The following is a 55,589-nucleotide window of genomic DNA, read 5'->3' as shown; positions in this document are numbered from 1 at the left end:
TATTCTTTAGGACAATCCGGAATTGATCGGCTAGTGGCTCCTCGAGGTGACTACAATGCACTTCATGTGGACCAATTGTTATGGTTGTATGAACATACTGAAGATTCTTTTTTTCTTGAATGGGCAAGTATTTTTCAAGCCTACGAGTTGAATGGTTTTACGTACACCGCTAAAGGTTCTGTAGATCCAGTTAATCATGGACCTTCGCAAGCCGCTAGTCTGTACGGGAACAAGTATTGGTCACATGCGCAATTTCCTACCTGGATTCAAGTTGATCTACCTGAGAAATCGACAGTCGAGGGAATTTGGATTGATGGTAATGGAGAGAAAGCTTCACCTAGAGATTTTTCGGTTCAGGCAATGATTGATGGGCAATGGAAAGAATTGTCGAACATCAAGAACAATCAAAGCAAGAGAGTGGTATTGCATTGGAGTAATCCAGTCTCAACACAAAGTTTAAGACTCAACATTGAAAACGATAACGGAAATAAGAATGTTGCTCTTCAGTCCGTAGCTCCACTTATAAGTAAAAAACGTTACGCGGCAATAACCAATGCATGCAATTATAAGATTAGAGGAGATTTTCATTACAATGTGAACGCAGTGTTAGATGGCGATGACAGGACAAGCATGACCATTTATTGCCCAGGATGGATAATTGTTCCTAATATGAAAAATAAAAATAATCTGTTAATTTCCGCCTTGGGCCCAGAGGATGCTGTGATCGAGATTTATTATTCTATGATGATCGGAGATTGGAAACCGTTGGGTAAATACAGGCTTGATGATTTAAAGAAAATTAGATTGCCAAAAAATAGATTTATCGAGATAAAATTCGGAAATGAATTGACTGAAATAAAATCGATCTCATTAAGCTAGTTTTCTTAAGACTGGTGGATCGAATATTTAAATTTCAACAGCATAGACTGTTAATTTTTTAACCAGAAGTCCTCTTTTCTTTAAATTTTTTTCGGGTGAGTATGCGGGCGCTCCTTTTTGTATTGATGTTTATTTGCATATCAACGCCTATTGGTGCTGAGACGATTTCGGATATACCGGATAGTCAATTGTCTACTTTTTTATGGGATAGCCGACCATCATCTGCGATGACAGATGAATACATTCAAGACGCGATTGACCGAAAGGATCCTCATCAAATCTTTTACCGCATATTTAGAGCGGTGAGGCATGGTGCTCGGCACGATCCGGCGCAACTTGAGATGGCACTTGCTCATTTGGACTATATGCTTGATGAGTACCAGCCGGCGCGAAGGGATCCAGACGGAGGAATCATGTGGAGGTACGGGTACCCCTTCCACTCTATTGATTCTGGATGGTGGTCAGGTATGGATGGATTACAAGCGCCATTGACGTTGTATATGGCGTGGGAAATTACGAAGAAGCAAAAATATCGTGACGTAGCAATCGCCTCCTTAAAACTGGTTCTCGATTCCCCAGAAAACGGAGGTGTGGTCTGGCGAAATGATAAGGGTTGTTGGATGTCAGAGTATTCATGGCCGAGCATCAAACCATCCGAGGAATATGGGGTCTTAAACGGTCATCTTTATGCCGTTCATGCTTTGTATATTTTGAGTCAACGAATTAACTTGCCAGAAGTAACGCAAGCGTACGAGTGTGCCCTAGAGGGGACTAAAAGTACTTCTTCTGATTATCATAGAGGTGACCAGTTTTGGACGTACTACCAAACCAAACCGTTTGTAATATCGCCAATAAATTATTTGCTTTTCGAGGTTGCGGAGTTTGACTCACTAGCAAAGATTACAGGTGAAGAGTTTTATGCTAAAGAGGCCGCATATAGAAGAGGGCTTTTCGCGCGCCAATACCCTGTGCAAATAAAAAGCATGTCAAATAAGGTGTCGGTGGTAGTTAGCGCGATAGGTGCCCCTCATCCATACTTGCCAGATGGTTACGCTTTTGAGCTCCAGTGTTCAGTCAATGGAGAGATCATCTCAGGAAAGCATGCCTCTCATTATTTCACGAATTTACCGCTGGAAGAGCGATTGAGCTTTTCTATGGATTTGCCCCAACACCCGCAAGAATGTATATATTCGGTGATCAGAGGTGATTTTAAATTCTATTTGTTTACGCAACGAGAGTTTGAAGAGCCTGAGGGTTCATATGAGGAGTTTGATATTGCCGCTGAACCTGCATTAGATGCTGTTGCATATTCAGACGGTGAGGTAAGCATTTCGCCTAGCTTTGAGTCAAAGCCGAGTGAAGACTTTTATTTGAATCAAGAGGGACGGCTGTTTTTTAGGCTTGGAACAGAATGGTCTACTAATACCATTCTCGCTCTGATAGTCAATCCGCAGAAAAATACTCCGATTTCCTTCTATGCGCTTGATGGTGCAGGCGAAGCTGCAGGGCGTGTGTATCCTGAAATGAAAGCTAATTGCGACAATGTAATTCTTTTGAATAAAATCGGTTTCAAGAATGCAGAGAAATTAACCAACACGTTAGCCACGCTTGTTATGCGTCTCCATACTAAACAAGAAGATGAAGACTATAAAATTCAGATTAAAAGCATTAGTAAACTGGAAAACGCAATCCAAACCCGTTTGTTTTTAGAAAAACACCCTGACGTTTGCTATCGTTCGAAAACATTAATAGATGATTAAACCAATCGGATGGGCCGGGGGGTGATCTCATTCCTACCGCCTCGTCTCATGTGATCTTTTTCACGCCCCCTTACCAAATTCGAAGTTCCGCATGATTTCGAAAGGACTAAAACGAGCAAATGTTTGTGATAGAAGCCCGAAGCCTTGGATTTGTGGGGGCAGTTGGAGTGTCTTTGAGGGATGGGGATTTTAAAAGGCTATACTCGCCTACCTCGCCCCAAACCCAGTCAGCATGGTCCTCACCGTCAGGAACACCACCATCAAATCGAGATAGAGTGAGCAGTTCTTGATGTAGTAGAAGTCATGTTCAATCTTGATCTGCGTGGCGTCCGCGTCTGCGGCGTAGCCATGTCGAACCTGCGCCCACCCGGTGATGCCCGGCTTAACAACATGGCGATAGCTGTAAAACGGGATTTTGCGGTCGAATTCCTCGACAAAGGCAGGTTGTTCCGGGCGAGGGCCAATCAGGCTCATTTCGCCTTTAATTACGTTGAGAAATTGCGGTAACTCATCAATGCGCAGTTTCCGGATGATTTTGCCGAATTTGGTGATGCGGGGGTCGTCTTCACCGGCAAATTGCTGGGAGGCCTCCCGGTCAAACCGCATGCTTCGAAACTTGTAGATGGTGAAAGGCCTGTTCCCTTGTCCAACACGCGTTTGGCGATAAATGATGGGGCCGGGGCTTTCCAGCCGTATCAGCACGGCCGTGATCAGACAGATAGGGATCACGACAGGCAGAGTGAGCAGCACAACGACCCAATCCATCAGCAACTTGACGCGCTCATACATAGGGGTGGGCAACAACGATCCGATATTGTTCTCGGACATCCTGTTTATTTTGACCCTGCCCGAGAATGACTCGTACACCAGCTTCGCGTCGTACACCGCCACCCGATTGAGCGCACATCGTGTCAGAAAACGCTCTGTCGCTTGATCCAGACAATCAAAATCGGCGACCACGGCATCGTAACGCACGCTTTCCAGGTCCAGACTTTTGATTTCCCGTGCATCGACATTGGAAAGCGTCAATACGTCGGTCGCCATGCCGCCCCGAATGACGGCAAGCTTCAGGCGTCGATACTTATAGGTGGAAATATGTTCCAGGTGGAACCAGGCCAGTGCGGCCACGCCACAGGTAACGAGTATGAACCGTGAAATCTCGATACGCAGCAACAATGCTATCAGTGCCAGCAGCATATAGATAGCGATCACCTGCGGTGCTATGAAGTAGCCCGAACGGCCGCCTGGATAAATTGCAGAAAGTCGCCTGACGGCAAAATGCGAAATCACAAATGCGATCGTAGTTACGAATATCGCCGTCCTTTGTCCTTGGTTGGAGACCAGCACGGTCTGGCTACCCCAGTAGAACATCAGGGGTAAAAGTACGGAAACAGACCAGCCGAGTATCAGCGAGAGCCCGCGAGACAATAATATCTGTTCGTGCAGCTTGTGAAATCGACGGTTGGGTAACATGGTCATCGCGTATTGGCCCTAGCCTAAAGCATTGGCGGGGATGGTTCAGGCTTTCTTCAACATCAGGCGGCCAAGCACCAGCATTATGCCCAGCATGAGGCCCACAGCGAGTCCCAGCGCTGCAATCAGGCTTTTTCTCGGTTTTACGGGACTATCAGGCGCCTGTGCTGCCGAGTCGATACGGGCGACGGTAAGCTGTTCCTGATCCACGATGATGCTTTTGAGCAAGATTTGCCTCTTGAGGAGATCTGGCAGTTCGTCGATGTAAGCGTCGTCGTCCTCGCGCTTTCTGAGTTGATCGATTTCGGAGCGTAACGCCTTTGCGCCGCGCAGATAGGTCAGATCACTATTCAAGAATGTACCAGAACGGCCCCGACCATCGCCTATGTAAATCAGTGACATGCCCTCGCGAGGCGATTCCAGGCCAATCGATTCGGCAATATGAAGGGCGTTCTGCAAGCGGATCAGATTTGACTCACGAGACGCTTTGGCAACCATTCTCAAGGTTGCGATCTGATTGTCCACACCCTGTTTGCGAATCTCTATTTCGCCTTTCAGATTGTCAAGCAATATTGTTTTGGTGGCGTCAATGGCCAGCGCTACATAGCGGTTTGACCAATCGGCGATCCGGCCTGGATCTGTGCCTTGTATCGTCACGGTGGCGCTGGCGTCCGCCTGGGTAGGCAGTGTGATACGCATGCTGTTTTCCAGGCGCCTCCACAGGCTCTGGGCGCTCGCGTTGCTTTCTTTGGACATCACCGGGAGATAGTAGGTTTGAAAGAATTTTTCTCTGGTTGCCGTCGATCTGAGTTGCATGATGAATGCTGCATAGGCGTCATTAGGCGAAAGAGTCCCTATGTTCTCAGCGGATTCGTTATTGAGCATGTCATTGATAGCGGCACCGGTGACTTGGCTGGCGGCGTTGTAGTTGACCAGTCCACTCGCAGTCGGCGGTAAGGTTCTGGCCGTCGCCTCATACACGGGCGTTGCTGTCAGCGCGTACGCGACTGCAATACAGGTAACCAGAGCAGTGATGCCAAGAACAATCCACTTGGCATTCCACAAGGCGCAAAGGATTTCGGCCAGATCTACTTCGCCTGACTGTGATCGTGTATCGGTTCCGTGTTTGTCCACTCTAGCTCCGGGAATAATATGTTGTCGTCAGGACGGGGGTGGCCCGCAGGGGCTGCTGGACACCGATGACATTATACGTGCACGCTGTTACAAGAATCATCCCGTAAGGAACAAGGAGTGTTAGCAAGTACTTCTCTTTATTGATGAGGCATGCTGCGTGTATGATCCCTGAATCTCATTTTGCGCAACTTTCTGTTGCGTTGGATTCCCCTCATAAATTCGCCGGCTCTAATTCTCGACAGTGTCCATCAATAGCAATACATACAGAAAAGACATAGATGGTCTACGTGCCGTTGCCGTACTTTCGGTGCTTTTCTTCCATATTGATTACCGTCTGATTCCCGCTGGCTATATCGGGGTGGACATTTTTTTCGTGATATCGGGATTTCTCATCACCCGGATTATCGTTCGCGAGATGGATGCACACGCATTTTCCTTTGGTCGATTCTATGCCAGACGGATAATGCGTATCCTGCCTGCGTTTTTTACGGTTGTATTCGTCACGCTTGCCATAGCCATGGTGCTGTTGCTCCCGGCGGACATGCGCGATCTGGCTGTCTCGGCAAGATACGCCGCCTTTTTTGCCTCCAACATCTTCTTTGCGCGTGATCGAGGGTATTTTGATGCGGCTTCAGATGAGCTTCCACTTTTGCATATGTGGTCCTTGTCAGTCGAAGAGCAATTCTATTTTTTATGGCCCTTATCGCTTGTCGGCCTTTTTTTCGCGATGCGCCGGTTAAATGCCTTTTCATCCAGGGTTCACCGTGGGTTTTTTGCCGGTGTAGCCTGTTGTTTGATCCTGATTTGTTTTGTCTGGACGCAGTATGCAATGGAACAAGCAGGATCTCGAGAGCATCTGTATTTTCTTTTACAGTCGAGGTTTGGCGAGCTGATGATCGGGGCGCTGGCTGCATTCTTGGGTCAGCCCAGGTCCTCACGGTGGACGGGCGTTTTTTCATTGACTGGCCTGGCGCTAATTATTGCCCCAATGTTTTTGCTTACCAAGGAGTCGATGTATCCCGGATATAACGCGCTGGCACCTTGTCTGGGTGCAGGGTTAATCTTGTATCTGGGGCAATGCAGTAACTACCGGAGTACATGGGCCAGCAAGCTCCTCAGTTTGAAGGCAATGGTGGCTGTCGGCCTGATTTCTTACTCGCTCTATTTATGGCATTGGCCGGTTCTCGCATACATGCGCTACGTCTATGGGCGTTACGCCCTGCCGATGTCATGGCAGTTCACGGCCATTGCAGCAGCATTCCTGTTCGCCGGATTGAGCTATACGTGGGTCGAGCAGACGACCCGCAGGCGACGGATATCATTTGGGCGAGCTTTTTTCTGGTTTTACCTGTTGCCAGTGGCAGGGATGTTGGTGCTTCTTCAATCGACCACGGGTCAGTCCCCTACTGAGGGTGGGCATGGCCTAGCACTCACGAGCTACGGAGAGGACGTTTGCCATGGCAATTTCGACAAACGATGTGTGAGGGGCGATCCAACCAAGCCGGCACGCATCCTGGTTACTGGGGATTCGCACGCGGCTTCGCTCAATGCATTTGTGGACGTGGTGGGCCGATCAGAGGGTTGGTCGGCAAGAGTGCTTACGGGGAGCTCGTGTTCGCCCGTGTTTAAATTTGACGAACAAGTGTTACCCGGATTCGCCAGGAAACCTTGCAATGAGCTAAAACAATACTTTTTGGCAAATTATGCACAGTATGATGCGGTGGTTTTCACGTCTTTCTGGGCATTTCAGTTGGGATGGACGGAAGATGCCGCGGATCCTGATTATCTGGCTAAATTGACCGACACCCTGGCGACGATTGCACAGACGGTACCCGTATATATATTGTCAGATGTGCCTCGCCTGACGATATCCCCGTTCCGGCTGGCCCATTTTCAGAAAATTGGTCTTCATATTGAGCGCCAGCCCTCTGACGAGGCCAGCAGGGCAAATCTGGTAGTGAAACAGGCAGTCGAGGGTATTCCGGGAGTCAAGTGGGTAGACCTGACACCAGCGGTGGGTCGTTTCGTTCAGCGCAGCCTGTACGATGGGCTACCAGTCTACTTTGACGATCAGCATCTGAATGTATATGGAAGCACGCAGTTGGGTCGCATTTTTTCCGGCTCACAACGCCTAATCCCATGAGTGGCAGACTTAATCCCCCCTCGAGACACTGAGTTCAACATCGCCAAGGGTGTCGCCGTGTGTGGGTGGCCGAACTGACTCGCTGGGCGGCGTGGCATGGCTGAAGCGATGCCACGCTACTCCGCTGCGGTGTATCATCGAACACAAATGCCCATTGTGTTCCACCATAACGCGCCTGTAATATGACCCTCTACAAACTCGGCGAACTCGCCCCTAAAATACACGATTCCGCCTTCATCGCCGCCGAAGCCACCATTATTGGCTTGGCGGAACTCCATGCCCGCACCAGCATCTGGCCGGGGGCCGTCATTCGCGGAGACAACGAGCCTATCATCGTTGGAGAAGGCTCCAACGTGCAGGAAGGCGCGGTACTGCATACCGACCCTGGGTGTCCGCTCACCATTGGCAAGGACGTCACCATCGGCCATCAGGCCATGCTGCACGGCTGTACTGTCGAGGACGGTGCGCTGATAGGCATCCAGGCGGTCGTCCTCAACAATGCCGTGATAGGCAAGGAAAGCCTGGTAGGGGCGGGCGCGGTGGTCACCGAGGGCAAGGTGTTTCCGCCACGTTCGCTGATTCTGGGAGCGCCCGCCAAGGTAGTGCGGACGCTGTCCGACGACGACGTGGCAGGCTTGCTGAAGAACGCCCGCACCTATGCCGAGCGCGCTGCACGTTATAAAACGGATTTGACCCCCCTCTAACACGCATGAAACCTTCGGCGGGCGCCAGCGCCGGAATGAAGCTGGCAAGCGCGGCAGTCCAGCCCTTAACAGGCATCGGTCTACTGGTGGCTTCGGTCTGGGCGCTGTCAGGGCTGGACGCCAGTGGCAAATACGTGATGGGTACGGGCGTTCCCCTGCTGGTGCTATGTCTGGTTCGCTACCTGGTGCATCTGGTTTTGGTGTTGGCGCTGGTGGTGCCTGCCAAGGGCTGGCGCATGCTCCGGTGTCAACGGCCCTGGGCGCAAACCGCGCGTGGCGCGTCCATGCTGCTGGCCACCATGTCGTTTTTCACCACGCTGCACTATTTGCCGCAAGCGCAGGCGACCGCGATCAATTTCCTGGCGCCTTTGTTGGTGCTCGCGGTTGCGCCCTGGGTGCTGAAAGAGCCCATGCGCGTATCGCGCTGGGTGGCTGCGGGAGTGGGTTTCCTGGGGGTTTTGGTGGTTGTCCGTCCGGGTTCCGGCCTGGATCATGTGGGCACTATGTTCGGCTTGCTCACGGCATGTATTCTTTCCGTTCAGTACATCACAACGCGGCGCGTGGCCGTGGACGATCCGTATACGTCGCTGATCTGGAGTGGTGCGGTGGGTAGTGTGGTGATGCTGTTGGCGCTGCCGTTTATCTGGGGCGACGTCATCCACACGTTTGTCCAATTGTCTGGCTGGCAATGGCTGATACTGTTGGGGACAGGCTTTTGGGGGGCCTTGGGGCACTTGCTGCAGATCCAGGCGTATCGGTGCGCTCCCGCTTCCCTGCTTGCGCCCTTTGTCTACCTCCAGATTATCAGTGCCGCAACGCTGGGCTGGCTGATCTGGGGGCAGTTTCCGGACGGGCTATCCTGGCTGGGAATAGGCATTGTTTGTATGAGCGGGATAACCATTGCCATGGTGGAATGGCGCAGGCGTAACCTATAATCCGCCCATGACGAAACGAATCCTTATTGTCCGCACGTCTTCCTTGGGCGACCTGGTGCATATGCTGCCGGCCATATCGGACATCGCGCGCCACGTTCCAGGCGCACAGATCGACTGGGTGGTCGAAGAAGGTTTTGCCGAAATCCCGGCGTGGCATCCCTCCGTCCATGAGGTCATTCCAGTGGCGCACCGCCGCTGGCGCAAACATTGGTGGTCTGCTGAGACCCGGGCGGAGCGCGCAGCGCTGCGTCAAAAGCTGTCCGAGCGCGAATACGATATCGTGCTGGATATGCAGGCGCTCATGAAATCTGTTTGGCTGGTACGGCAGACGCGCGGCCAACGCCACGGGCTGGATCTGCGCTCGGCGCGCGAGCCGCTGGCTTCGTTTTTTTATGATGTTAAACACACAGTGAAGTTCTGGCAGCCTGCGGTAACGCGCCAGCGCGAGCTGGCTGCCGCTGCGTTTGGCTATGTCTACGAGGGTTCTCCGGATTTTGGCCTGGAAGCCATCACCAATGGCGTGACGGTAATGCCCTATGCGGTGATCATGCCCTCGGCCAGCCGGGACGACAAGCTCTGGCCCGAGGCCGACTGGCACCGCGTGTTTACTCGCCTGCATGAGCATGGGCTTTCGCTCAAGTTGTTGTCCGGCAATGCCGCCGAAACCGCGCGTGCGAAAAGTCTCGTGGCCGGCGATGAGCAGGCTGAGGTTTTGCCGCGCATGAGCCTCACGGATGTGGCCAAGGTGCTGGCAGGTGCGCGCATCATGGTGGGGCTGGATAGCGGCCTGACACATTTGTCCGCCGGCCTGGGGCGGCCTACCATAGGCATCTACAAGGCATCCACGCCTGTGCGAACACCGCTCGAGGGACCTGCGTATACGGCAAGCCTGGGCGAACGCGGCAGCGCGCCTTCTGCGGAAACCGTGCTGAGTGCCATCGGACAAGCGCTTGATTTTGACGATTCTTCACATGCCCAGTTCACGGGTGGTGATATCGTCTCATAGTGGCCAGATAACCGTGCAAGTGGCCTTTTGTTGTTCGCGGCTTATTATTCGAACCTTACGGCTGATGGCGGACCATTCTTGAATCGTTTTCTTTATACCACCCTCATACGCGTTCTCTCTCCAGGCCTGCTGGGCTGGATGGCCATGCGTGCGCGGCGTGTTGGAGGCGATTGGGGGGTGTGTTCGGGCGTGCGGTTCGGCCGTTATACCGGTACAAGCTCGCTTCGATCGCCGGTTTGGATTCATGCGGTCAGCCTGGGCGAAACGCGTGCTGCCCAACCGTTGCTGCATGCCTTGCTTGAGCAGGGCGAAGATGTCCTGTTGACACACATGACCACAACGGGCCGCCAAGAGGGCGCCCGTGTGTTCCAGGAGGCCATCTCCGCCGGGCGGTTGGTTCAGCAATGGCTGCCGTACGACTTTCCGGGCGCTACGCGCCGTTTTATTGCCCATTACCGGCCCAGCGCCGGGATATTGATCGAGCGCGAGGTGTGGCCGAACTTGCTGGCGGCCGCGCAAGAGGCGAGAGTGCCCATGATGCTGGCAAGCGCCCGGTTTTCGGATCACGCGCTGCGTCAGAGCTTGAGGTTGGGCAGTGTCATGCGCCGAGCCTATGCCAGTTTCGTTGCGGTTTATGCGCAGTCGCTACAGGATGCCCAGCGGCTTGAGCAAGCCGGCGCATCGGCGGTCAGGGTCTCGGGCAATTTCAAGTTCGATATTTCGCTGCCGGCAGACAAGATCCAGCGCGGCCGCGAATTTGGCGCCGCGTTAAAGCGCAAGGTCATTGTGATCGCCAGTACGCGCGAAGGCGAGGACGAGCTGTTCATCAAGGCGCTGGGCAAACAGGTCAAGCGGGCACGGGCACAGGGCAAAAACCTTTCCGAGCAGGTATTGTTCTGTCTGGTGCCGCGTCATCCCGAGCGATTCGACACGGCGGCTACGCAGCTGTCGCAGGCGGGAATCTCCTATGTACGGCGCTCGCAATTGATAGAGGCTGGCGATTGCAGTTCGACAGCACTGCGCGCCAGCAATAATACGGCGGTTCTGCTGGGTGACAGCCTGGGCGAGATGCTGTGGTATTACGCGTTGGCACAGGTCGCTGTTGTGGCAGGCAGCTTTCAGCCGCTGGGGGGGCAAAACCTGATCGAGGCCTGCGCGATCGGAACCCCGGTCATTGTGGGGCCCCACACGCGCAATTTTGAGCAGGCAGTGGTGGATGCCATGGACGAGGGGGCCGCGCTGCGCGCGCCCAATGCCGAAGCGGCCTTGCAACTGGCTCTGCAATTACTGGATGATCCGCAGCGCTTAAGCCGTATGGGCCAGGCCGGCACGCATTGGGTGCAGAAGCATGCCGGCGCAGTTGTACGGGTGACGACCGGATTGAATGAAATCAGGCAGCACGGCGCCAGGCCGTGATTCAGTGTTCGAGCCCGTGGTATTTGCGCCCTAATTCAATGGTGGCATGAAAAAAGCCTGCCTTGCTGCCGCAGTCGTACCGCATCCCGTCATATTCCAGCCCGAATACTGCTTTCTCCTGCAGCAGGCTGGCGATACCATCAGTCAGTTGCAACTCGCCGCCCACGCCGGCCGTGATCTGGCGCAGGTGCTTGAAGATTTCGGGTTCCAGCACATAACGGCCAACCACGGCAAGCGTAGACGGCGCTTTTTCGGGCGAGGGCTTTTCAACGATGCCGGCGAGCCGGGTCGTTTTGGCGCCGATGCGCTCGCCTGAGATGATGCCGTATTTCTGGGTGTTCTCGGGCGCCACCTCTTGTATGGCAAGTACGCTGCCGTTTTGTTGATGGGCGGTGTCGATCAACTGGCGGGTAACCGACACATTCGCGTCGATCAGGTCGTCGGCCAGCAGCACAGCGAAAGGCTCGTTGCCGACGATAGGCGCGGCGCACAGCACGGCGTGGCCCAAGCCTAGCGGCGCTGACTGCCGGGTGTAGATACAGTTGACGTTGGGCGGGATGATATTGCGCACGATCTCCAGCAGCTCATGTTTGTTTTTGGCCTCGAGGTCGGCCTCCAGTTCGGGCACTCTGTCGAAGTGGTCTTCGATCGCACGTTTGTTGCGGCCTGTGATGAAGATGAGGTCGGTGATGCCGGCAGAAATCGCTTCCTCGACGGCATACTGGATCAAAGGCTTGTCCACGATGGGAAGCATTTCCTTGGGCATGGCCTTGGTGGCCGGCAAAAAGCGGGTGCCCAGGCCCGCGACAGGAAAGACTGCTTTACGAATTGGCTTCATGGTTGGATAGCTCTTTATGTGTACTGCAGGTGGATGTTAAGCCATGATGAATTCTCATGTTTGATGTTTCAAGGCAATTCTCATGCCCGAGCCTGCGCGTTATACTGCTTCTATGCGTTCACTGTTTCTCATCATCCTGCTGGCCAATCTGGGCATACTGGCGTTTGGCCAGGGTTTTTTTGGGCCTCCGCCCAGCGAGCAGGGCCGCGAACCGCGCCAGTTGTCGGAACGGCACCAGAATGCCATTGCGCTAGGTGTGCCCACGGTTATCCAGCCAACGCGCTAGCATCCTCCAAAAGCAGTTAGCCGTGCCAGCCCGTCAAGTACGGGCGCGCTCAGCCAGGTCGCGGGTTCGCTCGCTTGCCCGAGATCAGCCTGCGCCCGCGCCAAGGTGCGTTGTACTTCATTGTCTACGATGGGCCATCCTCCGCCGCTGCAGAAAACGCGCGGGGCGCGCCCATAGCGTTCCAGCCCTTCTCGCCATTGGCGCAGGAGCGCGCCAGCCTGTGCGGCAGCGATACCGCTGGTAATGGCTCCATGCGTATCCAGAGGGTACGCAGTCGCGGCACCCTGCGCCATAGGAAGATTGGCGGTACCGGATGCAAGGCTGTCCCGCATCAGCATAGGGCCGGGAAAGATCAGGCCGCCCTGAAAGGCCAGTGTGCCTTGATCGTCCAGCGCCAGCGTATCGATGGTGGTGGCGGTGCCAAAGCTGGCAAGCATCAGGGGAAGGCCCGTCTCGGCATGCGTGGCCATGCCGATCATGGATACCCAGCGATCCGCGCCCAGTTGTGCCGGGTTGATGTAGGCATTGCGCACGCCTGCAGCCTGCGGTTCGCTGCCTATCCAGTGTACGCTCAGCCCTAGGCGTGCCTGAAGCATCGCCTGTAGCCGGTCTGCGAGCTCTGGCCCCGCCACATTGACGCCGATGGCTTGCGATGCTGCATGGTTCGCGCTGGCGTGCAGCCAGGCGGCGAGCTGATCGAGCTCGCCGTGGCCAATGGCGAGCGTGTCGGGATCGCGTACGCCGGTCTGGGCATCTGCCCAGCCGCACTTGATGCGCGAGTTGCCCGCATCGATCAGTAGTGTCTTCATCGTGGATATTCCTGGCGTGGCCGGACGGAGACCTCTCCGACATTGATGGCCGTTTCGCCTTCGGGAGTGCGCAGGAGCAACTGCCCCTGGCTGTCGATGCCGCTGGCGATCCCCGCCATGATCAACTTGTCCTGATCAAGGATGTGGACAGGCTGCCCTGTCAGGGCGTCCACGTTGGCATAACGCGCCGGAAGCGAATCAAATCCATGCGCCGTTACATCGTTCAAGCTGTCATACCAGGCTGTGGCAATCTTGGCAGTGATCTGGGCGGGGCCGGCCCGGAACGCCTGGTTGTCTTCGCGTGTGATTTCGGACCAGTCCGCGACACGGCGATTGAGCGATTGGCTCAGTGCGCGGGCGTCTTCGAGGTTGATGCCCATGCCTATGATGGCTACGTAATGGTCGGGAGACAGGCGCGAGGCGCCGGCGCGTGTGGTTTCAACGAGGATGCCCGCCAGTTTGGCGTCTCGCCACTGGATATCATTGGGCCATTTCATCGTCAGATTCAAGCGTTGCGCCGGGGAGAGCAGCCCGCGCAATGCTTCGCAGGCGGCCACGCCAACCAGCGGCGAGAGCGTCGGCAGGCGGCGCGGGGGCAGGAACACATCGAAAGCGCAGGAAAACATCAGATTGGCGCCGGCCCGGTTTTGCCAGCTGCGGCCTCCCCGTCCACGGCCTCTTTCCTGCAGGTGCGCGCCCAGCAGCCAGGGACGCGCCAGTTGGCCTTGTTCGGCGCGTGCGAGTGCCATGAGGTCCGCATTGGTTGAGATTGTGGACTGCACCCACGAGACCCGCCTGAATCTTGGCAGCGCAGTGGTCAGTTGAGCCGTCATTTGATCAGGTTCGGGCAGGGCGGGAGTGGTGTGTGCGTTCATGGCTAGCGATGATAAACCGCCTTGGCGGTCGGTGTCTGGTTGGCGGGCTGGCGTAAAATGGGCGGGCCTGCGGGCGCGTTCTCGGGACCTTCCCCGAATACGCTGACTTGATTACTAATAACGTGAGCTGTCAATTATGCTTGTTCGTACCCAGAAAATGTCGTTCGATGGCCTGGCGGGTGCTATTGAATGCATTATCGACCTGCCGGGCGATACGCCGCGCGGTTGGGCCCTGGTGTTGCACCCTCATTCGCTCCATGGCGGTTCGCGCGACAACAAGGTGGTGACGACGATTGCGCGAGCCTGCGTGCAACACGGGCTGGTTGCAGTGCGCCCCAACTTTCGCGGGGTGGGCGAGTCTGCGGGCGAGTTTGATGCGGCGGTGGGTGAAACCGGCGACATGGCGCAGCTTGTGGGCCAGTTCGAAGAGGCGTTCCCGCAAGCCGCGGGCGGCAAGTGGGTGTTGGCCGGATTTTCTTTTGGCACCTCGGTCGCGGCCCAGTTGTACTCCGCCCGTGCTGAACAGAACCTTACGGTGCCCGATGCGCTATTATTGTTCGGTTCTGCGGTGGAACGCTTTCGGTTTCGCGATATCGCTGTGCCCGAGCATACGATGCTGGTGCACGGAGAAGCCGACGAGGTTGTCCCGCTTTCCGAAGCCATGGATTTTGCCCGCGCGCACGAATTGCCCGTGGTGGTGGTGCCGGATGCCAGCCACTTTTTCCATGGCAAGCTGTTGACGCTCAAAAACCTGCTGCAGCAGCGGCTGCTTGCGGTGTGATTCCTTCTTTTTAATGACAATATTGCCGATGATCCCAGAACTTTTCCGCTTTTCATCCTCCCGGTTGACGCAGGTGGCTGCTGGCGCAGCGCTTGCCCTGGCGCCTATCCTGGCTTCTGCGCAAAGCGCGTCAGCGCCTGAGCCGGCCGCTTCCGCAGTAACGACGCCCGCCACTGGCGAGCTGGCCACGGTCGGGCAGATGTCTACTGTGCCCGCGCCCACGCTCACCGCCAAGGCCTGGCTGACGCTGGATGCCACAAGCGGCCAGGTGATCGCCACGCAGAATCCAAACGAAAAGGTCGAGCCGGCGTCGTTGACGAAGATCATGGCGGCGTATGTGATTTTTGATGCCATCGAGAATAACCGGCTGTCCCTGGACCAGAAGGTGAATGTGTCAGAAAAGGCCTGGAAGACGGAAGGCTCGCGCATGTTCATCAAGCCCAATACGCAGGTTTCGGTCGACGATCTGCTCAAGGGCGTTATTGTTCAGTCTGGCAATGATGCCACCGTGGCCTTGGCTGAGGCGGTTGCAGGCAGCGAAGGCGCATTTACCGCCCTGATGAACGAAGAAGCCGCAAGACAGGGCCTGAAAGACACTCACTTCGAGAACTCCACCGGCCTGCCGGGGCCAGCGCATCTGACCACCGTGCATGATCTGGCGATCATGGCGCGCAATCTGGTTACCCGGTTTCCCCAGTTCCTTCATTACTACAGCCAGAAGGAATACACCTATAACAACATCAAGCAAAACAATCGCAACCGCCTGCTCTGGACAGACCCGACGGTCGATGGCCTGAAGACCGGGCATACGCAGTCCGCCGGCTATTGCCTCGTCTCCACTGCGCTGCGTGACGGCCGCCGTGTCGTATCGGTGGTTGTCGGCGCGGCCAGCGATGCGGCGCGAACCGAAAACAGTCTGAAGCTGCTGAACTGGAGTTTCCAGAACTTTGACACGGTCAAACTGCTGGATAACGACAAGCCGGCGGTGGCTGCACGCGTGTGGGAGGGCGAGGCCGAAACCGTCAACCTGGGTACGCCTACGGCGACGTGGGTCACAGTGCCGCGCGGCAAGGCCGCAGAGGTCACGCCGGTTGCGCAGTATGCCCAGCCTCTGGTTGCCCCGCTGACCAAGGGCACCAAGGTCGGCACGGTTTCGCTGTCGCTCGATGGCAAGGTGCTGCGCGAAACGCCTTTGTATGTGCTCGACGATGTGCCGCAGGCCGGATTCTTTGGGCGGATCTACGACAAGATTCGTTTGATGATGCAGTAATTCCAGGGCCGGCCAGGTGGGCCGGCCTGTTGTCCTTTTGAGGTGTAGAGAGATCATGATTCCCGATGTCGATAACGACAGCATTGCCTACCTGAACGGCGAGTTTGTTCGCCTTGCGGATGCCCGGATTTCCGTGCTCGACCGTGGCTTTATCTTTGGTGATGGCATTTATGAAGTCGTTCCGGTATATAACGGCAAGCCATTTCGCATGGAGGGGCACCTGGCGCGTTTGGCGCGGAGCCTGGCGGCGATTGGCATCCAGGCAGACATGACGCCTGCCCAGTGGGAAGCATTGGTCGCTGATCTGATTGCGCGCGCCGGCAAGGGCGACTGTATGGTCTACTTGCAGATTACCCGTGGCGTGGCCAAGCGCGAACACGCCTTTCCCAATAATGTGGCACCCACCATTTTTGCGATGGTTACACCCTTTAAGCGTCCCGGCGCGGAGCTTCGGGAAAAGGGCATGTCAGCCGTGGCCATCCCTGATATTCGCTGGTTGCATTGCGAGATCAAGTCCGTGTCATTGCTGGGCAATGTCCTGGCCAAGCAGCACGCGGTTGATGCGGGGGTGGACGAGGTGCTGCAGTTTCGCGAAGGCTTTCTGACGGAGGGCTCGTCCTGCAATATATGGATCGCCAAAGATGGCAAGTTGCTGGCCCCGCCGCGCAGCAATCTGATCCTTGAAGGCATACGGTATGGGCTGCTCGAAGAGCTGACCACCGCAGCGGGCATTGCGTTCGAGGCGCGGCCGATCGCCCGGTCCGAGGTCGATATTGCCGACGAGATCATTCTCACCTCTGCCAGCAAGGAAATTCTGCCTATCACTCATTTTGAAGGCAAGCCCGTGGGCCCAGGGGTGCCCGGCCCTGTTTATACAACGCTGCGTGCAGCATACGACCGCGCCATCGACGCGTTATAGCCATGCCAGAAATTCCACCCGAAGAGTCCCTGATCGAGTATCCCAGCGACTTCCCCATCAAGGTGATGGGCAAGTCACGCCCGGATCTGGCGCAGGTGCTCACAGAGATCGTCAAACAGTTCGATCCGGATTTTGATCCGGCTACTGTCGAGATGCGGCCCAGTCGCAATGGCAATTACATCGGCCTCACGTTTACCGTGCGCGCCACGTCGCGCGAGCAGCTCGACGCCTTGTATCGTGCCTTGCATGGCCATGAAATGGTTTCCATGGTGCTGTAGGGGGTACCGTCGTGTCTCAAGCGATTCCGGTCAAGTGGTTGCCGCGTCCCAGTCCGTATGTACCGGTGTGGGGCGAGATGCGAGGCTTTACCGAATCTCGTGACACCCACAGTCCCGACGAGATCTGGCTGGTCGAGCACATGCCGGTTTACACGCTGGGGCAGGCGGGCAAGCCAGAGCATGTACTCGATCCGGGCGGCATTGATGTCGTGCGCACCGACCGTGGCGGACAAGTCACCTATCATGGCCCTGGCCAGGTGGTTGCGTATTGCATGGTTGATCTGCGCCGCCATGGCCTGTTCGTCAAGGAATATGTCGCCTTGCTTGAAGATGTCCTGATTGATTTTCTGGACACGGTCGGGGCCACCGGGGCCTGTCGCAAATCCGGGGCGCCGGGTGTTTATGTGCCGGGCAAACGTGGCGAGCTGGCCAAGATTGCCGCCTTGGGCATTAAAGTGCGAAATGGCTGTACCTATCATGGCTTGGCGCTTAATGTAGACATGGATTTGGCCCCCTTTCTGCGGATCAACCCCTGCGGTTATGAAGGGCTCGAAACCATTGACCTGCGATCCTGTGGCGTTGAAATGACCCTGGAGGAAGCAGGCTGGCAACTGGGCGAGCGATTGGCGCAGGCATTCGAAGCCTGTATGCCGCACATCCACACATAAGGGAGACATGGCATGGCAGCAGACGATGATCTGGTATTGGTGGCAAACGACCATGGCGTAGTAACGCTGACGCTGAACCGGCCCGATCAGTTCAACGCCCTTTCAGAAGAAATGCTGGGTGCCCTGCAACGGGCACTGGACAGCGTCGCGGCGGACGACGATATCCGGTGTGTGGTGCTGGCCGGAAAGGGGCGTGCCTTTTGTGCCGGGCACGATCTGAAACAAATGCGAGCCAACCCGGATCACGCATATTACGGAAAGCTTTTTTCGCAATGCGGGCGCGTGATGCAGAGTATTGTCAATCTGCCCGTGCCGGTCATTGCGCGCATTCAGGGCACCGCCACCGCCGCCGGTTGCCAGTTGGTTGCTTCGTGCGATCTGGCGGTAGCATCGCATGCCGCCAGGTTTGCAGTGTCGGGCATTAATGTCGGGCTGTTTTGCGCGACGCCTGCGGTGGCGCTCACCCGCAATGTGCCGCTGAAAAAATCATTTGAAATGCTGGTAACGGGGCAATTCATCAGCGCCGATGACGCCGTGCAAAGCGGTCTGATCAATCGCGCGGTACCTGCCGATGAGCTCGATGCCGAGGTAACCGCCCTGGTGGAGGCCATCTGCGGCAAGAGCGCTGTGGCGGTGCGGATGGGCAAGGCCATGTACCGCCGCCAGCTTGGGATGGACCTGTCGCAGGCCTACGACTATGCCGGCCAGGTGATGGCCGACAACATGATGGCCGAAGACGCGGCCGAAGGCATCGACGCATTTATCCAGAAGCGGCCTCCCGTCTGGAAAGGACGCTAGCCAGGGAAGGACCACGGCCGTGCCGGGCGCGATTGGCAGGCGGCCATGCAGTGTGATCAGCGCTGGCTAGGGCGCGGGAAGCGTCAATTCAGGCGACGCCTGCCATATGCGCCTGCTCGTCCGCATGGTACGACGAGCGCACCATAGCGCCGACCGCCGCATGGGTAAAGCCCATCGCATACGCCTCGCGCTCCAGCATCTTGAAGGTGTCGGGATGCGCGTAACGCAAGACAGGCAGGTGATGCTCGGAAGGCTGCAGGTATTGGCCGATCGTGAGCATGTCCACGTTGTGCGCACGCATGTCGCGCATCACTTGCAGGATTTCTTCGTCGGTTTCGCCCAGGCCCAGCATCAGGCCGGACTTGGTGGGCACCTCTGGATGCAGTGACTTGAATTCAGCCAGCAATTTGAGCGAGTGCTCGTAGTTTGAGCCCGGACGTGCCTGCTTGTACAGGCGGGGCACGGTTTCCAGGTTGTGGTTCATGACGTCGGGCGGGCCTTCGTTCAAAATGGCCAGGGCGCGATCCAGACGCCCGCGAAAATCGGGAACCAGCACTTCGATGCGGGTAGAGGGAGACAACTCGCGCACCTTTTGGATGCATTCTACGAAGTGCCCGGCGCCGCCGTCGCGCAGGTCATCGCGATCAACGGACGTGATCACAACATAGGACAGCTTCATGGCGGCAATGCTGCGCGCCAGATTGACGGGCTCGTCGACGTCCAGGGGATCAGGGCGTCCGTGGCCCACATCACAGAATGGGCACCGGCGCGTGCACTTGTCGCCCATGATCATGAAGGTGGCGGTGCCCTTGCCAAAGCATTCCCCGATATTGGGGCATGACGCTTCTTCGCAAACCGTATGAAGATTGTGTTCGCGCAGGATCTTCTTGATGTCGTAGAACCGCGAGCCGGGGGCGGCTGCCTTGACGCGTATCCATTCAGGCTTTTTCAGGCGCTCGGCCTGCACCACCTTGATGGGAATGCGCGACGTTTTGTCGCCCGACTTCTGCTTTTGCGTAGGGTCGTAGGCGGTATCGCGCGGACGCACGGTGGGTTGCGGGACGGGCTGGTCAACAGTTGTAGTCATATCAATGGTTTCCTGCGCACAAGCCTCAGCTTTTACGCGCTTGAAGCGGGGGGCGTGCTTCACGCCCGACAAGGCTCTAGTGTAACGCCAGCGATGCTTTGGTGACCAATCGGGTGTAACAAACGGAATCCATCGGGTGCTGCCGCCGTCGGTCAAGTGCCAAACGCGCCGATGGCATAGGGCAATGCAGGATTGGCATGCGCTCATCGGGAAAACACTTATCTTTTTACGCAGTTCCTCTCGCTACACTCGCTCCATGCCCCTGGCATGGCGCGGTTTTTTTCGTAGGACACTTCGCTCAGTTTTCCGCAAACGTATCCTCATAACATAGGAAGGCAGCATGACTATGAAGCTAATAAGCAGGACCCTACTCGTCTCGGCATTGGCGGCGAGCTGTGTCGCCTATGCAGGTCTGGCGCAAGCGCGCGATCTCACGATTGCCCTGCGCTCGGAACCGAGTTCCATGGATCCTCAATTCCACTCCCTTACCCCCAATACGCAGATGTCCGAAACCATCTTCGACCCTTTGGTGCGAACTGATGGGGACGCCAAACCAGTGGCCTGCCTGGCAGAGTCATGGACGGTAGATGGCAATGTCTGGACATTCAAGCTGCGGCCAGATGTGAAGTTCTCCGACGGCACGCCCTTTACATCGGAAGACGTTTTGTTCACCTATGACCGCGTGGCCAAGGTACCCAACAGTCCCTCGTCCTATGCGCTCTACCTGAGCTCGATAGAAAAGGTCGAAGCGCCGGATGCGCATACCGTCAAGATCACCACCAAAGGCCCTTCGCCTGTCCTGCTGCCCAATTTGTCGCTCGTGCCCATCATGTCGAAAAAGGCTGCCTCGGGCCCCGCGCCCGAAGGCAAGACAACGGTGGAGCTCAATCGCGGTGATGGCCTGATCGGCACCGGCCCCTACAAGTTTGTCTCCTGGAAGCGGGGCGCCGAAATCGTGCTCGATCGCAACGAGAATTACTGGGGCACGCCACCGGCCTGGGATAAGGTCACATACCGCCCGATTACCAATTCTGCCGCGCGTGTGGCGGCCTTGCTGGCGGGCGATGTGGACGTCATCGAGGACCCTCCCACCGACGATCAGGCGCGCCTGAAGAAGGACAAGAACCTGTACTTGCAGGAAACGCCTTCGGTGCGGGTTATCTATCTGGCTTTGAATCAGGCGGATGAGCCGCCCAAGGGCATGACGGGCACCGACGGCAAGAATCCGCTCGCCGACAAGCGCGTGCGCGAAGCGCTGTCGCTGGCGCTGGATCGCAAGGCCATTGTCGAGCGCATTATGGATGGCGCAGGACTGCCCGCAGCCAACCTGTTGCCATATCCCGCATTTGGCACCTCCAAGGAGCTGTCTCAGGCGCCGGCGGCGGATCCCGAGAAAGCCAGGCAACTGCTGGCCGAGGCGGGGTACCCTGACGGGTTTACGATGACGCTCGGGTCGCCCGATGGTCGCTACACCAACGACAAGCGCATCGCGCAGGCCGTCGCGGCAATGTGGGCGCGCATAGGCGTGAAAGCCGAAGTCGAAACCATGGCGCCACCGGTGTTTTTCAAGCAACGCAACGCGTTTGCCTTCAGCAGCTATCTGGCTGGCTGGTCGGCGTCGTCTGGCGAAATGCTTAATCCGCTGATGTCGTTGGTGGTCACCAAGAATCCGGAGGAAGGGTTGGGGACGACCAATTGGAGCAAGTATTCGAATCCGGAAATGGACAAGGTCGTCATGGAAGCGTCCAAGATGCTTGACGACGACAAGCGTTCGGAACTGCTGCAAAAGGCCAGCGCCATGGTCATGTCGGATTACGGCATTTTGCCCTTGCAGTTTGAGTTGTCTGTATGGGCCATGAAGAAGGACATTCGTTATGGAGGCCGGGTTGACCAAATGACGCTGGCTCAGGACATGACGTTGGCCAAGTAAGGGCGGCCACCTGTGCTTTCAACGATAGTCCGACGTCTACTGCAAACGCTGCTGGTGGTACTGGTGATGTCGGCGCTGGTGTTCGCCGGTCTGTATGTGATCGGCGACCCAGTGTCGATGCTGGCCAGCCCCGAGGCCACCGACGCTGAGCGCGCCGCGATCAGCAAGGCCCTGGGGCTGGATTTGCCGCTGTGGCAGCAATACGGCATTTTCCTGTCCAAAGCCGTTCATCTGGACTTTGGCAGCAGCTTCCTGACGGGTGAGTCCGCCATGAGGCTGATTCTGGAGCGCATGCCCGCCACGCTGGAGCTGGCGACGCTGGCCATGTTTATGTCGGTGCTGATAGGCGTGCCGCTTGGCATCTATGCAGGCCTGAAGCCGCGCAGCACCAGCGCGCGCACCATCATGACAGGATCCGTGCTGGGCTTTTCGCTGCCCAATTTCTGGGTGGGCCTGATGCTTATCATGCTGTTTGCAGTCATGCTGGGCTGGCTGCCAGCAGGCGGACGAGGGCCGGTGGAGTCATTCGGCCCTATCCAGCTCAGCGTTTTCAACTGGGAAGGTTTTAAAAGCCTGATCCTGCCCGCGGGCACGATCGCCGTTGCCAAGTGTGCGCTCATCATCCGCGTGACGCGCGCGGCCACGCGCGAGTGCCTGCCGCAGGACTACATCAAGTTTGCGCGCGCCAAGGGGCTGCGCGAAAAACGGGTGCTGGGCGTGCACCTGCTCAAGAACATCATGATTCCCATCGTGACCATTGGCGGCCTGGAGTATGGCCAGGTGTTTGCATTTGCCGTGGTGACGGAAACCATTTTTTCCTGGCCGGGAATGGGCAAGTTGCTGATTGATTCCATCATTACGCTGGATCGCCCTGTCGTGGTGGCTTATCTGATGCTGACCGTGGTATTTCTAGCGGGGCTTAATCTGATCGTGGACATCGCCTATACGGTGCTGGATCCGCGTGTGCGGCTGGAGGGGGCGTGATGGCAAGCGAAGACAGCGCGGTTGCCTTGCCGCTCCCCGCCCACGAAAGCCTCTGGCGCGTGTTTGTCTCACAGTTCGTCTCCAGCAGACTGGCGATGGCGGGGTTGGTGCTGCTCGTCATCTTTATATTGCTGGCGGTGTTCGCGCCCTGGATTGCCCCGCAGAATCCGTATGACATCGCGACGCTGGACATCATGGACTCCAAAATGCCGCCAGGTACTGCCAATATGGATGGCAGCCTGACGTACTGGCTCGGCACCGATGGTCAGTCGCGCGATGTGTGGTCTGCCATTCTCTATGGTCTGCGCATCAGCCTCGTGGTTGGCCTGGTGTCGGTGTCGGTGGCGTTTTTGATTGGTGCCGCGGCGGGCTTGATTTCGGCGTATTTCGGGGGCCGCATCGACGCCATCATCATGCGTATTGTCGATATTCAGCTGTCTTTTCCCTCGATACTGGTGGCGCTGGTGCTCCTGTCCATACTCGGCAAGGGCGTCGATAAGGTTATCTATGCATTGATCGCAGTGCAATGGGCGTATTTTGCGCGGGCGGCGCGTGGCGCCGCGATTGTGGAACGCAATCGCGAATACGTCGAAGCGGCCCGATGTATGTCCTTGTCCTGGCATCGCATTCTATGGCGGCATATTTTCCCCAACTGCGTGCCGCCTTTGATGGTCATCGCCACCATCGACCTTGCGCATGCGATTGCGCTGGAAGCCACGCTGTCTTTTCTCGGCGTGGGCGTGCCGGTTACGCAGCCCTCCCTCGGCATGTTGATTGCCAATGGCTTTGAGTTCCTGCTTTCGGGCAATTACTGGATTTCGTTCTTTCCCGGGCTGGCGTTGGCCCTGGTGGTGGTGGCCATCAACCTGGTGGGCGATCATTTGCGCGATATCCTCAACCCGCGCAACGAGGTATAGGAGCGATGATGCCAGGATTTGCCGGATTCACCGCTTCTTTGCACGCCTGTCGTCGCGATGCCCTGGGCCCCTTCGAGGGAGGCGCGACCGCACAGGCTGGCGGGGCGGCTGACAGCGGTGCGGCGGGTACCGAAGATCTGCTGTTGGACGTACAGGGTCTGAAGACCTGGTTTCATACACGCGAAGGCATCGTCAAGGCGGTGGACGGTGTCTCGCTGCAAGTGCGGCATGGCGAGATACTGGGTTTGGTCGGCGAGTCGGGCTCAGGCAAGAGCATTACCGGTTTCTCCTTGATGCGTCTGGTGGATGCGCCCGGGCAAATACAGGCCGATCGCATGATGTTCAATGGCCAGGATTTGCTGACCTTGTCCGCGGAGGGCTATCGGCGCTTGCGGGGGCGCGATCTGGCCATGATCTTCCAGGATCCGATGATGACGCTGAACCCCACGCTGCGCGTCGATACGCAGATGATTGAGGCGGTGCAGGCGCACAATCGGGTGTCGCGCAAGGCGGCCAGGGACAGGGCGGTTCAGGTGCTGGGCATGGTGGGTATCCCGTCACCCGCCGAACGCCTGCTGGTTTACCCCCATCATCTTTCCGGCGGGATGCGGCAACGCATTGCGATTGCCATTGCGCTGCTGAACGAGCCCAAGCTGATTATTGCCGACGAGCCCACGACAGCGCTGGACGTCACGATACAGGGCCAGATTCTGTATGAAGTGCAGAAACTGTGCCGTGAGATGGGAACCGCACTGATATGGATTACGCATGATCTGGCGATTGTGTCAGGCCTGGCGGACAGGCTGGCCGTGATGTATGCGGGGCGCATCGTTGAGACGGGCCCCACGCCGCGTATCATTGGCTCCGCGCGGCACCCTTATACGCATGGGCTGATCTCTTCCATCCCTTCCATTCATACTCGCGGCAACGAGCTGTTCCAGATCCCGGGGACGACGCCATCCTTGCTCGAATTGCCGCCTGGCTGTCCTTTTCAGGCGCGCTGCTATCGTGCGACGAGTGTCTGTGCGACCGATCCGGCATTGGAAGCAGTAGAGCCTGAACATTGGGCCGCGTGTTGGCATAAGGGGGTGCAGGCATGAGCGCTGCCCCGGCAATTCTTAGCCTGCACCAGTTGCGGCGCGATTACACGCAGCCTTCAGACCTTGTGGATCGCGTCGGTAGAATGCTGCGCGGCGCGGGGAAACCGCCAGTCGTTCAGGCTGTGGCCGGGGTGGATCTCGAGGTGCGGTCAGGCGAGGTAATCGGTATCGTGGGTGAGTCGGGCTGCGGAAAATCCACGCTCGGGCGCATGATTACCGGCATATTGCCGCCCTCCGCCGGCGATATCCATTACAAGGGCAAATCGCTGGCCGCGATGTCTGCCTCTGAGCGCCATACATTTGAGCTGGATGTGCAGATGATCTTCCAGGACCCGTTTTCGTCGCTGAATCCGCGCATGAGGGTACTGGATATCATCGGCGAAGGGCCTGTTGTGCATGGGCTGGTTCCACGCCGAGGCATGGAAAATCATGTGGTGCAGATCATGCGTAAAGTGGGGCTGGATCCGGCGTATCGCTTTCGCTATCCTCATCAGTTTTCGGGTGGCCAGCGTCAGCGCATAGGGGTTGCGCGCGCACTGGCGGTGAATCCATCGGTGATCGTCTGCGACGAAGCCGTTGCCGCGCTGGATGTATCCATACAGGCGCAAGTGCTGAACCTGTTCATGGCCTTGCGCAAGGAATTTGCGCTGACGTATTTGTTCATCAGCCATAACCTGGGCGTGGTCAGCCATATTTCCGATAGAGTTGCCATCATGTATTTGGGGCGTATCGTGGAGATCGCGGACACGGATACGATTTTCAGCGGCGCGCATCATCCCTATACCCAGGCCTTGATCAAGGAACTGCCGTCACTGCGCACCGACCAGCGTCAGTTCGATCCGATCAAAGGGGAATTGCCCTCGCCGCTCAATCCTCCGCCGGGCTGCCCGTTTCACCCGCGATGCCCTTATGCCATGCCGCGCTGCAAGACCGAGCGTCCCGAGTTGCGGTCGATTGCCGCCATCCCGGGGCGGGCTCCGCAATCCGTTGCGCACTTGAGTGCCTGTCACCTGGATGATGAAACCAGTTTGCGGGTCATGCGCGAGCTGGGGGCGGTTACGGCCAACGAGACAACCAACGAGGAAGAGACATGAAATTCGCCGATTCGGAGTTCGATCCCTATGTGCTGTCGTATCCCACCAGCAGTTCCATCCCCCTGATCTGCGACTCGCCGCACAGTGGGACGATGTATCCGGCCGACTTCCAGCCGGTGCTGGGCATGCCTATTCTGCGCTCCGGGGAGGATACCTTTGTGGATGAGCTCTGGCAGGCCATTCCCGCAGTGGGCGGCACGCTGTTGGCGGCGAATTTTCCGCGCAGCTATATAGACCCCAATCGTGAGATGGACGATATTGATCCAAACATCTTGGCCGAGCCATGGACCACGACACTGCATCCATCGGAAAAATCCAGGTTGGGCCATGGGTTGATCTGGAGCCGCGCGGGCGGGCAGCCTATCTATGATCGCAAGCTGTGGGTGGCCGAAGTGGAGAATCGCATCGGCACGTATTACCAGCCGTACCATGATGTCTTGCGCAAGACCATCGAAACCGCACACGAACGGTTCGGCATTGTATGGCACTTGAATTTGCATTCCATGCCGGCGAACTCTTATGAGATCCTGGAGATAGATACGGACAAGCCGTTGGCCGATTTTGTGCTGGGGGACCGTGACGGCACAACCTGCGACCCCACGCTTGTTGGCGTGATCGAGGATTTTCTGTTGGATCGGGGCTATACCGTGGCGCGCAATGACCCTTTCAAGGGCGTGGCGTTGATTGCGCGCATCGGACGACCGGAAGAGAACCGTCATAGCCTGCAGATCGAGATCAATCGCGCCTTATATATGAATGAAGAAACCTACGAAAAATCAGAAAACTTCGAGAACCTACAGCGCGATCTGTCTGAACTAAGCGTGCATGTGGCGCAGTTCGTGCGCTCTGTGATGTAAGCCGCTCAAATGCGTGACTGGCACAGCCATGGGCCGCGTGCATTGCGGATTATCCGGCCCGGGGCTTGAAGCGCCAGGCGCAGTCGCGCGGGGTGTGCGCAGCCAGTGCAGCGTGATTCATGCCTGGCAGGCGTCGACAAAGCTGTAGCCAGGGGAAAGTCCCGGGTGTTCGTACACTTGCCAGCGAATGTGGTCCTGGTCGACATGGATGTCTGCCGTGGCCATGGTGTTCTCGTTGTCGCTGTCGTCTGGCGCGTTGCGATAGATGGGCAAGGCAGCGTTAGCCTGATCGGCCAGGACAGCAAGCGGGCTGACATCCGGGTTGTGGGCCAACATGGCCTCGCCACGTTGTTGCCGCTGCAGCGAGGAATCGGTAATGACCTGCGGCAGGTCGAGCATGTTTGCATGGATAGCGTGGTTGGCATGCAGCGACGGTTGCTGCATGGTCTGCACGGAAACCTTGTTTGCGTTGAATTCTATGCTGAGCAGTTCGGTGCGCCCGCGTTGCGCCAGGCTGAGGTGAAAGCCGCCGGAACGCGGCGTGCCTTTGAGCAGCGATAGGGCTGCGTCAAGGGTGGATTGTTCGAGCAGGGCGCGGGTAATGACCATGCGGGGAACGCCTGCCGTGACTTTGCGCGAGCGCAGGTTGTTGACGGTCATGGCCAGCCCCGCCTGTGTGACGGCAAAGGTGTGCCCCGGTATGGACGCCGGGTAGACAAAGGACGCGAAGCGACCAGCGCCTTCGGGGGCGAAGAGCCCGATGCCGCAGTAGCCCAGGAAGCCAGGGTCGCCGTCTTCGTTGTGGGTGATGCGCGGCCCATTGGCAGATGGCCGCAACACCGTGGTGCAGCCATCGGGCGCCATGGCCCAGAGGTCGCCCCGGCAGTTCCAGAGAAAGACGTCGTTGGCGTCCAGCTCCAGGCCTTCGGCCAGGCCGATGATCTCTTGTTCGATGCGGGGAAAGCGTGTTTGCACCAGGTTGCGCATGGCTGCGGCAGCATCGCTGCCGCGCCAGGCCATGACGCTGTCCCATGAGGCAGACGTGATCAGGTGATTGTGCGCAGCCTGGGCGCCGAACCGGCCCAGGGCTTTGCCGATGTGCCAAGGCGAGCCGGAGAGTTCAAGTAGCGAAAGCATGAGCGTGGTTCCGTAGCTTAGCGGGCATTGAGATAGGCGCCTGTTGCGTGCAGCTGTTCTTCGGCACGCTTGAGGCCTTCTACTGCCTTGGGGCCTGCCTGGGCCAGCAATTGCGCTATCAGGATTTCGACCAGGGCCAGCGCCGGTGTGCTTGAGGGGAAGAACGAAGGCGTGTTCGTTGAAAATACCAGGACGCAGTCGGCCTGCAGGGCGATGGGAGCGACCACGCTGTCGCAGATGGCCAGCACCTTGCTGCCCGCCTTGCGCGCGGCGTCGGCGACCTGCATGGATTCGTGCGAGTAGGGGGCGAAGCTGATGATGACGGTGGCATCGCGCCGATTGATGGCCCGCAGTTCCATTTCGAGCGTGCCGGCATCGCTGCGCAGCAGTGACACCGAAGGCCGGAATAGCCGGTAAAGGTATTGGAAGGTGAAGGCCGGCGCATACGACGCCCGGAAACCCGCGATGTGTACATGCGGGGCAGCAGAGAGCATCCGTGTGGCTGCTGCCATGCGCCCCGCGTTGGCTTGGCCCAGTGCCTGAATATTGTCGGCCTGTACGGCAACGGCCTGCCCCAGCGCGGTGGGGTTGGCGTCGCGCACCAGCTTGCGCGCCTGGACGGCGTAGCGCTTGGGCTCGCTGCGCAGGGCCTGAACATAGATACGCTTGAGATCGTCCCAGCCTTGGTAGCCCAATGATTGAGCCAGGCGTACCAGCGTTGCCGGCTGCACACCCGCCTGCTCGGCAATGCGGCGCATGGAGGCGACGGGGATATCGGCAGGACAATCTATGAGATAGCGCGCGCCGATCTGGAACTGCGGCGTCATGTTGGCGAAGTCGCGTTGTATGCGGGCGACAAGCGCCGGCATGTTCTGGGGAGGCGGGGCAGGGTAGGGTGTCATGGGTGGGCGTGCTTTGCCAGACATGGTTGATTTATTTGTTGAGAAGTATATGATACACGAAACATTTGTTGAAATTTACAAGGCCCGCACTGCCATGTCCCACGTTTTTCACCGCAACCCCAAAACCCATCTGGATTTCGCCGTACGCGGCGAAGGCGTACGCCTGTTCGACCAGAACGGCAAAGGCTATATCGATGCCTCCGGCGGTGCAGCCGTATGCTGCCTGGGTCATGGCCATCCGGATATCATCCGGGCGATCAAGCAGCAAGTAGACCAGGTCGCCTATGCGCACTCATCATTCTTCACCACCCACGCGGCAGAAGACTTGGCCGACTTCCTGGCCCAGAAAGCGCCTGGCGATCTGGATCACGTGTATTTTGTCTCTGGCGGTTCCGAAGCGGTAGAAGCATCGCTCAAGCTGGCCCGGCAGTATTTTGTCGAAATCGGTCAACCCACGCGCCAGCATTTCATCGCTCGCCGTCAAAGCTATCATGGCAATACATTGGGCGCCTTGGCAATAGGGGGTAACGAGTGGCGTCGCAAGCCTTTTTTGCCGCTGTTGATACCTGCCTCTCATGTGTCGCCGTGCTATCCCTATCGCGATCAGCGGGCCGACGAAACCGAAGAGCAATACGCGCAGCGCCTGGCTAACGAGCTCGACGCAAAAATCATCGAACTGGGCCCCCAGAACGTCGCCGCGTTCGTGGCCGAAACCGTCGTGGGCGCAACCGCTGGCGCATTGGCGCCTGTGCGCACCTATCTCAAGCGCATACGCGAAGTCTGCGATCGTCACGGTGTCCTGCTCATACTCGATGAAGTCATGTCCGGCATGGGGCGTACGGGTCATTTGTTTGCCTGCGCCGAAGACGGCGTCGTGCCCGATATCCTCGCCATCGCAAAGGGCCTGGGCGCGGGCTACCAGCCCATTGGCGCCATGCTGGCCAGCACGCGCATCTATGATGCCATTGTCAGCGGCAGCGGTTTCTTCCAGCATGGCCATACCTATATGGGGCATGCCACCGCCTGCGCGGCTTCCCTGGCCGTACAGCAAGTAATTGAACGCGAACATCTGCTCGATAACGTGCTGGCGCGCGGAGAGCAGCTGCGCGCAGAACTGCGCACTACGCTGGCAGATCATCCTCACGTGGGCGATATCCGCGGCCGCGGTTTGTTTGTGGGCGTCGAGTTCGTCCAGGACAAGGCCAGCAAGGCCACGCTGGACCCCGCTCGGCAAATACATGCTGTGCTCAAGAAGCAAGCCCTGCAAAATGGCTTGATGATGTATCCATCCGGCGGCACGGTGGATGGTGTTCATGGCAATCATGCCTTGCTGGCGCCGCCCTTCATCTGCACCGAAGACGACATCACCGAAATCGTACGCTTGTTCAATCTTAGCCTCCGGCAAGCACTGCCGGCCTGACACCCAGAAGGAACCCCCCATACATGGCACGCATCCCCTACGCCGACCTCAGCCACCCCGATGTCAGCCCTTTGGTCGACCAGATTATTGCCGAACGCGGCAGCGTTTTGCATCTGTACCAGATGCTGTTGCAAAGTCCGCCGGTCGCGCGCGGCTGGCTCAATCACCTCACGGGTATCCGTCACAACACCTCGCTGGCCGGCAATGTGCGCGAAATGGTCATCATGCGCATCGCGGTGCTCAACGGTGCCCCCTACGAGGCCGATCAGCATGCGCCGATCGCGCTCAAAGAGGGCATGACACAGGCTCAGCTGGATGATCTTGATGCCTGGGCTGCCTCCAGCCTCTTTAGCCCCCTCGAACGCGCCGTGCTGGCCTATACCGATGCCATGACACGCGATGTGCAAGTGCCGGATGCCGTCTTCAACGAGGTCAGGCAGCACTTCGATGCTCGCCAGCTCGTTGAGCTTACCGCCACGATCGCCACCTACAATATGGTGTCGCGCTTTCTCGAAGCACTGCAAATCCACTCGCACGACGAACGCAGTTAGCCTACGCCATGCGCAGCCGCAACGAAGCGGTTGTTTTCAATAGCCATGGGGTCGAGCGTTCTTGTTCCCGGCGTTTGACATCCTCCCGCCTAAAGCCGGGGAGGATGTCAAAATAAGGTGTCTGCCCGCGTTTCAATGATTCCAGAGCACATCAGGCTGGCCTTCTGCGCGGTTCAACGCCCGTGCCAGCACAAAGCACAAGTCCGATAAGCGATTAAGGTACTGACGCACGGGTTCATTCACGGGTTCGCTGCGGCCCAATGTCACAACGGAACGCTCAGCGCGTCTGCAGACGGTGCGCGCCATATGGGCGAGCGAGGCGGCGCGTGTGCCGCCAGGCAGAATAAACTCTGCGAGTTTGCCCAGCGAAGCGTTGTACTCGGCCAGCGCCTCATCGAGCACCACAACATGTTCCGCGTTCAGGGCCGTATGGCCCGGAATGCACAATTCCGCACCCAGGTCGAACAAGTCGTGCTGCACTTGTCCCAGCAGTCCATCGATGTCCTGGGGCAATGTTTCCGATCGCCAAAGCCCGATCAGGCTGTTCAGCTCGTCAACATCACCCATCGCAACGATGCGCGGCGCATCCTTGTCGACTCTGACGCCATTGCCCAGGCCGGTGGTGCCCTGGTCTCCCGTGCGGGTGGCGATGACAGATAGGCGGGTGGCCATGTGGATGCTCCTGATAGCAGTTAAGGGTGGGAAACGACGGTATCCAGTGTAATCAAACAGCACACATGCTGAAGCTGAGGTGTCTGGCCGTATGATTTGTCGCTTCAGTGCACACATGAAACCCGTTGAAGCAACTATGCTGGCGCATATGGAACGATACAGGCGGCGACGCCTGTTTGGCGTTATGCTTGAACCGTACTACAGCCGGAGTTTAGCGTATGTCTTTAGCGAACAATCGAAGTATGCAGGTGATTGCCGCCGCACTGGCGGTTACATCGTTTTATTCTGTTCAGGCAGTTGCGCAGGAAGCCAGCGCCTCGGGTGAGGTACGGCGCGTGGATATCAAGGCCGGCAAGATCACGATCAAGCACGGGGCCATCTCAGACCTGGAGTTGCCCGCCATGACGCTGGTCTATCATGCCGACCCTGCGCTGCTGGCAGAGGTCAAGCCGGGCGACAAGGTCAGGTTCAAGGCAAAGCGGGAAAACGGCCAGTACGTGGTGACCGAAATCTCTAAGTAAGCGGTTCGGGCCTGTGCATGTGCCGGGGTGTCATGCCAAACCTCCAGTTGAAGCCGGCAGCTGAGACGGTGAACTGAAATGCTGCGGCCTACAGCACGACTCCCCAGAGGCGTTGAACTGCACCCAAAAGCTGGACATCAATGAACTGCACCCCAACAGGTTGGACATCAATCTCCAACCTGTTGGGGTGTTTCTCATGGCAATGCCGAACGCTGGATTCCTAACGCTTAAAGTACGTAGCGGGCCAAGTCCTGGCTGGCGGCGGCTTCTTCCAGCTTGGAATCCACGTAGGCCGCATCGATGGTGACCGTTTGGCCACCGCTGGCGGTTGCATCGAACGACAAGTCTTCCAGCAGCTTTTCCATCACGGTATACAGGCGGCGGGCGCCGATGTTTTCGGTGCGCTCGTTAACCTCGAAGGCCAGCTCGGCCAGCCGGCGTATGCCTTCCTGGGTAAAGTCCAGCGTGACATCTTCGGTAGCCATCAATGCACTGTATTGCTTGGTGAGCGAGGCATCTGTATCGAACAGAATGCGCACGAAATCATCCGCCGTGAGCGAGTCGAGCTCCACGCGTATTGGAAAGCGCCCCTGCAGTTCGGGGATGAGGTCTGAGGGTCGCGACAGATGGAAAGCGCCCGAGGCGATGAAGAGGATATGATCCGTGCGCACAACGCCATATTTGGTGTTGACCGTCGTGCCCTCGACCAGAGGCAGCAGGTCGCGCTGCACACCCTGACGCGAGACATCGCCACCCGAATGTTCCTGGCGTGTGGCGATCTTGTCGATTTCATCAAGAAAGACAATGCCATTCTGCTCGGCGTTTGTCACCGCGGCGGTGCGGAGGTCGTCTTCGTTGATGCGCCGGCTGGCTTCCTCTTCGGTCAGCAGCTTGAAGGCTTCTTTGACCGACATTTTCTTGGGTTTCTTTTTGTCGCGACCCAGACCGGCGAACATGCCGCGCAATTGCTCGGTCATTTCTTCCATGCCGGGCGGGGCCATGATTTCCATCTGCGGCGCCATCTGGGAGACTTCGATTTCGATTTGCGTGTCGTCCAGCTGGCCCTCGCGCAGACGTTTGCGAAACACCTGGCGGGCGTTGCTGTCTGTGCGTTCTGGCTCGCCCTGCGCATTGCGGGCGGGCGGCACCAGCGCGTCGAGGATGCGGTCTTCAGCGGCATCTTCCGCCTGGGTGCGCACACGGCGCATTTCAACATCGCGCGTTTGCTTGACCGAGATTTCGACGAGGTCGCGAATGATGGTGTCGACATCGCGCCCGACATAGCCCACTTCGGTGAACTTGGTCGCTTCGATCTTGATGAAAGGCGCATTGGCCAGTTTGGCCAGACGCCGGGCGATTTCGGTTTTGCCCACGCCGGTGGGGCCGATCATCAGGATATTCTTGGGAACGATTTCATGGCGCAGGGGCTCTGGCACCTGCTGACGGCGCCAACGATTGCGCAGCGCAACTGCCACCGAGCGTTTGGCGCGGTCCTGCCCGACAATGTTTTTGTCGAGTTCGGAGACGATTTCTCCGGGAGTCATATTGGTAGCGGACATAATCGGATTCTGAATAGGGTCGGAAGACGTCGGTGCTTACGCGCGCCGCCTACAGTGTTTCGACGAGATGGTTTTGATTGGTGTAAATGCACAGGTCTCCCGCGATCTCGAGCGACTTCTTGACGATCTCGGCGGGAGGCATGTCGGTATTCTGCAAGAGCGCCATGGCGGCGGATTGCGCATACGCACCTCCCGAGCCGATGGCCGCCAGCCCGTGCTCGGGTTCGAGCACATCGCCGTTGCCAGTAAGCACCAGGGTGTGCTCGTTATCGGCAACGATGAGCATGGCCTCAAGGCGTCGCAGCATGCGGTCGGTACGCCAGTCTTTTGTGAGCTCTACAGCGGCGCGCATGAGATTGCCTTGGTATTTTTCGAGCTTGGCCTCGAAGCGCTCCTGTAGCGTAAAGGCATCGGCCGTGGCGCCGGCAAAGCCTGCCAGCACCTTGTCGTTATATAGCCGGCGGATCTTGCGGGCGGTGCCCTTGATGACAATGTTGCCCAGCGTGACCTGTCCGTCGCCGCCTAGGGCGACGTCGTTGCCACGCCGGACGCAAACAATGGTTGTAGCGTGAAATTGTTCCATGGAATCTTCCTTTTGAATTTGTCAGATGGGGGCGTCATCCGCTGATTCAAGAGGAAGCATGTAACAAGGCCGCGACCGGTGCCGGAATGCAACCGATCGCGGAAGACGGTGGACGCTTAGTCTCCGTAGAGTTTCTGGCGCATTTCGCGGCGTTCCTGCGCTTCGAGCGACAGGGTAGCCGTGGGGCGCGCCAGCAGGCGGGCAACGCCGATCGGTTCGCCGGTTTCTTCGCACCAGCCGTATTCGCCGGAATCGATGCGCGAAATGGACTGCTGCACTTTCTTGAGCAGTTTGCGTTCCCGATCGCGCGTGCGCAACTCCAGCGCATGTTCTTCCTCGATGGTCGCGCGGTCGGCGGGATCGGGGACGAACTGGGTTTCGCGCAGGTTTTCGGTCGTTGCGTCGGCGTTGTTAAGGATGTCTTGCTCCAGTTCCTTCAGGCGGTTCCTGAAGAAAGCGAGCTGATCCGCGTTCATGTAGTCGGCCTCAGGCATTGCCAACAGCTCTTTCTCGGTCAGCAAGTGGCCATGGGTCTTTGTAGCGGCTGATTTGCTAGCCATGATATGTCCTCTTGTTTTAGTGTTGGTACGTTGAACCAGTACAGCTTTCCTGCCTTGTATGCAGATGGTTCGTAATCAGACCAAGCATTGTTCCAGGCCCCGGGTGAATATCTCCTGGGGAAGTTTACGGCCTATGAACACCATTTTGGTATTAGGCTTTTCACTGGATAACCAAGGTTTTCCAGGCTCGGCGCCCATCATCATGTGTACGCCCTGAAATAACATTCGGCGGTTGATTCCCTTCAGGTACAGAATGCCTTTGTAGCGGAGCAGGTCGGGGCCATAGACCTGGACAATGCCGCCCAGGAATTCTTCGAGCCGCTCCGGATCGAAAGCTTTGTTGGAACGGAATACGAACGCCCCGATTTCGTCGTCGTGGTGCGCGTGATGATGGTCGTGATGGTGATGGCCGCATCCTGGCCCGCAATCGCCTTCGTGGTCATGATCGTGGTCATGGTCATGATCGTGATGGTCATGGCCATGTTCATGGTCGTGCGCGGCATCGGGATGCTCGTCGGCCAGGAATGCCGGATCGATATCCAGAATGGTATTCAGATTGAAGCCGCTGATGTCCAGCAGCGCCGCGATGTCGGTTTCGCCGAAATTGACCGGCGTAATCGACGCACGCGGATTGATATGCACGATGCGCGAGCGCAACGCAGCGTAATCCGCCTCGTTGACCAGATCTTTTTTTGAGATCAGGATGCGGTCGGCAAAGCCCACCTGCTTTTGGGCTTCTTCCTGTTTGTCCAGGGTTTCCATGCCATGCTTGGCGTCGACGATGGTAATGACCGCGTCAAGCCGATAGTATTCGGCGATGTCGTCGTCCATGAAGAACGTTTGGCAGACAGGGCCCGGGTTGGCCATGCCGGTGGTTTCGATAATAACCCGCTCGAACTTGAGTTCGCCGGCCTTGCGCTTGATACGCAGGTCGTTCAAGGTGCGCATGAGATCGCCGCGTATCGTGCAGCAGACACACCCGTTGCTAAGCTCGACGATTTCTTCTTCGCTGTCTTGCACAAGAAGATCGTTGTCGATGCTTTCGGGGCCGAATTCGTTTTCGATGACGGCAATGCGCTTGCCGTGATATTCGGACAGAATACGCTTAAGGAGCGTGGTTTTCCCCGCGCCCAGAAAGCCGGTAAGAATGGTAACCGGCACCATTTGATCAATGTTTGCGGCGTTCATGGCTTGCCTCGCAAGGCGCGGTGCCTATTTTGCCGCCAACGCTGCAGCTGGCGGCAAAATGCTGTTTTTGGTTAACCGCGCAAAAAACTTCAACGTGCGATTACATCACAGCATCCACTTTAGGGCAAATACGGTCTGCAAGTCGGTGTAATTGCTGATGCAGGCAGTATCAGGTGGCGTCTTAATGGCAGTGCCGGGCGGCGTCCTGGCCCCTGCAGTCCGCACATAGCGCCCGAAGCTCGGTTTCGTGGCCCGACAGCGTAAAGCCCGCGGCCTCGACTTTTTTGGCCAGTTGTCGGTTCAGGGAGGGGTCGCTGAGCTCTGCCACCGCCCCGCACTGGGTACAGACCACCAGCAGATCATGCGGCTTGCCCGCTGCGTCAAGGCAGGCGGTCCAGGCATTGATGGCATCCAGACGGTGGACCAGCCCTTCTTCGACCAGGAAATCAAGGGCGCGGTAGACCGTGGGCGGCGCCGCGCCGGGCTGCACATCGCGAATGATATCCAGCAGCTCGTAGGCTTTGACGCTGCGCTGCTGGGTAAGCAGGATTTCGAGCACTTTACGGCGGATTGGGGTCAGCCGTTTGCCGCGTTCGGTGCACAGGGATTCGGCCGTACGCAATTGTGTGGAGAGTGAGGGTGAATGTCGCGTAGGATTCTCGGGCATGGCGTGGGCTCTGGTTTGCGTTCTCCCGTGCTTGCTGGCCAGGATGGGGTAGGGCGTTGGAGGGGCCTGGGAGCAATAGTATCAGTGTAACCGTAGTCCGTTAACCGGTACAGACGGCGATTAGCCTGCAAAAAAGCACTGGATGTTATAACATAACAGACTTGTCAGCCTTTTAACACCTTCCTGGCCTTATTCATGTTTCGGATCAAATCACCCGCCAAGCACGGCGCCGTCCAATATCGCGGCACGGCGCTGCTTGCTTCGGGTACTCGCCGCCTGGCTCGAGTGGTACCCGCCATCCTGTTTTTATGGGTGTTGGTGGCCTGGGCCATGAGCGAAGGGTAGGGAGTGGCCGTGCTTGATACTGCTCACAACCACCCCGGCCAGGCTTCGACTACGTCACGGGTTACCGGCGTTCCCGTCATTGCGCTCGATCAAGTCTCTCTGGGTTGGCGCGACCGCATTGCGGTGCGCGATGTCACCGGCGCGTTCTCCTGTGGCTCTCTCACGGCCATTGTGGGCCCTAATGGCGCAGGCAAGTCAACGCTCATCAAGGGCATTACCGGCCTCCTGAGCCCCTTGCGTGGCCATATCCGGCTGGTGGGTGATTCTGCGTCCCGCATGGCCTGTCTGCCACAGCTGTCCGAGCTGGACCGCAGTTTTCCCATCACCGTTTACGATCTGGTCGCCATGGGCGCCTGGCAGCGTGTGGGCGCCTGGCAAAACGTGGGCGCACATGAGCACGAGCGCATCCAGGCCGCGCTCACGCTGGTTGGGCTGGCCGATTTTGGGCGGCGCATTATTGGCACATTGTCGGGGGGCCAGCTGCAACGTGCGCTTTTTGCGCGGCTTATGCTGCACGACGCCGATATCCTCTTGCTGGACGAACCCTTCGCGGCCGTTGACCGCGCCACCACAGAAGACCTCACGGCGCTCATGCATGCGTGGCACAGGGAGGGCCGTACGGTCATCGCCGTGCTGCACGATCTCGATTTCGTGCGCATGCATTTTCCTCAGTCGCTGCTCATGGCGGGCCAGGTGGTAGCCTGGGGGCCTACCTGCGATGTCCTGACGCCCGAAAACCTCCATCTGGCGCGCCACCTCTGCGCAGGAGACTACCTGTGATGTGGTTGTTCGACTGGCTGGCCGGCCCGTTTATCGATTATGGCTTCATGCGCCGCGCGCTCGCAGGCTCGTTTGCGCTGGCCTTTGCGGCAGGGCCGCTCGGGGTGTTTCTTGTGCTGCGGCGCATGAGCCTGATGGGCGATGCCATGGCACATGCCATCTTGCCGGGTGTCGCCGTGGGTTTTCTCACCGCGGGGCTGTCGCTGACCGCGATGACCATAGGCGGTGTGGTCACAGGCCTGGTGGTCGCGCTGCTGGCTGGCGCCGTCGCCAGGCTGACGCCGCAGCGCGAAGACGCAAGCTTTGCCGCGTTTTATCTGGTGTCTCTCGGTCTGGGAGTGCTGCTGGTTTCGCTCAGAGGGTCCAATATGGACCTCATTCATGTCCTGTTCGGCTCTGTGCTGGGGCTGGATAATGCGTCGCTGCTCCTGGTCGCGTCGGTATCCACTTTCACCTTGGCCAGTCTGGCCCTGATTTTCAGGCCGTTGGTGCTCGAATGTCTGGATCCCCAGTTTTTGCGCAGCCAGGGAACCGCAGGCACCATTATCCATATGGTGTTTCTGGTGCTCCTTGTACTCACAATGGTGGCGGGCTTTCAGGTGCTGGGCACACTGATGGTGGTTGGCATCATGATGCTCCCCGCCACCGCGGCGCGTTTCTGGGCAGGCACGGTAGGGCGGCAGATGGTGCTGTCCTCTGTCTTGGGAACGCTGTCTTGCTACCTTGGCTTGCTCTGTTCGTATTACGCCAATGTACCGGCTTCCCCTTCGATCATCTTGGCGGCAGGATGTATCTATTTCCTGTCGGTTTGTCTTGGCCCTCATGGGGGGCTCTTACAGGCGGCACGCAAGGCGCGCGACCGCCGTGCACGTTTATCCCGCATCTTGGAGTAATCTGATGAGCCGAACACGCATTGCTGCTTTTCGTGTTTTACGTCACCGGACGCTGGCCCTGCTTGCAGGCGCGGCTTTTGCCTTTGGGGGCGCCGCCGCAACATGGGCTCAGACTGCCTCGCAGGGCGCGCCGCTCAAGGTTGTGGCCACCTTTTCGGTATTGGGCGACATGGTGCACGAGGTCGGTGGCGAGCATGTGCAATTAACGACCATCGTTGGGCCTAATGGCGATGCACACACCTTCGAGCCCACGCCCAAAGACGTCAAGGCGTTGGCCCAGGCCGATGTACTGGTGCTGAATGGGCTGGATTTCGAAGGCTGGCTACCCAGGCTGCTCAAGGCATCGGGCTTCAAGGGTACGCAGGTATTGGCCTCCCAGGGGGTCACGGTGCGTACCCTCGAGGCTGGCGAGTTTTTCGCGGGCCAGGGACGACATGGGCACGATGACGCGTCTCACGCCGGGCACAGCCATGATCACGGTACGCACACCCCGCACGATCATGCGAAATCATCCGCCGGACACGATCACGAAGATCACGACGAGGACGATCATCACCACAATGTGGGAGACGTCGATCCCCATGCCTGGCAGGATCTCTCCAACGGTGTGCTTTATGCGCGCAATATTGCCGAGGGCCTGGCCTTGGCAGATCCTACGCATGCCAATTACTACCGCAAGCGCGTGGATCTTTACGTCACGCAGATGCAGAAGCTGGATGCCGAAATCAAGAACGCCTTCAAGGATATCCCCACCGCCCGACGCACCATTATTACGTCGCATGATGCCTTTGGGTATTTCGGGCGGGCTTATGGTCTGCGCTTTATTTCCGTGGCGGGTTTCTCCAGCGAGGCAGAGCCCACCGCCCGCGACGTGGCAGCCATCATCGACTTGGCGCGCAAAAAACATGTGGCTGGCATCTTTGTCGAAAACATCACCAATGCGAAGCTGATCGAGCAGATTGCCCGCGAAGCCAAGGCCAAGGTTGGCGGTACGCTGTATTCAGATGCGCTGGCACCCGAAGGCCAGCCTGCGGGAACCTACCTGGGCATGTTCTCCTGGAACGCGGGGCAGTTGATCAACATACTCAAGCCTTCTGCGCAATAAGCGCGCCCTGTCAGCGCTTGCGTGCCCGGGGATGCGCCTGATCGTAGGCTTGAGCCAGATGCTGGAAATCCAGCCGGGTATAGATCTGCGTGGTAGAGATATTGGCATGGCCCAGCAATTCTTGCACGGCGCGCAAGTCCTGGGCCGATTGCAGCATATGGCTGGCAAAGCTATGGCGTAGGCTATGCGGATGAACATGTATGGGCAGGCCAGCCAACGCCGCCAGACGATTGAGTTGCGTTTGCACAACACGAGGGCTGATGCGCCTGCCGCGTGCACCTAAAAACAAGGCAGCGTCGGTGTCGACATCCGTGTGGCCGTTTAGCAGTTGCCCCCGTACTTGTAACCACCGCTCGATGGCCGCGATGGCCTTGCCTCCCAGTGGCACGCTGCGCGTCTTGCCGCCTTTGCCGTGCACGATTGCCTCGTTTTCGGGCAACTGTATCCAGCTTTGCGATTCATAGCCGTTTCGGCGGGTGTGCTGTCTGTCCAGGCTGACCAGCTCGGCAAGCCGAAGCCCGCTGGAATACAGGATCTCGAACATGGCCTGATCGCGACAGGCGATCGGGCCTTCTGGTTCTGGCAGGCCAGGGCGGTCCAGCAGAACCTGAGCCTGTTCCACGGACAAGGCCTTGGGCAGGCTGCGTGGTATCTTGGGCGCCCGGACGCCCGCCGCTGGATTTGCATCCAGGCCTGCGCGAGGCGCCCACCACTGGAAGAAACCGCGCCAGGCCGCCAAGGCCCGCGCCAGGCTGCGCGGCTTGTGGCCCCGGGCGTGCAGACGCCCCAACGCTTGCCGGATATGACTTTCTGTGAAGGTGGACAGCGGCAGATCTGGATGAAGCAGCATCAGGTGATGCAGGTCTTGCCGGTATCCTGCCAGGGTGTGCGCGGAATACCGGCGATTGCCTTGCAGATGCGCCAGCCACTGCTCCATGTCGGCCGGAAGCGCATGCATGGCGTGCCTCAGGCTGCTTCAGGCCCGGGCGGCAGGCGCAGGCGTGAAAGACTGGCGCTGGCCAGGCGGTTGATCGTATCCAGAAATACGGTGCCCATGTCGACCGAAAAATGTTCTGGGTCGTCTGAGCCCAGCACCAGCAGCCCCATGGGCTCGGTGTTGTTATCCGTGCGCAGGGCGATGATGGCCAGGGAAGCTGGCGGCGTGCCCAGCCAGCCCGCGGGCTCCTGCCCCGCAAGCGGGCCGCAGTAGGGTTTGGTCAGCGCACGGGCATATTCCCGTATGGCATCGGTGACATCTTCGGTGAATTCACTGTCTTGCAGCCGGGGGACATCCCAAAGCCTGAGCGCGATGGACGGCAGGTCGAACATATCGCTCAGGCTGCGTACGATATGGCCGGGGATCTGGCGATAATCGTCTTCTGCCAGCAGGCGGCAGCACCAGTCGGTGAGCGTGTGGCTGATTCTTTCGTTGCCGGTGGCATTCTGAAGCAGGCCGGACAACTTCCATTCGAGGTCTTTGGTACGTGCCCGCAGGGTCATGATCTGCCGTTCGCCCAGTGAAATCGCACGGGTTTCGTTGGGATGGGGAACACGCAACTCTGCAAAGACGTGGGCATGGTCGCGAAAGAAAGAAGGGTTATCCTGCAGGAACAGGGCAACGTCTTCAGCGGAAAAACTATCTGCGCTCATGGACTTGTGGTTTCCTTGTTTGGGTTCGTGCCTGCCGGCGCCAGGCCGGTTTGTGATGCGAACTGTCGTGAGAGGGTGTCGATGTCCACCTGACCGGAATACACCGTGGCGGTTGGTCCGCTCATGCGAAGGTGGGCGCCATCCCAGGAGACGGAGAGCTCACCGCCGTGGGTCTGAACGCGGACGGGACTGTCGAGCAGGCCCCGGCGTATGCCAGCCACCACGGCAGCGCAGGCGCCAGTGCCGCAGGCCAGGGTTTCGCCGACGCCACGCTCATAGACCCGCAGCGAGATGGCGTGCCGATTGGTAACCTGCATGAATCCTGCGTTGACGCGCCGCGCGAAACGCGGATGCGATTCGATCAGCGGACCGACTTTGGCCACGGGGGCGTTGATGATGTCGTCTACCACCTGAACCGCATGGGGGTTGGAGATGGCGACCAAAGACAGCGCGGCTTCGCCGATGCCGGGCAGCGGCAGGGTCCAGAGTGTGTCGTCGGCGCAGGGGGTGGAGGTGAGGCCGGAGACGTCGAAGCCGACGTCTTCGGGGGCATAGCGGGTTTGGCCCATGTCGACCGAAACGCTGTCGTCGCCGTTGTTGTCCAGTGTGATCAGCCCCGTGCAGATTTCGGCACGCAGGGGATTGCGGCGCGACAGGCCTTGCTCGTGCACAAAACGCACAAAGCAGCGGGCGCCGTTGCCGCAGTGCTCGACCTCGCTGCCGTCCGCGTTAAAAATGCGATAGCGGAAGTCTGCTTCGGGGTGAAGCGGGGGCTCGACCAGCAGTATCTGATCTGCGCCGATGCCGAAATGGCGGTCTGCCAGCGCGCGCGCGTGCTCTGGCGTCATGGCAATGTCTTGCCGCACGCCATCCAACACGACAAAATCATTGCCGGCGCCATGCATTTTTACGAAGTTCCACATCATCCGCTCATTATCCCGGATTACAGCTGATTTGTCCGCATGCGGCGCCCCTTGCGTACCTTCGTGCACGATACACGACAGTGTCGCCCAGGATAGCCGCGCGCCATCGCCATTGCCATCGCCGGGCGGGCCGATCGCACCTGTCTTAGTAGACGCCGGGCTGGCCTTCGGGCCGCGTCTTGAATCGGCGGTGCACCCAGTAATACTGAGGCGGGTCGACGCGCACCCAGTCTTCGATAAGCTGATTGAGCCGCGCGGTCGCGTCTTCAGGGGATTGTTCGCCCGGAAAATCCTGTAGCGGCGGCAACACATCAACCTGATAACGCCCGGTGCCGGGGTTCAGGCGGCTCACGATGGGCAGTACGACAGCATCCCAGCTGCGGGCTATCTGTGCGGTGGTAGGCAGCGTGGCCGCCTGTACGCCAAAGAAGGGGGAAAATATCGCGCCGGAGCGGCCGAAATCCATGTCTGGCAGGTAATAGACAGGCAAACCGTTGCGCAAGTGGCGTATCAGCCCGCGCACCCCTTCCTTGCGGCTGATGAGATGAACGACATTGAAGCGCGCCCGGCCTTCACGCACAATTTGATCCACCGCCTCGTCGCTTTGCCTGGTGTACATGGTGGCTGACTCGTCGACAGACATGGTCAGGCGCGTTGCGGCGGCATCCAGCCCAATAAAGTGGGGCGCCAGGAGGATGATGCGGCGTTTATCGCGCATTGCCTGCTGCAGGTGTTCAAAACCATTGAGCGCAATGGTATCCAGAATGGACTCGCGGGTGCCAAACCAGCACAGGCCGCGATCCACCACCGATTGGGCAAGCAGGCCAAAGTGGCGGCGCACCCACGCTTCGCGTTCCGCCTCGGTGTGTTCCGGAAAACACAGCGCCAGATTGGTACGCACGATGTGGGCGCGAGAGCGCAGCAGCCTGAGCGACAGCCAGCCCAGCACCCGCCCCCAGCGCAGGCGTGTTGCCGTTGAACAGCGGCCGAAATGCCTGAACAGCGTACTCAGGATCGAGAGCTTGTCGAGCTTCATGCGCCAGCATCTCCAGCTTGCTGCGGAGGCGTCGCCGGGATGAGGATGCTGCGGTAGCAATTCCAGAGGTGCTGTTCTGGAAAACAAGGCATGAGGGTATCCGTGTCGTGGTGGAGGGCAGGGGGGCTTCTCAGCTAGCGCTATAGTGTATTCGCATTTGTCGCCGCGGCGCATTCCACGCTCCAACCCTGCTGGCGTCCCGTGAATTACGATGCTGTGGCGTTTTTGGCTTAAAATGGATCCTATCGCTGAGTTAACCGACAACTTGCGGGGCGATGGCGCGCTGTCCTGAAACAGGCCACGCGCTGAAAATCCGCTAAAGCGTCGCGCCCTGATTTACCTGCTGCGCAGATGTCCGAGGTGCAACGCGTTTCGTTCAACCTCTAGCTGGATATCCAGCGCTTCATAGGACGTATCGCTGTGGCAAATAACGATTTTCTGTTTACTTCCGAATCCGTATCCGAAGGTCATCCCGACAAGGTCGCTGACCAGATTTCCGATTCCATTCTCGATGCCATTTTCACCCAGGATCCCAACGCCCGTGTTGCTGCCGAAACACTCTGCAACACCGGTCTGGTCGTCTTGGCGGGCGAAATCACCACCACCGCCAATATCGACTACATCCAGATCGCGCGCGACACGATCAAGCGTATCGGATACGACAATACCGACTATGGCATCGATTACAAGGGCTGCGCCGTCCTGGTCGCCTACGACAAGCAGTCGCCCAACATCGCCCAGGGCGTGGATCGCACCAGCGAAGAAGCCCTGAACCAGGGCGCTGGCGACCAGGGCCTGATGTTCGGCTATGCCTGCGACGAAACGCCCGACCTCATGCCGGCACCGATCTGGTACGCGCACCGCCTGGTGCAGCGCCAGAGCGAGCTGCGTAAGGATGGCCGTTTGCCGTGGCTGCGTCCCGATGCCAAATCCCAGGTGACATTCCGTTATGTCGATGGCAAGCCGGTCGAAGTCGATACCGTGGTGCTGTCCACCCAGCACGCGCCCGACATTACCCAGGAAGCCATCCGCGAAGCCGTCATCGAAGAAATCATCAAGCCCAGCTTTCCTGATGGGCTGCTCACCCCCAAAACCCGCTTCATGGTCAACCCCACCGGCGTGTTTGTGATCGGCGGTCCACAGGGCGATTGCGGGCTGACAGGCCGCAAGATCATTGTCGATACCTATGGCGGTGCGTGCCCGCACGGCGGCGGTGCGTTTTCCGGCAAGGATCCCTCCAAGGTTGATCGCTCGGCGGCCTATGCCGCTCGCTATGTGGCCAAGAACATCGTTGCCGCCGGCCTGGCGCGCCAGTGCCAGGTGCAGGTCAGCTACGCCATTGGCGTCGCTGAGCCCATCAACATTACGGTGTACACCGAAGGCACCGGCGTCATCCCCGACGAGCAGATCGCACGGCTTGTGCGCGAGAATTTCGATCTGCGCCCGAAGGGCATCATCAACATGCTGGATCTGTTGCGCCCCATTTATGCCAAGACCGCGGCGTATGGCCACTTCGGCCGTGCCGAGCCTGAGTTCAGCTGGGAAGCCACCGACAAGATCCAGGCCCTTAAACAGGCAGCCTGACATGAAAATAACCGAGGTGCATCGTGAGCCGGCGGCTGCCGCCGACAGCATCTCGGTCGCTGCCAGCACGGCTTCGGACAACAATCACAGCCTGTCTGTTTCCGATTCACCCTGCGTTGCGGTGTGTTCCACGCTTTACGACGATATCTGCCGTGGCTGCGGTCGCACTGCCATGGAGGTTGCCAACTGGGTATTTCTGGACGAAGACGACAAGCGCCGCGTATGGGAGCGCATCAAGGCGCAGGGCTATCCTCGTCGCAAGGGCTGAACCATGCGGCGCGCTGCCCGCCAGGTGCCGCTTGAACACTGCTCTTGCCGGGCCAAGGCCGAATGCCCTGACATCGCTGCGGCTGTCTGCCGATTACGATACAATTTGCCTGACTTCCCAAGGAGCGCTGCAACGGCGCCGGAACCGCGCCCCAACGGCCGGTTCGGCCCGCCAGGCTTGGGGTGTTTTCTGATTCAACGGCGCTCATCGTTACCCTGTACGGGCAAGGATGAGCGCTTCACGCCTTAGGCGCGCCCCGGCCAGTACAGGATTATGGGATCAATGCCATGAATACTGTTGCTGACGCCACTTTTACCGATTACAAAATCGCCGATATCGCACTGGCCGACTGGGGTCGGCGCGAAATCGCCATTGCCGAAACCGAAATGCCAGGCCTGATGGCCACGCGCGAAGAATACGCGGCGGCTCAGCCCCTCAAGGGCGCGCGCATCGCAGGCAGCCTGCACATGACAATCCAGACTGCTGTTCTTATCGAAACGCTCAAGGCGCTGGGCGCTGAAGTGCGCTGGGCGTCGTGCAATATATTTTCCACTCAGGATCACGCGGCGGCGGCGATTGCCGCCAGCGGCACGGCTGTTTTCGCCATCAAGGGCGAAACCCTGGAAGACTACTGGCAATACACGCACAAAATCTTCGAATGGCCCGAAGGCCAGCACGCCAACATGATTCTCGACGATGGCGGCGATGCCACCACGCTGCTGCATCTGGGCGCTCGCGCAGAATCCGATGCGTCGGTGCTGGATAAGCCGGGCAGCGAAGAAGAGCGCGTGCTGTTTGCCGCCATCAAGGCACAGCTGGCGCGCGATCCCAAGTGGTATTCCACACGACTGGCGCAGATCAAAGGCGTAACCGAAGAAACCACCACGGGCGTGCATCGCCTTTACCAGATGGCCCGCAAGGGAGAGCTGGCATTCCCCGCCATCAATGTCAACGATTCAGTCACCAAATCCAAGTTCGACAACCTCTATGGCTGCCGAGAGTCGCTGGTCGACGGCATCAAGCGTGCCACCGATGTCATGATCGCCGGCAAGATCGCTGTGGTGTGCGGATTCGGCGACGTGGGCAAGGGATGCGCCCAGGCGCTGGCGGCGCTTCGCGCACAGGTCTGGGTGACGGAAGTCGATCCGATCTGCGCCTTGCAGGCGTCCATGGAAGGCTATCGCGTGGTTACCCTCGACGAGGTGGCAGACAAGGCTGATATTTTCGTGACGGCGACGGGCAATTACCACGTGATTACGCGCGATCACATGGAGCGCATGAAAGATCAGGCCATCATTTGCAACATCGGACACTTCGACAACGAAATCGATGTCGCTGCCGTTGAAGACCTGCAGTGGGAAGAAATCAAGCCGCAAGTGGATCACATTATTTTTCCCGATGGCAAACGCATCATCCTGCTGGCCAAAGGGCGCCTGGTCAATCTGGGCTGCGCGACAGGGCATCCGTCTTTCGTGATGTCTGCGTCGTTCACCAACCAGACCATCGCGCAGATCGAGCTGTTCACGCGGGGCGAGGCTTACGAAACCGGCAAGGTTTATGTGCTGCCCAAGCAGCTGGATGAAAAGGTTGCCCGACTGCACCTGAAGAAACTGGGCGTGCAGTTGACGACTCTGCGCCAGGATCAGGCCGACTACATCAGCGTGCCTGTAGAAGGTCCTTACAAACCGGATCATTACCGCTATTGATCTCCAAGATCATCCGGTGTTTTCATTGTTGCAGTACTGTCGTAACGGCGTGGCGTCTGCCACGCCGAGCAAGAAGCCGGGTTTAACCAAAGGAGCACTGATATGGAACTCTTACTTGTCTGGATCTTGAATGCAGTGGCTTTGCTGATCGTGGCGTACATCCTGCCAGGCATTAATGTCGCATCGTTTGGTTCAGCCCTGATTGCCGCGCTGGTGCTGGGGTTGCTCAATACCCTGGTCAAGCCGGTGCTCATACTCTTGACGCTACCCATTACCATCGTCACGCTCGGGTTGTTTCTGCTCGTGCTCAACGCGCTGGTGTTCTGGTTTGCGGGTTCAGTACTCAAAGGCTTTCAGGTCAGTGGATTCTGGTGGGCCATGTTGGGGGCGTTTGTCTACAGTATTGTGTCGGGCGTTCTCTCCAGGCTGCTGACGTCCTGATCGCAGGCAGGTCGAAAGCAGGTCTTTTCGTCGGCAGGCACTGCCCGCCCAGCCCAGGGGCGGGCAGTGCCTGTCGTCACTATGATGTATGCCCGCTCCAGAAGGCGGCTACCTATCTCTTCCCGCCTGGATGGCGGGGTATACGGAGTTCTTTACATGAGCAGTAAACAGGCGATCAGTCTGGAGTTTTTTCCGCCTCGCGATATCGCAGCCCAAGAAAAACTCGTGCGCTCGGCCAAACAGCTGTTGGCCCTGCATCCCGAATATGTCAGCGTCACGTTTGGCGCGGGCGGCTCCACGCGCAGCGGCACAGCCGATACCGTGCGCATGATGCAGAACCTGGGATGCGATGCGGCGCCCCATCTTTCGTGTATCGGTGCGACGCGCGCCACACTGGGTGAAATCCTGGACGCGTACCGCGAGCAGGGCATACGCCGCATCGTGGCTTTGCGTGGCGACTTGCCTTCGGGTATGGGCGGTGACGCAGGTGAACTGCATTACGCCAGCCATCTTGTGGAATTCATACGCGAACACAGTGGCGATTGGTTCCATGTTGAAGTGGCGGCCTATCCCGAAAGCCACCCGCAATCGGCGAGCGCGCAATCGGATCTCGACCACTTCGTCGCCAAGGTGCAGGCGGGCGCGAACAGCGCCATCACTCAGTATTTTTTCAATGCCGATGCCTACTTCGACTTTGTCGAACGCGCGCGCGCCAGAGGGGTGGATGTGCCCATCGTGCCGGGCATCATGCCCATCACCAACCACACCCAGCTGGCGCGGTTTTCGACCATGTGCGGCGCTGAAATTCCCCGCTGGCTCAAGCTGCGCTTGACAGACTTTGGCGATGACAAGGCATCCATCAAGGCATTCGGGGTGGACGTCATCACGCGGATGTGCCAGCAGCTGCTGGACGGCGGGGCGCCCGGGCTGCATTTTTATACGCTGAATGGCGCAGAGTCCACGATGGCCATCTGCCGCCAGCTCAGGCTGGGCTGACTGCGGGGCTGGCCGAGAAGGCCAGGGCAGCCGGCCGATTAGCCCAATACCGGCGCGGGCACCGCCCAGCCTTTGTCTGTCAGGATGGCGTCCAGCGGAACATCGTGCGGCGCGGGTGCGTAATCATCCTCTGACAGGTCGCCGCTAGCCCAGGCAATGCCTATCGAGGTAAATGGGTGGCCCGACGACTTGAGCGCCGCCAGGGTTCTGTCGTAATACCCTTTTCCGTACCCGACGCGGTCTCCGCGCCGGGTATAGCCCAGGGTAGGCACCAGTACGATATCCGGAGGCGGCGCGAGTTCGCCAACGGGTTCCTGGATGCCGTAGGAGCCTGGCTGCATTGGCGCATCCGGCACCCAAAGCCTGAACTGCAATGGCGCATCAGGGGCCGTGACGACAGGCAGGGATACGCGGTATCCTTCTTCTTCCACCCATTGCTGCAACAGCGGTTGCAGCGCCGGTTCATCTTCCGTAGACCAGAAAGCTGCAATCGTGCGAGGTTCTGGCTTGCCTGTTTCGCGCAGGCGGGTGCGTGTCGTGGCCAGCCAGGTATATAGGCGGCCTCGTATCAACAAGGCGCCGCGCTTGCGCTCAACAGGATCCTGCGATGCCCTGCGTTGTTTCAGGCGGGCTCGCAGCGGGGTTGCGTTATTGTGTAAGCTGTCAGTCATGAGCGAGTTATGGGGTCAATTCAAGATGTTATCCAATAGGCAACGGTATCAGAAAATGCGTGGCATGTCCGGCACGTGGCAACCCGCCAGGCTGCGCATGGGTGCATGTACGCTGTTAGCCCTGGCCTTGATCGGCTGCAGTGGCACAGAAAACGTGGCCGCCCGTTCTGATGCACAGGCGGCCACAAACGGGCGGCAGGTGCCCGCAACCCTGGATACGCCGGACGCCGTTCAGGTAGCTTCGCTAGAGGCGGTGCCGGCCTTGCGTGACCAGGTTGGCAAGGATGCCAACACCATTACGCTGATCACGCCGCCCGAAGCTCGCCAGGCCGTCATCGATGCGCGCGCCGCCAGGCAAAAAAAACAATGGGATCTGCTGCAGTCCCTGGTGCCGGTTGCCAAGTCGGATCCCGTGATTGGCGCCTATGCCGAATACTGGTCGCTATATCGCACCCTGACGAATCCCGCTTTGCCTGTGCCGGAAGTACAAATACGTGATTTCATTCAGCGCCATGCTGGCACCTATCTGGCTGACCGGCTCAAGGGAGACTGGATCGTTGCGGCGACACGTGCTGGCAACTACGCCCTGGCGGCGAGCCTGGCGCCGCTGGTCAATGTGGATGCGTCGGAGCAGTGCGCCTTATTGCATGCGCAGCATATGACAGGCCAGCGGGTGAATGCCCAGCAGGTCATGGATAGTTTTGTGCCCAATAATGCATGTTGGGCCATGCTTGGCCAGATGAAAAGCAGTCAGGTCGTTGGATGGAAGCAGCTCGAACCTGCGTTGCGCGCCATTCTTGAAACCAACAAGGCAGGTAACGCCCGCCGCATGGCCGCCCTCATGTTTACGCCGGCAGAAATGACTGACTACGCGGCGATCATGAAAAATCCCAAGAAATGGCTGTCTGGCCGCAAACCGCCACGGGATCGCGCCCAGATAGAGCTGGTAACGATAGCGCTGTCCCGATTGGCCTATGGCGACAACCGTCTGCCCAATGCAGCCTACGTCGAAAACAACTGGGCCACAGCCATCCCCAAGGACAATATCCAGTGGGTTTGGAGCCAGTTCGGCTTGGTTGCCGCGCTGAATGTCGAATTGGATGCCGCCAAGTGGTATCGGCGCTCGGGCACCGCGCCCATGACGGACTATAACCATGCCTGGCAAGTTCGCGCGGAACTGCGCCAGCCGGCCATCGACTGGAAACAGGTTGAAAAGGCGATCGAGCGCATGACAGACCGGCAGGCATCCGAACCGGTTTGGATGTATTGGTCCGGGCGTGCGCTGGCTGCGCAGGGGCAGCACGAAGCCGCGGTGCGCAAGTATCAGGCGATTTCGACAGAGCTCGATTTTTACGGTCAATTGGCCAGCGAGGAGCTCGGCCATACGCTGTCGCTGCCGCCGGCGCCGGCGCCTGTTACAGCCGCCGAGCTGCGCGAAGCGCGCAGCAATCCAGGACTGCACCGTGCCATTACGCTGTTCGAGCTAGGTTGGCGCCCGGAGGCCGTGCCGGAATGGAGCTACGCCATCCGCGGCATGACCGACAGGCAACTGCGCGCTGCGGCGGAACTCGCGCGCCAGGAGCATATCTATGACCGCGTGGTGAATACCTCACTGCTGACGCACAACGAAATCGATTTTTCACAGCGCTTTATTGCGCCGTTTGAGGGGCGGGTTACCGAAAAGGCGCGCATGATCAACCTCGACCCCGCGTGGGTATATGGCCTGATCCGGCAAGAATCGCGCTTCATCATGGATGCCCGGTCGCATGTTGGCGCTTCAGGGCTGATGCAACTGATGCCCGCCACGGCGCGATGGGTGGCCAAGAAAATCGGCATGGTGAACTTCACGCCGTCGTCGGTGAACGAGTTCGAGACCAACACCATTCTGGGCACCAACTACCTGAACATGGTGCTGAATGATCTGAACGGTTCCGAGGTGCTCGCCACGGCTGGCTATAACGCAGGACCGCGTCGTCCCGTGCTCTGGCGCTCCAAGCTCGGCGCGCCTGTCGAAGGGGCGATTTTTGCGGAAACGATACCGTTCACCGAAACGCGTCTTTACGTCAAGAACGTGATGTCCAATGCCACCTATTACGCGATGCTGTTCACCGGCCAGCCCCAGTCGCTCAAGAAGCGTCTGGGCACTGTGTCGCCGCAGCCTAGCCGGACCGTGGATTTGCCGTGATGGTGGCTGCTGCCATGGACGCTGACGACACCGACGCGCTTTCCGGCCTGCAGGTGTATATCGTTGGGGGAGCGGTGCGCGACGAATTGCTGGGCCTGCCGGCAGGCGACCGCGACTGGGTGGTGGTCGGTGCAACGCCGCAAGAGATGTCGCGCCGCGGATATATCCCCGTAGGGGGCGATTTTCCGGTATTTCTGCATCCTCAAACCAAAGAAGAATACGCATTGGCCCGCACCGAGCGCAAGTCCGGGCGGGGCTACAAGGGCTTTACGTTCTATACGGGCACAGACGTCACACTGGAAGAAGATTTATGCCGCCGCGATCTCACCATCAACGCCATTGCTCGGCGTGTGGATGGTCAGTTGGTCGATCCGCTCGATGGCCAGGCCGACATCCGTGCCAAGGTGTTGCGGCATGTGGGGCAGGCATTTGTCGAAGACCCCGTTCGCTTGCTGAGGCTGGCGCGGTTCGCTGCGCGTTTCCATGATTTTTCGGTGGCGCCCGAAACCATGCAACTGGCGCGCCAGCTTGTTTCCGATGGAGAGGTCGATGCCTTGGTGCCGGAACGGGTCTGGAAAGAACTGGCCAAGGGGCTGATGACCGCCCATCCTGGCCGCATGTTTGATGTGCTGCACGAGGCGGGCGCGCTCGAGCGCATACTGCCGGGGCTGGATTTTGACAGCGCGATTTTGTCGGCGGAGCTGGTGCGCGCCCATGAGGCAGGCCTGGCGCTGCCCATGCGTTTTGCGCTGGCCTGCAGGCTGTCTGATGCGCCCGCGCAGATAGGCCGCCATGTACGAGCGCCTAGCGAGTGCATTGATTATGCACGGCTGCTTCCCCTGGTGCTGGAGGGAGCGGATCATGCGTCTCCATCCCAATGGCTGGATCTGATGGAGCGCTGTGACGCCTTGCGCAAGCCCGAGCGTTACCTGGATTTGTTGCGGGCCGCTGACTGCGTGGCGGATATCGACCTGGCGGGATGGCAGGCCCGTGTCGCTGCGATACGCGGCATTGATGCCGGGGCGATAGCCAAGGCGTTGCCAGGCCAGCCTGAGCAAATCCGAGCGGCCTTGCGTGAAGCACGGCTCAAGGCATTGTCCGCCTTGCCGCAGTCAACCGCCTGAGCTTAGCAGAACGCGACGCGCACCCAGCCCAGGCCTTGAAGATGGGCGCTCACATCGCTGTCTGCTTCGGCGAACGCGATGCCGCTGCATGATCCGGTGGTGACGATCTGGCCAGCGCGTATTCCGCCGTGTCGGCCGGCAACATGATTGGCCAGCCACACCAGTAAGCGCAATACATCGCCGGCAGGATTCGCGCCCCGGGTATCCACAACCATGTCGTCATCGAACATGAGCTGGGCAGGCTGTTCGAGCTGATTGATATTGAATCCCTGTTCGCGCCCTTCACCGTAGATGAGCACGCCGTGGCCCAGGGCGTCGGCCAATGCAGAGGGATAATCGACCTGAGTGCGATCGGTAAAGCGCGACTCAACTACCTCGATGACAGGGTGAACAGAGGCAATGGCTGCCAAGACTTCAGCCAACGTATAGGGGTGTGGCTTGGGAGGGAGATCCTGTTTGAAGCGGTAGGCGATCTCGGCTTCGATACCGCGCAGCGGATGGTTGGTCGACAGCAGCCGGGCGGGAGACCGTATGATGCCGGAGGCGGGCAAGGGCGCGCAATTGGGCTCGCCATCCGGCGCTGCCGCGCCGACTTTCCATCCCCCGATGGGCCCCAGGCCCGCAGCGACCGCATCCTGTATGGCATAGGCCTGCGCCACGTCGAGTGGCCTGCAATCCTGTGGAAGTGCGGTAATAAGTGTTCTCTGTGCGCGGGCGTCCAGCAGATAGTGTGCCGCGCGTGCGATCCGATCTGTTGTCATGAAGTGCGTATGATCCGGTACATGTTGAAAAGACAGTCAGCGTTTCTTATAGACGATCGCGGCGGTCACCGCGCGTGAAACCCACCAGTGGCTCATCAAGGTTCCGGCCGATGGCCAATACCTTGAAGAGTTCACCCATCTCTGCTTCGGACGTCAATTTCTGCACGGCCGCCATGGTGCCCGCGCGATTGACGGCGTCGGGGCTGGCGCGCATCAACAGATCTGGCAGCCCCGCATTCATCAGGAACCTGGCCTGGGATGTGTAGCCCAGCACCTCCAGGCCGCCTTCCAGCGCGGCATCGGCCATGGCGGTGAAGTCCACATGCGCGGTGATGTCCTGCAGCCCAGGATACAGCAAGGGCTGTGCGTGCGTATGATGCCGAAAGTGGCACATGAGCGTGCCTTCCGCCCTCTGGGGATGATAGTACTCGCGTTGCGGGAAGCCATAATCGATGAGCAGGGCGGCGCCGCGCGCCAGCCAGGTTCCCATTTGCATCACCCACGCTTCGGCCTGCAGATTGATCTCGGACTGGTAGCCGGGCAGGGGAGGCATACGGCTGGATACGGCGGCTTGCAGCCAGTCGGGTGCGGGTCGCCAAGCCAACGCAAAGCGGGGCGGCGAGGTGATGCTGCCGGCGTCCAGGTGGCGGGCGGCTGGCGTTTCGGCGTGTGTTTGCTGCGCCAGGCGCACACCCGCCTCCTCAAGATGCCCAGTGTCATTCCAGCGGAACAGGCTTGCGGGCATCGCGTCCAGCACTTCGTTGGCGATCACGCAACCCGAGAAGGCATCCGGCAAGGTATCCCGCCAGGCGATATTGGCCTGCAGGCTCGCCAGCCGCTGCCGCTGTCTCGCCTGAAGGTCTGCCGAGACGTCGAGAATGCTGTATTCGGGTTCAATGCCCAGATCGCGCAGGGCCGGAATGATCGCCGCTGCCAGTGCGCCGGACCCCGCGCCGAATTCGAGCACGCGATTCGTTTTCGTGGCCCGCAGTACCTGGGCAACCTGACGTGCCAGCGTCTGTCCGAACACCGGGCTGAGCTCGGGCGCGGTGGTGAAGTCTCCGCTTGGCAGGCCACCGCCGAATTTGACGCTGCCGGCCGCATAGTAACCCAGGCCAGGCGCGTACAGCGCAAGCTGCATCCATTGGTCAAAGGGCAAGAAGCCCGCGTCAGATTCGTTGATACGTTCCGCCAGATAAGCGGCAACGTGGTCCGAGTGGGCGAAGGCGTCGGGATCGGGCTGCGGGAGCCCGGCCGGCAAGGTGATGGAAGGCGTCATTTCTGCTTGTCTTTGTTGTGCAGTACCCAGAGGGAACAGCACATGGATACGAAAAACCCCACCAGCAAAGCGCAGATCAACGCAACGACATAGTTGTTGAAGACGATCCAGAGCGGCAGCGACAGGAGAAACGAAAGCAGGAGGGGTTTGCGAGCGAGCTGTTTCATGATTTATGGACAGGGGCGGGCAACCCGGATAGGTGGGCAGCATCCTTATTGTAGTGGCTGCACGCCGCCAGACGTGAAACAGCCCCGACAACCTGGAGGAACGTCCAGCGTGTCGGGGCTGTTTCAAGCGCAGGGTAAGCCTGCGCTTTGCCGCCGTTGCGCCCGAAGGGGGCGTCAGGCGGGCTGCTTATCTGGCGAAATCGCTACGGCGTGCCGCGCTTTTGCCGCGGGTAGACGTAGGCTTGTTGCCAAAGCCAGGGCGTGCGGCAGGGCGGCTGGCGGGCTTGCCTGCGCCTTTGGAAAAAGACGGCTTGGCCGGACGAGCCGGACGGTCGCCGAAGGCAGGGCGATCACCAAAAGCAGGGCGATCGCTGCGGCCCTTGTAGCCATCGCGGCCTTCACCACCGAACTCTTTACGGGCAGCGCCGGCATTGTCGCGCGCTGGGCGGCCTTCGTAGCCAGGCTTGCCTTCGAAGCGAGGCTTGCCAGCATAAGCGGGCCTGTCGTCGGAACGTTTGCCAGCATACGCGGGCTTGTCCTCGAAACGCGACTTGCCAGCATAGGCAGGCCTGTCGTCCGAGCGCTTGCCCGCAAAGGCCGGCTTGTCGCCAAAGCGGCGATCGCCATTGGGTTTGCCCGCATAACCGCCGCGCGAGCCGAAGCTTTTGCCGCTGCCCTTGCGGTCGGTATAGGTGGGGCGCACCGTCTTCTTGGGCTCCAGGCCCTCGATGACTTCCGCGGGAATTGCCTGGCCGATGAAATGTTCGATGCGACGCACCTTGTGGCGTTCCGCGTGCATGGCAAGCGTATAGGCCAGGCCGCTGCGGCCGGCACGGCCGGTACGGCCGATGCGGTGAACATAGTCTTCAGCCTGCATGGGCAGATCGTAATTGACGGCGTGGCTGATGCCCTGGACGTCGATGCCGCGCGCGGCAACATCGGTAGCGACCAGGATGCGAAGCTTGCCTTTTTGC

Annotated in this window: 57 protein-coding genes and 1 riboswitch (2 of these 58 cut by a window edge); of the genes, 34 read left to right on the top strand and 23 right to left on the bottom strand. The window is 58.8% G+C overall.

Annotated features, from left to right (window positions below; genetic code table 11):
• Together ERE07_RS12660 and ERE07_RS12655 are read left to right on the top strand one after the other, a co-directional pair.
• Nucleotides 1-879, top strand: partial view of a D-glucuronyl C5-epimerase family protein gene (locus ERE07_RS12660; RefSeq protein WP_130009260.1) — the 3' portion only. Its footprint begins 789 nt before the window's first position; 879 of the gene's 1,668 nt are visible here — the last part of the coding sequence; its start codon lies off the left edge, out of view; the stop codon is at nt 877-879.
• Between the two features lie 101 nt (nt 880-980).
• Nucleotides 981-2,639: a D-glucuronyl C5-epimerase family protein gene (locus tag ERE07_RS12655; RefSeq protein WP_130009258.1), complete on the top strand. Its 1,659-nt coding sequence runs from the start codon at nt 981-983 to the stop codon at nt 2,637-2,639.
• 207 nt (nt 2,640-2,846) lie between these two features.
• Here the strand turns inward: ERE07_RS12655 and ERE07_RS12650 are convergent, their stop codons facing one another.
• Together ERE07_RS12650 and ERE07_RS12645 are read right to left on the bottom strand one after the other, a co-directional pair.
• Nucleotides 2,847-4,112, bottom strand: a complete 1,266-nt coding sequence (locus tag ERE07_RS12650; RefSeq protein WP_209021141.1) for an exopolysaccharide biosynthesis polyprenyl glycosylphosphotransferase — start codon at nt 4,110-4,112, stop codon at nt 2,847-2,849.
• Between the two features lie 45 nt (nt 4,113-4,157).
• The gene (locus tag ERE07_RS12645) at nt 4,158-5,246 is read right to left on the bottom strand and encodes an LPS O-antigen chain length determinant protein WzzB (protein ID WP_130009256.1); all 1,089 of its coding nucleotides are present in this window, start codon (nt 5,244-5,246) and stop codon (nt 4,158-4,160) included.
• Between the two features lie 241 nt (nt 5,247-5,487).
• Here ERE07_RS12645 and ERE07_RS12640 point away from each other — a divergent pair, with 241 nt between their 5' ends.
• The 5 genes from ERE07_RS12640 (at nt 5,488) to ERE07_RS12620 (ending at nt 11,450) form a co-directional block, all read left to right on the top strand.
• A complete protein-coding gene (locus tag ERE07_RS12640; protein ID WP_130009255.1) occupies nt 5,488-7,389 on the top strand; it encodes an acyltransferase family protein in 1,902 nt (633 codons plus the stop codon).
• 182 nt (nt 7,390-7,571) lie between these two features.
• Entirely contained in the window at nt 7,572-8,093 is a 522-nt protein-coding gene (locus ERE07_RS12635; protein WP_130009253.1) for a gamma carbonic anhydrase family protein, read from the top strand.
• Between the two features lie 5 nt (nt 8,094-8,098).
• A complete protein-coding gene (locus tag ERE07_RS12630; RefSeq protein ID WP_130009251.1) occupies nt 8,099-9,028 on the top strand; it encodes a DMT family transporter in 930 nt (309 codons plus the stop codon).
• 7 nt (nt 9,029-9,035) lie between these two features.
• Nucleotides 9,036-10,034 carry a lipopolysaccharide heptosyltransferase I gene (gene waaC / locus ERE07_RS12625; RefSeq protein WP_130009250.1) on the top strand — a complete coding sequence of 333 codons (999 nt, stop codon included), beginning with the start codon at nt 9,036-9,038 and terminating at the stop codon, nt 10,032-10,034.
• Between the two features lie 78 nt (nt 10,035-10,112).
• Nucleotides 10,113-11,450 carry a 3-deoxy-D-manno-octulosonic acid transferase gene (locus tag ERE07_RS12620; protein ID WP_130009248.1) on the top strand — a complete coding sequence of 446 codons (1,338 nt, stop codon included), beginning with the start codon at nt 10,113-10,115 and terminating at the stop codon, nt 11,448-11,450.
• Between the two features lies 1 nt (nt 11,451).
• Here ERE07_RS12620 and galU read toward each other — a convergent pair whose 3' ends face one another.
• Nucleotides 11,452-12,288 (bottom strand): UTP--glucose-1-phosphate uridylyltransferase GalU, encoded by an 837-nt coding sequence (gene galU, locus ERE07_RS12615; RefSeq protein WP_130009246.1) that lies wholly within the window; start codon nt 12,286-12,288, stop codon nt 11,452-11,454.
• 82 nt (nt 12,289-12,370) lie between these two features.
• On the opposite strand from galU, the gene ERE07_RS12610 reads away from it, so the two are divergent.
• Nucleotides 12,371-12,574 (top strand): hypothetical protein, encoded by a 204-nt coding sequence (locus ERE07_RS12610; protein WP_130009245.1) that lies wholly within the window; start codon nt 12,371-12,373, stop codon nt 12,572-12,574.
• Here the strand turns inward: ERE07_RS12610 and ERE07_RS12605 are convergent.
• Nucleotides 12,571-13,383, bottom strand: a complete 813-nt coding sequence (locus ERE07_RS12605; protein ID WP_130009243.1) for a type III pantothenate kinase — start codon at nt 13,381-13,383, stop codon at nt 12,571-12,573. The genes ERE07_RS12610 and ERE07_RS12605 overlap by 4 nt on opposite strands.
• A complete protein-coding gene (locus ERE07_RS12600) occupies nt 13,380-14,258 on the bottom strand; it encodes a biotin--[acetyl-CoA-carboxylase] ligase (RefSeq protein WP_130009241.1) in 879 nt (292 codons plus the stop codon). The genes ERE07_RS12605 and ERE07_RS12600 overlap by 4 nt, the downstream gene beginning before the upstream one ends.
• A 136-nt stretch (nt 14,259-14,394) precedes the next feature.
• On the opposite strand from ERE07_RS12600, the gene ERE07_RS12595 reads away from it, so the two are divergent.
• Genes ERE07_RS12595 through ERE07_RS12570 form a run of 6 tightly spaced genes read left to right on the top strand, consistent with a single transcriptional unit; the run spans nt 14,395 to nt 18,972 of the window.
• Nucleotides 14,395-15,039, top strand: coding sequence for an alpha/beta hydrolase (locus ERE07_RS12595; protein ID WP_130009239.1), 645 nt, complete (start codon nt 14,395-14,397; stop codon nt 15,037-15,039).
• Nucleotides 15,040-15,067: 28 nt separating this feature from the next.
• Complete coding sequence (locus ERE07_RS12590; protein WP_245153692.1) at nt 15,068-16,309, top strand: D-alanyl-D-alanine carboxypeptidase family protein; 1,242 nt, start codon at nt 15,068-15,070, stop codon at nt 16,307-16,309.
• Nucleotides 16,310-16,364: 55 nt separating this feature from the next.
• The gene (locus ERE07_RS12585; RefSeq protein ID WP_130009236.1) at nt 16,365-17,228 is read left to right on the top strand and encodes a D-amino acid aminotransferase; all 864 of its coding nucleotides are present in this window, start codon (nt 16,365-16,367) and stop codon (nt 17,226-17,228) included.
• 2 nt (nt 17,229-17,230) lie between these two features.
• Nucleotides 17,231-17,506 carry a DUF493 family protein gene (locus tag ERE07_RS12580; RefSeq protein WP_130009234.1) on the top strand — a complete coding sequence of 92 codons (276 nt, stop codon included), beginning with the start codon at nt 17,231-17,233 and terminating at the stop codon, nt 17,504-17,506.
• Between the two features lie 11 nt (nt 17,507-17,517).
• Nucleotides 17,518-18,174, top strand: a complete 657-nt coding sequence (gene lipB / locus ERE07_RS12575) for a lipoyl(octanoyl) transferase LipB (RefSeq protein ID WP_130009232.1) — start codon at nt 17,518-17,520, stop codon at nt 18,172-18,174.
• Between the two features lie 12 nt (nt 18,175-18,186).
• Nucleotides 18,187-18,972 carry an enoyl-CoA hydratase gene (locus ERE07_RS12570; protein ID WP_130009230.1) on the top strand — a complete coding sequence of 262 codons (786 nt, stop codon included), beginning with the start codon at nt 18,187-18,189 and terminating at the stop codon, nt 18,970-18,972.
• Nucleotides 18,973-19,060: 88 nt separating this feature from the next.
• Here ERE07_RS12570 and lipA read toward each other — a convergent pair whose 3' ends face one another.
• Nucleotides 19,061-20,059, bottom strand: coding sequence for a lipoyl synthase (gene lipA, locus ERE07_RS12565; RefSeq protein WP_130009228.1), 999 nt, complete (start codon nt 20,057-20,059; stop codon nt 19,061-19,063).
• A gap of 346 nt (nt 20,060-20,405) precedes the next feature.
• On the opposite strand from lipA, the gene ERE07_RS12560 reads away from it, so the two are divergent.
• From ERE07_RS12560 to ERE07_RS12535, 6 genes are read left to right on the top strand one after another with little or no spacing between them, the layout of a single operon-like run.
• Nucleotides 20,406-21,989, top strand: a complete 1,584-nt coding sequence (locus tag ERE07_RS12560) for an ABC transporter substrate-binding protein (RefSeq protein WP_130009439.1) — start codon at nt 20,406-20,408, stop codon at nt 21,987-21,989.
• Nucleotides 21,990-22,001: 12 nt separating this feature from the next.
• Nucleotides 22,002-22,973, top strand: a complete 972-nt coding sequence (locus ERE07_RS12555; RefSeq protein WP_130009226.1) for an ABC transporter permease — start codon at nt 22,002-22,004, stop codon at nt 22,971-22,973.
• Nucleotides 22,973-23,890 (top strand): ABC transporter permease, encoded by a 918-nt coding sequence (locus ERE07_RS12550; RefSeq protein WP_130009224.1) that lies wholly within the window; start codon nt 22,973-22,975, stop codon nt 23,888-23,890. The genes ERE07_RS12555 and ERE07_RS12550 overlap by 1 nt, the downstream gene beginning before the upstream one ends.
• Nucleotides 23,891-23,895: 5 nt before the next feature.
• Complete coding sequence (locus ERE07_RS12545; protein WP_245153691.1) at nt 23,896-24,990, top strand: ABC transporter ATP-binding protein; 1,095 nt, start codon at nt 23,896-23,898, stop codon at nt 24,988-24,990.
• The gene (locus ERE07_RS12540) at nt 24,987-26,084 is read left to right on the top strand and encodes an ABC transporter ATP-binding protein (RefSeq protein WP_130009222.1); all 1,098 of its coding nucleotides are present in this window, start codon (nt 24,987-24,989) and stop codon (nt 26,082-26,084) included. The genes ERE07_RS12545 and ERE07_RS12540 overlap by 4 nt, the downstream gene beginning before the upstream one ends.
• Entirely contained in the window at nt 26,081-26,941 is an 861-nt protein-coding gene (locus tag ERE07_RS12535; protein WP_130009220.1) for an N-formylglutamate amidohydrolase, read from the top strand. Before ERE07_RS12540 ends, ERE07_RS12535 begins: the two co-directional genes overlap by 4 nt.
• 117 nt (nt 26,942-27,058) lie before the next feature.
• On the opposite strand, the gene ERE07_RS12530 is transcribed toward ERE07_RS12535, so the two are convergent.
• Nucleotides 27,059-28,078, bottom strand: a complete 1,020-nt coding sequence (locus ERE07_RS12530; RefSeq protein WP_130009218.1) for a C45 family autoproteolytic acyltransferase/hydrolase — start codon at nt 28,076-28,078, stop codon at nt 27,059-27,061.
• A gap of 17 nt (nt 28,079-28,095) precedes the next feature.
• On the bottom strand, nt 28,096-28,980 hold the full coding sequence (locus ERE07_RS12525) for a MurR/RpiR family transcriptional regulator (protein WP_130009217.1): 885 nt from the start codon (nt 28,978-28,980) through the stop codon (nt 28,096-28,098).
• A gap of 94 nt (nt 28,981-29,074) precedes the next feature.
• Here ERE07_RS12525 and ERE07_RS12520 point away from each other — a divergent pair, with 94 nt between their 5' ends.
• Together ERE07_RS12520 and ERE07_RS12515 are read left to right on the top strand one after the other, a co-directional pair.
• Nucleotides 29,075-30,400 (top strand): aspartate aminotransferase family protein, encoded by a 1,326-nt coding sequence (locus ERE07_RS12520; RefSeq protein ID WP_130009215.1) that lies wholly within the window; start codon nt 29,075-29,077, stop codon nt 30,398-30,400.
• 23 nt (nt 30,401-30,423) lie between these two features.
• Nucleotides 30,424-30,951 carry a carboxymuconolactone decarboxylase family protein gene (locus ERE07_RS12515; RefSeq protein ID WP_130009214.1) on the top strand — a complete coding sequence of 176 codons (528 nt, stop codon included), beginning with the start codon at nt 30,424-30,426 and terminating at the stop codon, nt 30,949-30,951.
• 132 nt (nt 30,952-31,083) lie between these two features.
• On the opposite strand, the gene ERE07_RS12510 is transcribed toward ERE07_RS12515, so the two are convergent.
• Nucleotides 31,084-31,623, bottom strand: coding sequence for a cob(I)yrinic acid a,c-diamide adenosyltransferase (locus ERE07_RS12510; protein WP_130009212.1), 540 nt, complete (start codon nt 31,621-31,623; stop codon nt 31,084-31,086).
• A gap of 218 nt (nt 31,624-31,841) precedes the next feature.
• On the opposite strand from ERE07_RS12510, the gene ERE07_RS12505 reads away from it, so the two are divergent.
• On the top strand, nt 31,842-32,144 hold the full coding sequence (locus tag ERE07_RS12505; protein ID WP_130009210.1) for a copper-binding protein: 303 nt from the start codon (nt 31,842-31,844) through the stop codon (nt 32,142-32,144).
• A 227-nt stretch (nt 32,145-32,371) separates the two neighbouring features.
• On the opposite strand, the gene hslU is transcribed toward ERE07_RS12505, so the two are convergent.
• The 5 genes from hslU to ERE07_RS12480 form a co-directional block, all read right to left on the bottom strand.
• Nucleotides 32,372-33,703: an ATP-dependent protease ATPase subunit HslU gene (gene hslU, locus ERE07_RS12500; RefSeq protein ID WP_130009208.1), complete on the bottom strand. Its 1,332-nt coding sequence runs from the start codon at nt 33,701-33,703 to the stop codon at nt 32,372-32,374.
• Between the two features lie 49 nt (nt 33,704-33,752).
• Nucleotides 33,753-34,286 (bottom strand): ATP-dependent protease subunit HslV, encoded by a 534-nt coding sequence (gene hslV, locus ERE07_RS12495; RefSeq protein ID WP_130009206.1) that lies wholly within the window; start codon nt 34,284-34,286, stop codon nt 33,753-33,755.
• 116 nt (nt 34,287-34,402) lie between these two features.
• Entirely contained in the window at nt 34,403-34,846 is a 444-nt protein-coding gene (dksA, locus tag ERE07_RS12490) for an RNA polymerase-binding protein DksA (protein ID WP_130009205.1), read from the bottom strand.
• Between the two features lie 75 nt (nt 34,847-34,921).
• Nucleotides 34,922-36,034 carry a CobW family GTP-binding protein gene (locus ERE07_RS12485; RefSeq protein WP_130009203.1) on the bottom strand — a complete coding sequence of 371 codons (1,113 nt, stop codon included), beginning with the start codon at nt 36,032-36,034 and terminating at the stop codon, nt 34,922-34,924.
• A 181-nt stretch (nt 36,035-36,215) separates the two neighbouring features.
• The gene (locus ERE07_RS12480; RefSeq protein WP_130009202.1) at nt 36,216-36,701 is read right to left on the bottom strand and encodes a Fur family transcriptional regulator; all 486 of its coding nucleotides are present in this window, start codon (nt 36,699-36,701) and stop codon (nt 36,216-36,218) included.
• Between the two features lie 195 nt (nt 36,702-36,896).
• Between ERE07_RS12480 and ERE07_RS21710 the strand changes: the two genes are divergently transcribed.
• The 4 genes from ERE07_RS21710 (at nt 36,897) to ERE07_RS12465 (ending at nt 39,824) form a co-directional block, all read left to right on the top strand.
• Nucleotides 36,897-37,046 (top strand): hypothetical protein, encoded by a 150-nt coding sequence (locus ERE07_RS21710; protein WP_167670876.1) that lies wholly within the window; start codon nt 36,897-36,899, stop codon nt 37,044-37,046.
• A 78-nt stretch (nt 37,047-37,124) separates the two neighbouring features.
• The gene (locus tag ERE07_RS12475; protein WP_209021146.1) at nt 37,125-37,826 is read left to right on the top strand and encodes a metal ABC transporter ATP-binding protein; all 702 of its coding nucleotides are present in this window, start codon (nt 37,125-37,127) and stop codon (nt 37,824-37,826) included.
• Nucleotides 37,826-38,719, top strand: a complete 894-nt coding sequence (locus tag ERE07_RS12470; protein WP_130009436.1) for a metal ABC transporter permease — start codon at nt 37,826-37,828, stop codon at nt 38,717-38,719. Before ERE07_RS12475 ends, ERE07_RS12470 begins: the two co-directional genes overlap by 1 nt.
• A gap of 4 nt (nt 38,720-38,723) precedes the next feature.
• A complete protein-coding gene (locus tag ERE07_RS12465) occupies nt 38,724-39,824 on the top strand; it encodes a metal ABC transporter substrate-binding protein (RefSeq protein WP_130009199.1) in 1,101 nt (366 codons plus the stop codon).
• Between the two features lie 10 nt (nt 39,825-39,834).
• Here ERE07_RS12465 and xerC read toward each other — a convergent pair whose 3' ends face one another.
• The 4 genes from xerC to ERE07_RS12445 all read right to left on the bottom strand — a co-directional run bounded on the left by xerC (nt 39,835) and on the right by ERE07_RS12445 (nt 43,433).
• Nucleotides 39,835-40,782, bottom strand: coding sequence for a tyrosine recombinase XerC (gene xerC / locus ERE07_RS12460; RefSeq protein WP_130009197.1), 948 nt, complete (start codon nt 40,780-40,782; stop codon nt 39,835-39,837).
• 8 nt (nt 40,783-40,790) lie between these two features.
• Nucleotides 40,791-41,474 carry a DUF484 family protein gene (locus tag ERE07_RS12455; RefSeq protein ID WP_130009195.1) on the bottom strand — a complete coding sequence of 228 codons (684 nt, stop codon included), beginning with the start codon at nt 41,472-41,474 and terminating at the stop codon, nt 40,791-40,793.
• The gene (gene dapF, locus ERE07_RS12450) at nt 41,471-42,400 is read right to left on the bottom strand and encodes a diaminopimelate epimerase (protein ID WP_425330979.1); all 930 of its coding nucleotides are present in this window, start codon (nt 42,398-42,400) and stop codon (nt 41,471-41,473) included. Before dapF ends, ERE07_RS12455 begins: the two co-directional genes overlap by 4 nt.
• A gap of 142 nt (nt 42,401-42,542) precedes the next feature.
• Nucleotides 42,543-43,433 carry a lysophospholipid acyltransferase family protein gene (locus ERE07_RS12445; RefSeq protein ID WP_130009194.1) on the bottom strand — a complete coding sequence of 297 codons (891 nt, stop codon included), beginning with the start codon at nt 43,431-43,433 and terminating at the stop codon, nt 42,543-42,545.
• Nucleotides 43,434-43,853: 420 nt separating this feature from the next.
• Between ERE07_RS12445 and metK the strand changes: the two genes are divergently transcribed.
• The 5 genes from metK to metF all read left to right on the top strand — a co-directional run bounded on the left by metK (nt 43,854) and on the right by metF (nt 48,428).
• On the top strand, nt 43,854-45,017 hold the full coding sequence (metK, locus tag ERE07_RS12440; RefSeq protein WP_130009192.1) for a methionine adenosyltransferase: 1,164 nt from the start codon (nt 43,854-43,856) through the stop codon (nt 45,015-45,017).
• 1 nt (nt 45,018) lies between these two features.
• Complete coding sequence (locus tag ERE07_RS12435; protein ID WP_130009190.1) at nt 45,019-45,285, top strand: DUF1289 domain-containing protein; 267 nt, start codon at nt 45,019-45,021, stop codon at nt 45,283-45,285.
• Nucleotides 45,286-45,398: 113 nt separating this feature from the next.
• Nucleotides 45,399-45,498: riboswitch (S-adenosyl-L-homocysteine riboswitch) on the top strand.
• 74 nt (nt 45,499-45,572) lie between these two features.
• On the top strand, nt 45,573-46,991 hold the full coding sequence (ahcY, locus tag ERE07_RS12430; RefSeq protein WP_130009188.1) for an adenosylhomocysteinase: 1,419 nt from the start codon (nt 45,573-45,575) through the stop codon (nt 46,989-46,991).
• 102 nt (nt 46,992-47,093) lie between these two features.
• The gene (locus ERE07_RS12425) at nt 47,094-47,432 is read left to right on the top strand and encodes a phage holin family protein (protein WP_130009186.1); all 339 of its coding nucleotides are present in this window, start codon (nt 47,094-47,096) and stop codon (nt 47,430-47,432) included.
• A gap of 156 nt (nt 47,433-47,588) precedes the next feature.
• Entirely contained in the window at nt 47,589-48,428 is an 840-nt protein-coding gene (metF, locus tag ERE07_RS12420; protein WP_130009184.1) for a methylenetetrahydrofolate reductase [NAD(P)H], read from the top strand.
• Between the two features lie 38 nt (nt 48,429-48,466).
• On the opposite strand, the gene ERE07_RS12415 is transcribed toward metF, so the two are convergent.
• Nucleotides 48,467-49,099: a 5-formyltetrahydrofolate cyclo-ligase gene (locus ERE07_RS12415; protein ID WP_130009182.1), complete on the bottom strand. Its 633-nt coding sequence runs from the start codon at nt 49,097-49,099 to the stop codon at nt 48,467-48,469.
• Between ERE07_RS12415 and ERE07_RS12410 the strand changes: the two genes are divergently transcribed.
• Entirely contained in the window at nt 49,098-51,284 is a 2,187-nt protein-coding gene (locus tag ERE07_RS12410; RefSeq protein ID WP_245153690.1) for a lytic transglycosylase domain-containing protein, read from the top strand. The genes ERE07_RS12415 and ERE07_RS12410 overlap by 2 nt on opposite strands.
• 14 nt (nt 51,285-51,298) lie before the next feature.
• On the top strand, nt 51,299-52,408 hold the full coding sequence (locus ERE07_RS12405; protein WP_130009431.1) for a tRNA nucleotidyltransferase/poly(A) polymerase-related protein: 1,110 nt from the start codon (nt 51,299-51,301) through the stop codon (nt 52,406-52,408).
• 2 nt (nt 52,409-52,410) lie between these two features.
• Here ERE07_RS12405 and ERE07_RS12400 read toward each other — a convergent pair whose 3' ends face one another.
• The 4 genes from ERE07_RS12400 to ERE07_RS12390 form a co-directional block, all read right to left on the bottom strand.
• A complete protein-coding gene (locus ERE07_RS12400) occupies nt 52,411-53,169 on the bottom strand; it encodes a 2-keto-4-pentenoate hydratase (protein WP_130009180.1) in 759 nt (252 codons plus the stop codon).
• Between the two features lie 46 nt (nt 53,170-53,215).
• Nucleotides 53,216-54,448, bottom strand: coding sequence for a class I SAM-dependent methyltransferase (locus ERE07_RS12395; protein WP_130009178.1), 1,233 nt, complete (start codon nt 54,446-54,448; stop codon nt 53,216-53,218).
• Nucleotides 54,445-54,615 (bottom strand): hypothetical protein, encoded by a 171-nt coding sequence (locus ERE07_RS21705; RefSeq protein ID WP_167670874.1) that lies wholly within the window; start codon nt 54,613-54,615, stop codon nt 54,445-54,447. Before ERE07_RS21705 ends, ERE07_RS12395 begins: the two co-directional genes overlap by 4 nt.
• A gap of 187 nt (nt 54,616-54,802) precedes the next feature.
• On the bottom strand, nt 54,803-55,589 hold the final stretch of the coding sequence (locus ERE07_RS12390) for a DEAD/DEAH box helicase (RefSeq protein ID WP_130009176.1). Its footprint extends 872 nt past the window's final position; the window shows 787 of its 1,659 coding nt (coding positions 873-1,659); its start codon lies beyond the right edge, outside the window — the gene reads right to left on this strand; the stop codon is at nt 54,803-54,805.

The sequence above is a fragment of the Allopusillimonas ginsengisoli genome (assembly GCF_004153455.1).
Taxonomy (GTDB): Bacteria; Pseudomonadota; Gammaproteobacteria; order Burkholderiales; family Burkholderiaceae_B; genus Allopusillimonas; species Allopusillimonas ginsengisoli.
This window is presented reverse-complemented; position numbering and strand designations above follow the sequence as displayed.

What these genes read in the sequence shown, in the direction of transcription:
- ERE07_RS12655 (WP_130009258.1), top strand. Translation starts at nt 981, where the DNA reads ATGCGGGCGCTCCTTTTTGTATTGATGTTTATTTGCATATCAACGCCT.
- ERE07_RS12650 (WP_209021141.1), bottom strand. Translation starts at nt 4,112, where the DNA reads ATGTTACCCAACCGTCGATTTCACAAGCTGCACGAACAGATATTATTG.
- ERE07_RS12635 (WP_130009253.1), top strand. Translation starts at nt 7,572, where the DNA reads ATGACCCTCTACAAACTCGGCGAACTCGCCCCTAAAATACACGATTCC.
- ERE07_RS12630 (WP_130009251.1), top strand. Translation starts at nt 8,099, where the DNA reads ATGAAACCTTCGGCGGGCGCCAGCGCCGGAATGAAGCTGGCAAGCGCG.
- waaC (WP_130009250.1), top strand. Translation starts at nt 9,036, where the DNA reads ATGACGAAACGAATCCTTATTGTCCGCACGTCTTCCTTGGGCGACCTG.
- galU (WP_130009246.1), bottom strand. Translation starts at nt 12,288, where the DNA reads ATGAAGCCAATTCGTAAAGCAGTCTTTCCTGTCGCGGGCCTGGGCACC.
- ERE07_RS12610 (WP_130009245.1), top strand. Translation starts at nt 12,371, where the DNA reads ATGCCCGAGCCTGCGCGTTATACTGCTTCTATGCGTTCACTGTTTCTC.
- ERE07_RS12605 (WP_130009243.1), bottom strand. Translation starts at nt 13,383, where the DNA reads ATGAAGACACTACTGATCGATGCGGGCAACTCGCGCATCAAGTGCGGC.
- ERE07_RS12600 (WP_130009241.1), bottom strand. Translation starts at nt 14,258, where the DNA reads ATGAACGCACACACCACTCCCGCCCTGCCCGAACCTGATCAAATGACG.
- ERE07_RS12595 (WP_130009239.1), top strand. Translation starts at nt 14,395, where the DNA reads ATGCTTGTTCGTACCCAGAAAATGTCGTTCGATGGCCTGGCGGGTGCT.
- ERE07_RS12590 (WP_245153692.1), top strand. Translation starts at nt 15,068, where the DNA reads ATGATCCCAGAACTTTTCCGCTTTTCATCCTCCCGGTTGACGCAGGTG.
- ERE07_RS12585 (WP_130009236.1), top strand. Translation starts at nt 16,365, where the DNA reads ATGATTCCCGATGTCGATAACGACAGCATTGCCTACCTGAACGGCGAG.
- ERE07_RS12580 (WP_130009234.1), top strand. Translation starts at nt 17,231, where the DNA reads ATGCCAGAAATTCCACCCGAAGAGTCCCTGATCGAGTATCCCAGCGAC.
- ERE07_RS12570 (WP_130009230.1), top strand. Translation starts at nt 18,187, where the DNA reads ATGGCAGCAGACGATGATCTGGTATTGGTGGCAAACGACCATGGCGTA.
- lipA (WP_130009228.1), bottom strand. Translation starts at nt 20,059, where the DNA reads ATGACTACAACTGTTGACCAGCCCGTCCCGCAACCCACCGTGCGTCCG.
- ERE07_RS12560 (WP_130009439.1), top strand. Translation starts at nt 20,406, where the DNA reads ATGAAGCTAATAAGCAGGACCCTACTCGTCTCGGCATTGGCGGCGAGC.
- ERE07_RS12550 (WP_130009224.1), top strand. Translation starts at nt 22,973, where the DNA reads ATGGCAAGCGAAGACAGCGCGGTTGCCTTGCCGCTCCCCGCCCACGAA.
- ERE07_RS12545 (WP_245153691.1), top strand. Translation starts at nt 23,896, where the DNA reads ATGATGCCAGGATTTGCCGGATTCACCGCTTCTTTGCACGCCTGTCGT.
- ERE07_RS12540 (WP_130009222.1), top strand. Translation starts at nt 24,987, where the DNA reads ATGAGCGCTGCCCCGGCAATTCTTAGCCTGCACCAGTTGCGGCGCGAT.
- ERE07_RS12535 (WP_130009220.1), top strand. Translation starts at nt 26,081, where the DNA reads ATGAAATTCGCCGATTCGGAGTTCGATCCCTATGTGCTGTCGTATCCC.
- ERE07_RS12530 (WP_130009218.1), bottom strand. Translation starts at nt 28,078, where the DNA reads ATGCTTTCGCTACTTGAACTCTCCGGCTCGCCTTGGCACATCGGCAAA.
- ERE07_RS12525 (WP_130009217.1), bottom strand. Translation starts at nt 28,980, where the DNA reads ATGACACCCTACCCTGCCCCGCCTCCCCAGAACATGCCGGCGCTTGTC.
- ERE07_RS12520 (WP_130009215.1), top strand. Translation starts at nt 29,075, where the DNA reads ATGTCCCACGTTTTTCACCGCAACCCCAAAACCCATCTGGATTTCGCC.
- ERE07_RS12515 (WP_130009214.1), top strand. Translation starts at nt 30,424, where the DNA reads ATGGCACGCATCCCCTACGCCGACCTCAGCCACCCCGATGTCAGCCCT.
- ERE07_RS12510 (WP_130009212.1), bottom strand. Translation starts at nt 31,623, where the DNA reads ATGGCCACCCGCCTATCTGTCATCGCCACCCGCACGGGAGACCAGGGC.
- ERE07_RS12505 (WP_130009210.1), top strand. Translation starts at nt 31,842, where the DNA reads ATGTCTTTAGCGAACAATCGAAGTATGCAGGTGATTGCCGCCGCACTG.
- hslU (WP_130009208.1), bottom strand. Translation starts at nt 33,703, where the DNA reads ATGTCCGCTACCAATATGACTCCCGGAGAAATCGTCTCCGAACTCGAC.
- hslV (WP_130009206.1), bottom strand. Translation starts at nt 34,286, where the DNA reads ATGGAACAATTTCACGCTACAACCATTGTTTGCGTCCGGCGTGGCAAC.
- dksA (WP_130009205.1), bottom strand. Translation starts at nt 34,846, where the DNA reads ATGGCTAGCAAATCAGCCGCTACAAAGACCCATGGCCACTTGCTGACC.
- ERE07_RS12485 (WP_130009203.1), bottom strand. Translation starts at nt 36,034, where the DNA reads ATGAACGCCGCAAACATTGATCAAATGGTGCCGGTTACCATTCTTACC.
- ERE07_RS12480 (WP_130009202.1), bottom strand. Translation starts at nt 36,701, where the DNA reads ATGCCCGAGAATCCTACGCGACATTCACCCTCACTCTCCACACAATTG.
- ERE07_RS21710 (WP_167670876.1), top strand. Translation starts at nt 36,897, where the DNA reads ATGTTTCGGATCAAATCACCCGCCAAGCACGGCGCCGTCCAATATCGC.
- ERE07_RS12470 (WP_130009436.1), top strand. Translation starts at nt 37,826, where the DNA reads ATGTGGTTGTTCGACTGGCTGGCCGGCCCGTTTATCGATTATGGCTTC.
- ERE07_RS12465 (WP_130009199.1), top strand. Translation starts at nt 38,724, where the DNA reads ATGAGCCGAACACGCATTGCTGCTTTTCGTGTTTTACGTCACCGGACG.
- xerC (WP_130009197.1), bottom strand. Translation starts at nt 40,782, where the DNA reads ATGCATGCGCTTCCGGCCGACATGGAGCAGTGGCTGGCGCATCTGCAA.
- ERE07_RS12455 (WP_130009195.1), bottom strand. Translation starts at nt 41,474, where the DNA reads ATGAGCGCAGATAGTTTTTCCGCTGAAGACGTTGCCCTGTTCCTGCAG.
- dapF (WP_425330979.1), bottom strand. Translation starts at nt 42,400, where the DNA reads ATGATGTGGAACTTCGTAAAAATGCATGGCGCCGGCAATGATTTTGTC.
- ERE07_RS12445 (WP_130009194.1), bottom strand. Translation starts at nt 43,433, where the DNA reads ATGAAGCTCGACAAGCTCTCGATCCTGAGTACGCTGTTCAGGCATTTC.
- ERE07_RS12435 (WP_130009190.1), top strand. Translation starts at nt 45,019, where the DNA reads ATGAAAATAACCGAGGTGCATCGTGAGCCGGCGGCTGCCGCCGACAGC.
- ahcY (WP_130009188.1), top strand. Translation starts at nt 45,573, where the DNA reads ATGAATACTGTTGCTGACGCCACTTTTACCGATTACAAAATCGCCGAT.
- ERE07_RS12425 (WP_130009186.1), top strand. Translation starts at nt 47,094, where the DNA reads ATGGAACTCTTACTTGTCTGGATCTTGAATGCAGTGGCTTTGCTGATC.
- metF (WP_130009184.1), top strand. Translation starts at nt 47,589, where the DNA reads ATGAGCAGTAAACAGGCGATCAGTCTGGAGTTTTTTCCGCCTCGCGAT.
- ERE07_RS12410 (WP_245153690.1), top strand. Translation starts at nt 49,098, where the DNA reads ATGAGCGAGTTATGGGGTCAATTCAAGATGTTATCCAATAGGCAACGG.
- ERE07_RS12415 (WP_130009182.1), bottom strand. Translation starts at nt 49,099, where the DNA reads ATGACTGACAGCTTACACAATAACGCAACCCCGCTGCGAGCCCGCCTG.
- ERE07_RS12405 (WP_130009431.1), top strand. Translation starts at nt 51,299, where the DNA reads ATGGACGCTGACGACACCGACGCGCTTTCCGGCCTGCAGGTGTATATC.
- ERE07_RS12400 (WP_130009180.1), bottom strand. Translation starts at nt 53,169, where the DNA reads ATGACAACAGATCGGATCGCACGCGCGGCACACTATCTGCTGGACGCC.
- ERE07_RS12395 (WP_130009178.1), bottom strand. Translation starts at nt 54,448, where the DNA reads ATGACGCCTTCCATCACCTTGCCGGCCGGGCTCCCGCAGCCCGATCCC.
- ERE07_RS21705 (WP_167670874.1), bottom strand. Translation starts at nt 54,615, where the DNA reads ATGAAACAGCTCGCTCGCAAACCCCTCCTGCTTTCGTTTCTCCTGTCG.